Below are 57,671 nucleotides of genomic sequence, written 5' to 3'. Positions count from 1 at the left end.
GAGAACGGAGCGTTCAAGACTCAATATCTCGCGCTTGTCCCAATGAGCGAACTTGCAATTGAGGACACCTGGTTCACCACTGGTATGCGTGGATCCGGTAGCAACTGTATCGTGGGAAAGGACGTATTCGTCCCGGACTACCGGCTGTTGGACATCATGGCGGCAGTCCGTGGCGAGTATTCGACTCCGTTCAAGGAGGAAGAAGCGTATCGCGCCGCATTCGGACCGGTATCGTCTATCCTCCTCATCGGTCCTCAGCTGGGCATGGGCCGCGCAGCGTTGAAGATGTGATCGAGAAGGCACCTCAACGAGCAATCGCGTACACCTCGTTCACCAAGCAAACCGATTCGACCGTATTTCAGGTGCAAGTAGCGGAAGCTGCGCTGAAGATCGATAGTGCACATTTGCGCGCATTCCGTGCTGCGGATGAGATCGACGACTTGGCCCGCCGCAATGCATTGCCGGACTACATCACACGGGCGCGGGTTCGCGCTGATACCGGTGTCGTAGCGTCTGACATCACCGACGCTTTGAACACACTGATATTTGCTCACGGCGCAGGAAGCTTCGCCGAAGCGAGTCCGATGCAACGCTGGTGGCGTGATTCGAACACTGCGGCCCGTCATGCAATTGTCCTCCCTGCTATTGGTGCCGAGCTCTACGGGAAAGCCTTGCTAGGTGTGGAAAACACGGTTACGCCGCTGGTATAGCCACGAACCACTTGTTAACGCGGCTGTGCCCGCCTTACCCGATGTGATGCAACGTCGTGTAGGACGGGCAGGCGAACCTTGCCCGGATTGCGGGAGAGGTGGTGTTCCGACGCTGGAAGCGCGCTTGCGCGCGCCAATAAGCGATGGCGTACAGGTGCCTGTACGCCATCAAGCCATCGGTTAGAAGTAGTGCATGATGCCGAAGTAGCCACCTTGCTGGTTGTGGCCAGGCAGCGGTTGAGAGTCGGCCGTCTCAACCGGGAACGCGGCACTCTTGCCGTTGAACATCGCTCCGACGGTCAGGTAGAGGAATGTCCGTTTTGACAGGTTGTAGGTGGTGCCGATGGCACCGAGATTTCCCGTGCCACCGCCATGATTTACGTTACCGTGATACCAGGCGGCCTGGAAGGCGAGGGCAGGGGTAACCCGATACGAGGCCCCGATCCACTCCTGCTGACTGCGTGTGGCGGCGTTAGGATTAAACGTATCGGCGACTGTGTCCTGTCCGGATGAGACAAGTTGCTGATAGCCGGTGTAGAACTTGAGTCCGCCCAACGTGTATGTGGCACCGGCCATGTATTCTCGTGACGCGGCGTACAGGCTTGAAAACTTTCCGTTGGCATCGTGGATTTCTTCATAAACTCCGTACGCGGCGAAGCTGGGGAGTGTGTACTGTGCGCTCACACTGAACTGGCGTCCGCCGCGGAAGTTTCCAGCCTCGTTGCCAAATCCGTCCTGCACGCGGAAGGAGAAGCCGGCCCAATTGGGTGAGTTGTAAGTGACGACATTTGACCGGGGACCCCACGCCCGCCCGAATGCGAAGTTGCCAACACCTATCCCTACCTGCTCCCCCAGCGGGTCAATGTACCAACCGGTTTCGTCGGTCAGGCTCATGGCCTCGCCGAACCAGATACTTCCATATTTATCATCGGACAAACCCACATACGCGTCGCGGGTAAAGATCGTGTTAGGTGGAGTCTGACCCGTTCCAGAGGTGAAAAGGCTTTCGAGTTTAAAGACAGCGTGCAAGCCTCCTCCGAGGTCTTCATTGCCTGTCAGGCCAAACCAGCTGTATCCGTACTGGTTACTGCCGAACCTGTAATTGTTCTTCGACTGGCCGTTTGGCGTTGCAACGTTCGTGACAAAATCGAGACCCGATGAGACGCGTCCGTACAGGGTCACAGTGCTCTGCGCGTGGGTGTTGCAGGCACTGAAAGCCATCAACGATGCGCAAAAAATGATCTTTCTCATTTCGTTATCCTCACTATAAAAAAGTCTCCGGAGATTGCTTGTCGACCTCTGCCGGGTCGGTGCAATCGGCTCGCAAAGTCAGGTCCGCCGTTCGGACAACGTTGAACCAGTCGGACGATTGGCTCCGGGGATCAGCTTCCGGTCGTCTACCGCCAATCGGAAAAAGGTAACGTCATCCAAGTGCTGGCGATGCAGTTCAACGAAGCGACCAACCGGCTCCTCGCTCCCAGGTACCCAGCCCAAAACGCCCGCCTTTCGAGCCAATACAACGCGTGCCCGGAAGATAATGGCGCAGACCTCAGCTACTACTTTCCACTACGCGCTTTTGCGAAACGTTCTTATAGCTGCTGGCAGATGGCGAACGGTAGTGGCGAGCAGAATCGCGCACGCCTGCACCAGCAACTGAACTGCGGGCCCCGCACCAAGTGCCAGCACAAGTTGGCTGAGCTGCGCCATGAACAGCGCCGCGACCGCGCTAGCGATAACGCTGCCTTTTCCGCCGGTGAATGGCGTGCCGCCGACAACTACAGCCGCGATGGCGGGAAGCAGATAGTCGTTGCCCGACGTCTGCGACGCGCTACCGATGAACCCGGCGAGGAGCATTCCGGCGGCAGAGAAGCACACTGCAGAGGCAACGTAAGCACCAATCTTGTACTGCAGGACTCTCACCCCAGCGGCTTCTGCCGCGCGCGGATTTACGCCCACAGCGACAAACCTGCGTCCGATCGTGGTTTTCCGGGTGATGAACCACGCCGTTACCACGAACGCGAAGGCGAACAGTACGTTGGCAGGCAAACCAATGAACTGGGCGTGCGAGATCGTCTGCATGATGGTCGGGACGTTGACGGGAACATTGCCGGTCAACGAGCGGACACCACCGATGAGAAGCGCGTTGACTGCCAACGTTGCAACCAATGGTGTAATCGCAAACTGCGAGACCAATATTCCATTGACGATTCCAACAATCGCACCCACGCACACGGTGAGGATCACAGCAAGGATGATGGAATCGAGGCCGAATCCGGTGCGGGCCATCACCACGCCGGCAAGCGAGACCATTCCAATTGCCGACATGTCGAGCCCGCGCTGCTGGATAACCAGGGTCTGTCCTGTTGCGACAATTGCGAGGATGCCTGCGAACGGAAGCATGGCCAGAATCGAACCACGAGTCATGGTGCCTGGCGCGACCGTTGAGCTGACGGAGAAGAGAAGTATCAATCCGACCCAGATCCACCCGAACTCACTGAATGCTGGAACCCGAATGGACCGTGAATTCGGGGAGGATGACTCCGAGAGATTCGATACCACGTCTGCCTGATTGCTCATGATCTTTCTCATTTTGCCACCGCCATTTCGCGGCTCTTGGAATATAGGGCGACCGAAGCCAGAATCATTCCGCCCAACAGATAGGATTGCCAAGAATCTCCAATGTCCAGAAATGACGTGACCACATTGACCTGGATGATGAGAAGGGCACCAAGCAGGGAGCCGACAAACGACCCGCGTCCGCCAAACAGGCTCGCCCCGCCGATGACGACGGCTGCGATGCTGGCCAGCGTGTAGTTGATGCCTGCACTCGGGTCGCCGGACCCTACCTGCGCCATCATCGGCACGGCGGCGACGCCAGCAAGGAGCGAGCAGCCCACATACGCGGTCAGCAGCGTTAGATGTGAGCGTACCCCCGCCATACGAGCAGCTTCGATCCGTGAGCCCACGCCACGAAACACGAGACCAAGCCTGGTCTTGAAGAGGGCAAACTCAAGTGTGACGGCGAGAATGACAGCAACGATCGCGATAATCGGTATGAATCCAGCCTGCATACCAATTGTCTCGACCACCGAATCAGCGATCAGCCCGCCCGGAACCGGGCGTAAAAGAAGGGAAACCGCCTGCAAAGCCATGTAAGTCGCCAGCGTTGCAACCATTGGATGCAGCCGGAAGGGGCCGACCAGTACCCAGTTCACCAGCCCGACTGCTATAGCGACGAGAAACACAATGACCCATCCCGAGAGCTGATGCCCTAAAGTGGATCCGTCGTTCAGGAAGAAGGACTGTATAACGACCATCAAGCCCATCAGAGGACCGACAGACAGGTCGATACCTCCAACCAGCATAAGCGCCTGTTGCCCATATGCGACGATGGCCAGCGTCGCCACCAGTGCCAACATCCCACTCAGGTTTCGCGTAGACAGATAGGTTTCGTTGACATGGGCTGCATACATACCCAGAGCGCAGACTGCCAGTGCAAGCATGACGAGAGGGGCCCAGTCTCCAGAAGCCCACTTCCAGAATCCGGGAATGCTTGCCGAACCCCTCTCACGCTCGGTGGTCGCGGTAAGCACCGCAGACGTGATGTTGTTCTCGCTGACGGCCGCATCGCGCAGTTCCCTTACGATGTGCCCGCGAGAGAAAATCAACACTCGGTCGCACAGACCCGCCACTTCCATCGCGTCCGAGGAGACGACGATAACAGCGGTGCCTGTTGCGGCGGCTTCACGAAGCACTTTGTAAATTTCCATCCGGGCACCAACGTCTACGCCTTGCGTCGGTTCGTCGACGAGGAGCACCTCGGGTTTGCTTGCGAGGACGCTCGCCAGGACGAGCTTTTGCTGATTGCCTCCCGATAGGGAGCGGATTGGTGTCTCAACGGACGGCGTCTTGACTGCGAAACTTTCCACTGCCGATTTGGTGCGCTTGGCTTCACTTCGCTGGCTGATCCAGCCTTTGATGGAATCGAACGGAAGACTGCGGATCGAGAAGTTCTCGCGCACCGATAGGTCACCGAAGATGCCCTCCCTGTGCCGGTCTCCAGGGAGGCAGCGAATACCTGAAGCGGCGGCAGCCTGGGAATTCCGGAGTTTCGCCGACTTCCCGTTCACGTTGACGCTACCGCGGCTTCGGGCCAGACCGCCAAGGGCGCGCATGAACTCGCGCTGTCCATTGCCGTCTATGCCGGCGAGGCCCACGATTTCACCCTTGCGGACCTGAAGCGATACATCGGTGAAGCCTGCACCGCGTAGCGACGCTACATCGAGGACCATGCCGGTGCGACCATTTCCAGCTTTGGCGGGAAACTCCCGGTCGAGCGCCCCGCCAACGATAAGTTCGACAATCTGCTGCTCGCTGAGGCCAGCCGCGTCGTAGGTCCCTTGCCCTTGTCCATCGCGGAGCACGGTAAGACGATTGGCGATTTTTTGTACTTCGCGAATGCGGTGCGAGATATAGACGACTGAACAGCCCGACGCAGTGACTTTACGAATGCGTTCAAAGAGACGATCGACGTCCTCGGTCAGCAGATGTTCGGTCGGTTCATCCAGGACCAGAACCTTAGGTTTGGCGGCAAGTGCCTTTACGATCTCGACAATGAAGCGTTGTTCAGGGTTTAAGCTCAAGACGCGCTCGTTCGCGTCAATCGCGACGTCGTCACTCCACTGCCGAAGGAGTTGCTGTGCCCATTCGCTTGTTCGCATGAGAGACGGGCGTTGTTCCTCAGGTACACCGAGGTAAAGATTCTCTGCGACGCTCAGATCGGGCATGAGAGCCGGTTCCTGTCGCACGATCGCCAACCCCAGCCGCCGCGCCTCGTCAGTGTCGCCCTTGGTTTCCACGCCATTGATAACGACGCGCCCCTGTTCGGGGACGAGAGCGCCGGACGCCACAGCCATGAGCGTGGACTTACCAGCGCCGTTCTCGCCGACGAGACCGTGTACTTCTCCCGCGAGCACTGAAAACGTGACGTTATCGAGTGCGCGCACACCTGGGAAGATTTTGGTGACGCCGTCAATCTGAAGCAATGTGTTCTGGTCGTTCATGATTTATCCCGAGCTATTACTGCTCAAACACGGCCTTGAGTTTTTCTGGAGGGAGCGCTGAGGAAAGGTCGGCATCAGGCGGCGCGGCCGGGTCGCACTTGGGATCGAGGCCCTTGGCGCTGTCGGCGTATCCGGAAGGAAGGACTGCGGGCGACTCGTTGTCTTTCATGCCCTGATAGGCCGCTACCCCATGTCGCACTGCAAAGCGCACGTATGTCGTCGTGCCGTCAAGCGTGTAGTATTGAAAGGCGGTTCCAGACTTCTTGGCCGACAGGTAATGACAGTTCAGCTCGTTGTCGCTTGCGATCGTTACGATGGCCGGTACCGGAAGATGTGCCTGTTCGAACGCTTTCGCTGCTGCGAGTGCAGTCACTCCGTAGTCAGTAACAATGGCGTTAATCTGCGGGTACTGCGCAATGAGGCCCGCCGTGGCCTTTTGCGCGTCCACCGGGCTCCAGTTTGTAACAACGAACTGTTCGTTTAACAGCTTCAGGTCCGGGTACTTCTTGAGACCGCCCCTCAGGCCGTCCATGAAATTCTGCGACCCGGCGGCACCAGGCGAGCCGCCCAGGAACACTACGTTGCCTTTTTTGAGGGTTGTTCCGAGCCAATCAGCCCAAAGAACACCGATCTGCTTTGTGTCCCCAACGACGTTGACGACATAGTCGCGTCCAGCGACTCCCGATATCTGCGCCGAATACGGTACAACCGCCACGCCAGCTTTCATGGCCGCTCGCATGGCCGGGAGTTGCACGGCACCGAAATCCGGGAGCATGACAAGGACGTTGATCCCTTGCGCGACCATGCTGTTGATGTCCGAGTTCGCCTTCTGCGGGTCACCGTTGGCATTGCTGTAGATGACCCGCTTGACGTTCTTGCAGCGGCTTAGCTCATCTTTGACCTCGGCAAGGCCTGTCTTGCGCCAGGTATTGCCACCGTATCCGTCGGACACGCCAACAATCATCGGCTTGGTACCGCAGAGCGGGGTGATGTCGCCTTGGCGGTTCGTGAGGGAGTCTTCTGCCGCATGTGCCGCAGTGCAGATAAGACCTGCCGAAACAAGCAGGCCGATCGTGCGAAGAAAATCCTTGAGCACTTTCTTGCGCGGGCGGATTCCGCCAGCCGGCACGACAATGAGGTCTTTGGAGCCGTCTTGCTTGGTAAGCAACCCGTCTTTCACAACAAACTGGGTCTGCATTCTTGACGCTGCAGCTTGCCAGACTCGGAACTTATCGAACATGACGATCCTCGAATTGGGTGATGAATTTGGATTAAATGTTGGTTGAGACGGATAACGATTGCTGTATTAATTACGTATTCCTTAGTTATTTAAATGGTCCAATCAGGTCATTCGAACTCGTCGTATACGGGATGGGTAAGATCGCTTCGATCCGTATGTCCACAATTAAGTTGACATAAAATCATGCTATTACAGATAGATTTATATCGAATAATGTGTTTCGGGACGACCAAAGTCAAGAATCCTAGGGAATCTCCCTAGCGATGAGAAGGAGCGCCGTGTTGGGGACAGCCGTGAGGGAGGCGAAAAGCGCAGTTGAACCGTTCCTGCTTGAGTCTTGGCAGGAATGCGTCTGCAAGGTTTATCAAGCGCCTTGCTGAATCGGAGCAAACGGCGGCTAGCACGTCACAAGGAACGGTCTTCTCGGGCGACCACATTCTGCAAGAGACGCGGTCGAACCCGTGTTGGCCAATTGTTGACGCACCTGCAACGGAGAGTTGGAAAAACTAGTACTTACCCTAGTGATTTGTGTCCTTTAGACTTCATTCAACCGTGGCGGAGAAGCTCCTTTGTAGCGCCACTAACGACAATCGTTGAGGTACGTCATCATGAAGTCATTTACTAGGATGGTCCTTATTGCGGGCCTTATTGCAGCACCCGCTGCGTCGTTCGCACAGTCCAGTCAGCCGCTGAGTCGCGCGCAGGTGCATGCGGAACTGGCGCAAGTCGAGAAAGCCGGTTACGACCCGCGCGACTATGTTCACTACCCCGAAAACATCCAGGCCGCTGAAGCAAAGGTCGCGGCACAGAACGCCACAGCCCAAGCCGCCGTTTCGGGATACGGCGGTGCGGCTGACGGAGCGTCTCGTTCTGGCACAGCAAGCGGTCTGTAGTATTGGGCGTTAAGGCGCCATTTTCGAAAAGCGCATGATCTGCGGCTGAGTCTTTCCCGCCTGTATCGGTAGGAAGCCTCGGCCGTTTTGTTATATGTGCGTCCAGCACAGACGTTAGCCTGCTAATCGACGACCGAGTCTTCGCTGGACTTCTCTGAGAGGTTTTGCGCGATCTGATGCAAGACCTTCCAGAAGATGAGCATCTCGTCAGGGTCCACGCCATCGAAAGAGCCGGAGATCATGCGGATGATCTCCGGCATCATCTTATCCACCAGACGTTTGCCATCGTCAGTGAGGCTAACGTAGTACTTGCGCCGGTCCTTCGGATCGCGAGTCCTCTTCAATAGACCGCGCTTTTCCATGCTGTCCAAAGCGGGCACAGCGGTTGTCGAGGCGATGCCAACACGCTTGCTGAGTTCCAGTTGATTCAGTTCGCCGCGTTGAGCCAGCACCCGCAGGTAGTACCAATGCGCGATGGATACTTTTTCCCGGTCGAGGATCCTCTGCGCTTGTACGTCATAGAGCCGATTCAAGGTTCGGGTCATCCACGGAACTGTTCTGCCCCGATCGTCGAAGATCTCGGGCGCTTCCTTTCCCGCTGAGCCGCAACACGGCTCGATGGTATCCAGGGTCGTATCGATTGCGGTGGAGTAGGGCTTAGCCATTCGCTCATTCCTCGACAAGTAGATGCGACTCGGCGGTTAGCCGGGTCGCCGGGGCGACCAAACAAGGGGCGCAGTCAAAGCGTTTCTCCTAGGGAATTCCCTACTGCACTTGACTTTATTCATTCCAAGACACATCATTCGATATAAAGCGATGTTGCTTAGAATCATCGTAACACAAATGATCTGCTTGCGGGAACGGTAGACCTGTCGCGTGTTATGACTATGATCCTAGGCTGGGGGCAGCATCTGCGTCGTTTTGTATTTTAGTAGGAATACTAACCAATGGATGGTGCTGAAAATAGTGTGCAAGTGACAACGCCAAGCAATGGCCGCGACAGGCCACTGCCTGCCATGTCTGCCGCACGGTTCCAGCGTGACGGGCGCGGATCGGTGTTGCGCTCGCCCACGCGTCGAATAACAAATCGAATCGTCAGCGATGCACAACTGCTCCATGAGGTACCAACCCTGTCGGGATGCTTATTGCCTGTCTGTTGCCCGTTGGTTCGGAACAGTTCGAACCCTTACTTCACTACCTACGTCGAGGATTATCATGATCGAAAAACTGCCACTTTGGGAAGCCGCCAAGCGCGAAATGGAGGAGTATCAGTTCCTTGCTGGACCCGAACTGCAGCCCAAATGGGACGTTTCAGAAAAGATCGCGATCAACGCGGCTGTGTCTGGGCGCTTTGAAACGAGCACGTCATTTGAGGAATACGTGGACGCAGCGTCCAGCGTGATCGAGGCCGGTGCATGTGGCGTTCACATCGACTTTTCATGGATGACCGACGCACAGGGTCGACGGCTCGACCGGGACATTCCGCCGGTAGAAGCCTATTCTGCTGTTCTGGAGCCGCTCAAGGCGCGCTTTGGCAACGACTTTGTCCCGAACCTGAATGTGCTCCACGGAACGACCTTCGATATGTGCATGAGTCCAGCGCGTGCGGGATTGACTGAGGTAGCGCCGTGCGCTCCAGGTCACCCGGAAGCCTTCATGGTGCCGGCAATTGAGGCGCTTGAGGCCGCTGGTGTCAAGCCGGAACTCGCCATCCATAGCTCCGGAGAGATCGAACTTGCGAAGCGAAAGCTCATTGATACAGGCATTCTCAAGAAACCGTACAACTGGTTGCTTCTGTACGGGTTGCCGTTCAACGTTGGCCGCACCCTGGTTTCGGGCACCTGGGTCAGCAATGCTCAGGACATGACCCGTCACATGTTCCTGATGGTCGACCAGATTCGCCAGATCGACCCAACCTCCGTAATCAGTGTTTGTGCGGCGGGGCGCGCAAGTCTATACATGACGACGCTTGCCACGATGATGGGGTTACACATCCGGATCGGTACGGAAGACACGCCCTGGAAGTACCCGAACAGCGACGAGAAGCTCAAGGACAACCTTGAAATGTTCAATATGGCGCGTGACATCGCCGGCTTGCTCGGACGCACTCCGGCAACCGCGAATGAGTATCGGGCGCTGGTTGGAAAGCCGACCCGCTAACAACACCTAAGTGGGTGCCGCCACTTGCACACGCTGCTGTTCGTCTGGCTTTTGCAGAAGATGGCTCGCAGGGGAGGACTAGACTCGTTTGTAGGCAGGGTGAGCAGTGCCTCCAGTTCGGCGACAACGCATGCGTAGACGCTCCGGGGAGGCACGCCTGTTGTGTGTGTTTGACAATGAAGGAGATTGACAAATGAGTGATCAGACAAATGGCGGAGAGCCTCCTGTGCAACTGTGGACTCGAGATGGGTTCATGGGCGCAATTTCTGTCGTTACCCGATCGACATACGCGCCAGACTACCTTTCTGTGGAAGGTCCGCATGCGCCGCGACGGGCAGTCCTTGATCGACTGATCCCTGACGATCAGGACGATGCGCAAGCTCTTCCGACAACGGTGGCTACCTCCAGGCTGGGTGTTAAGTTGCTTGTGTCCGGTCGCCGCAAGCCAATGCCGTATGTGGTCCGAAATGTCGAAGCAGACGAAATTCATTTCATTCAGTCGGGAAATGTCAAATTCGAAACCGACGTTGGTTGTCTTACGGCCGAGGAAGGTGACTTTGTCTGTATCCCACGTGCGATAGCGTATCGATACGCACCGACCGGCGACGCCATGCGCAGCATCATCGTCGAGAGTCCGTCGGCCTTGAAACTTTCGCCTCCGGCGCCTACAGGAATGGTCAACGTTGCGCGGGACGTCGGGTATGCCAAGGTTGATCCCGAGACTCCCGTGGGCGGACCGACGAAACTGATATTGAAGACCTCCGACGGTGAGAATACGGTGTTCACAATGCCGCACGACCCGCTCTCCCTAGGTCTGCAACTGTCGGAGTCGGTTCCCGTGTGGAAGCTGAATCTGAACAATATTCAGGTTCTCACCTATTTGCCCGATGGAGGGCCGCCGAGTCAGTTCCTGTCGTCCAGCACGGGAGACGTGCTGATGTTCAACCTCAGTTCGCGCATCTCGAGTCGACCACCCATTCATATCAATGCGGACTTTGATGAGGTGATCTGTTATGTGCGAGGACCTGGTGTCTGGGGAGGGTGCTCGGAGCCTGGCACTTTGACCTGGGTGCCAAAGGGTGTCATTCACCACGGACCTTCTGAGAACGTTCCCGAGACCTATCAGGCGTGGTTGCTGGAAACGCGTGCGACGCTTCGCTGGACGCCCAAGGCGATTGCGGCCTCGCAGTTGATGGAAACAGGCGAATACGGACCGCATCCGAGCGTGAGCAAGTGACTCTGGCGCTTGTGTGCCTTGAAGGTGGCGCGCGGCGTGGATTCTCAAGAAACATCTAGCAACTCTGTTGCATGGGATCGGAGTAGGCGCTAAAGCGCTAACTCCGATCGACAAAGGAGACTAACTTGGAATCGCGACTTCAACAGTTTCTCGACGAGGCAGAGATCAAGCGAGTTCATATCCGTTACTGCCGGGGTATTGACCGGATGGACTGGGATCTCGTGCGCTCGTGTTATCACCCGGATGCGATTGATCGTCACGGGGCTTATAACGGCGGAGTGGAAGGGTTCATTGAATGGGCTGCGGAGTTGTTGCCTGCCTTTGAATGCACACAACACTTTACCGGCAACCAGTACGTGGAGGTCCATGGCGATGTGGCGTACGCGGAGCACTATGCGCAGGCATTCCACCGAACTAAGCCTGACGGCGACAAGCCCCCCATGGACTGGGTCGTGAACGTCCGGTACGTCGACCGGATGGACCGGCGAAATGGTGAGTGGCGTATCGCCGACCGGGTTGTGGTGCTTGATTCCCAGCGTTCGGACCCAGTCCCCGCCGACCTGGCGCCACTTGATAACTCCAACGTTGGGCGGCGCGATAAGGATGATCCGTCGTACAAGTACGGGTTCGTCTGAAGTCCTGACGGTCAGCTCGACTCTGCCTATCTGAATGAAAGTTACTTTATGGTTTTGAGGAAGCAATGGAAAAACGTTTTCGTGTGGGGATCGTCGGTCTGAGCGCCGAGCGCGGTTGGGCCACTACTGCTCATATTCCAGCACTGCGCGCCCTGTCGGATGTGTTTGAAATCGCCGGTGTGGCAAACACCAGTGTGGCGAGTGCGCAGGCCGCCGCCGCCGCTTTTGACATTCCGCGCGCTTTCGAGAACGTGGCGGAACTCGTCGCTTCTCCAGACATTGATGTCGTGGTTGTAACGGTAAAGGTCCCATACCATAGGGAAGTGGTCGCGGCGGCGCTTGCGGCTGGAAAAAATGTCTACTGTGAATGGCCGCTTGGAAATGGACTTGCCGAAGCCACCGAGCTCGCTCGGCTCGCGAATGAAACGAAGGCGCTAGCCGTTATTGGAACTCAAGCGATAGCGTCGCCGGAAGTGGAATTCATTCGCAAGCTCGTTGCCGAGGGGTACATCGGAGACGTGTTGTCATCGACATATGTCAGTGCCGGGGTCAGCTGGGGCGAACACATATCGCGCGGTGACGCTTATGCCATGGACTCCAAAAACGGCGCGACCCTGCTTTCGGTCATTGGTGGACATGCCATTGCGGCGGTGCAAAATGTACTGGGGCCTATCCGCGAGATTGATGCCGTATTGTCGCGGCGTCGGCAAACCGTGAGCATCGTCGAAACGGGAGAGAGCATCCCGATGAAGACGCCCGATCATGTGATGATTAGCGCAGTGCTTCAGTCCGGCGCGCCCCTGTCTTTGCAGCTTCGTGGTGGTTTGCCGCGCGGAACCAAGTTGCTATGGGAGATCAATGGAACCGAAGGGGATCTGCGCATCACCGCAGCGATCGAACAGGCTCCTGTGGCGAACATCTCGCCGCTGCGCGTGGAAGCGGGTCGTAAAGGCCAGGACGGCTACATCGAGCTTGAGATACCGAAAACGTACTACTTCGGTCTTGAGGATGCCGTAGCTGCCCGAAACGTGGCAGGAATATACCGGTTAATGGCTGGCGATCTACGCCTCGGAACCCACGCGGCTCCCACTTTTGATGACGCGCTCGTGCTTCACAAGGTTCTATCCGCGATCGAGCAGTCTGATCAGACAGGTCGACGGGTACGAGTCGGATGATCGGTGCACCGGCCGCTTCTTCGGCGACGGCTTCCAGGCGTCACCTGCGTCACGCGCCGCATCTTGCCATGCGGTGCAGGTGCCGTGCATCGGTTCCGAATGTCAACAAGCGTGATATGCGCGGCCAGTGCGCCCCTTCGTAATTGACACCAACCATCTTGCATGGGACCAGAGTAAGGCGCTAAAGCGCCAACTCTGGTCGACACACTCGAGACAAACGATGAAACGTGCTTCGCTCGTTGACGTCCAGGGGTTCATCAATGAGCACCCGTTCGGCCGCTTTCAACGACTCATTTTTTTCATGTGCTTCGTGATTGTCCTGCTGGATGGCTTCGACACCGCGGCAATTGGTTTCATTGCGCCATCGTTACTTACTGAGTGGCATCTCGCAAAAGCCGACCTCGGACCAGTCCTGAGTGCCGCGCTGTTCGGCCTCGCGTTCGGTGCGCTCGTGTCCGGCCCTTTGTCCGACCGTGTCGGACGACGGTCCCTGATGGTCGGGGCCGTGTTCCTCTTCGGTGTTGCCTGTGTCGCCTCCGCATTCTCGACGAACATGGGTCAATTGACTGTGTTGCGCTTTACGACAGGCATCGGCCTCGGCGCCGCAATGGCAAACGCGGTGACCATGATGGACGAGTTCTGCCCAACCCGACGCCGCGCAACCGTGACCAGTCTGATGTGCTGCGGATTTCCCCTCGGCGCGGCTTTGGGCGGATTGCTTGCGGCGTGGCTGGTTCCCCACGCTGGCTGGCGAAGCGTTCTGATGCTGGGCGGGGTCGCACCGATACTTCACAGTGTCCTGCTATTGCTCAAGATGCCAGAATCGGTACGCTTCATGGTTGCAAATGGCAAGCCCGTAGCGCGCATTCGCGCAATTCTCGCGCGCATCTCCGATGAAGCAATCAATGCTCGCGGCTTCACACTGACCGAGAGCACGCCGGGAACAGGCGACAACGGGCTCGGCCTTGTGCTGTCGCGTTCATACATCGTCGGTTCATTGATGCTATGGCTCGCGGCCTTCATGGGCCTCTTGATTATCTACGCGTTAATCAACTGGATGCCAATTCTGCTGAAGGATGCAGGCCTGAGCCTGAAGAGCGCAACGCTGATCTCGGCACTGTTCCCGCTTGGTGGTGTTGGCGCGGTATTGTGCGGCGCGCTGATGGATCGCTTCAATGCAAATCTCGTGATTGCCGCGTGCTACGCGCTCGCTGCGATCAGCCTCTTTTGTATTGGAGAGACGGCGGGGAACGTAGGCCTGCTCGTGCCAATCGTACTTGTGTCCGGCGTGCTGATGAACACCGCACAAGCTTCAATGAATGCTCTTGCGGCGGCCTTTTATCCGACTGAAGGGCGTGGCACCGGTGTCGCGTGGATGCTCGGCATGGGCCGCTTTGGCGGCATCGCAGGCTCGTTTCTCGTAGCCGAACTCGTACGCTGGCATTTTACGTTTGTGGGTGTCTTCGCGACGATCGCCGTTGCCGGAGTCCTTTCATGTATTGCTTTGCTAGTCAAGCAGCTTGCACCGCCACAGGTCTTCAGAACCGCGCCCGACGAAGTCGGATCGCTGAGTCATTGAGCGGCACAGCGGGGCACCGTGCGAGTGGTGCTCCAAGCTATCTATAACGTCGTACTCAATCACCATTTGAGGAGGAAACTCGACATGTTCACTGAAGCGCCCACTGCAGCATTCGACTATGTATCAGAAGTGTACGAGGCGGTTGATTCGAAGGACGAGCAGCGGTTAGCGCACTTCTTGACGGAAAACTGCACGTTTGTTTATGCCAATAGCAACCCTGTCGTCGGACGCGCAAATGTCGCCGAGTCTTCGAAGAAGTTCATGGCATTGATTGCCGGCATCAAGCACTAACTGCTTGATGTCTGGGCATTCGACGACGTAATCGTCTCGCGCCTCGAAGTGACCTACACGCGCAAGGACGGCTCGACACTGACTGTCCCGGCCGTGACGATTTGGCGGGTGCGCGATAGGCAAATCGACGACTACCGTATCTACATCGATGTTGCGCCGCTGTTCCAGCATTGATTGCAAAGGGAGCGTAAGCGCATGAACCGAGCTCCTGAAGTGAATACGATTATCGTCACGGGCGGTGGTTCGGGTATCGGGCGGGCGGTGGCCGTCGCCTGCGCTGCAGCAGGAGCGCGCGTAGTGGTCCCGTTGGACGTATCGGCTTACCAGAGGAAATTGCCGCCGCTGCCGTATAGCTCCTGTCGGATCAGTTCTCCATCGTTACGGGCGCTGAACTGGCGGTGGACAGCGGTTTTCTCGCAACATAACGAGTCTAAAGGCTTATTTGGATTCCTACCGAATTGCGGGCGTGGCGTGGCGTGGCGTCGCGTCGCATGGATGCGATGATTGAGCTGTGATGTCTGTATGCCGGGGCCGCGCCCGGCTGCTCTAGCGCTGCCGGTTCAGACCTTCGCATCCTGCAACGAGTGCATCGAGCAAGTGACGCACAGCCGGAACCATGCCTCGGCGCGTCGGGAAAATCGCATGTACAAGCCCCGGCGTGCTAGCCAGACCTGGCAGCAGGTGCTGCAGGCGGCCGGCCTGAATATCGGCCTCAACCAGCTCCTTGGGCAGCATTGCCACGCCGACGCCAGCTATCGCCGCAACCCGAAGGCTGGCCAGGTCGTCGGTCGCGAGGCGCGGTTGATGCGCCCACGATGTCACGCGCCCCTCAACGTCGACCAGGTTCCAAGCAAATCGCTCGCTGCTGCTGGCCATGGAGAGAGTGGGCCATGCCTTCACGGATTCGATCGAGCTGGGCGCCGGATGGCGCGCCGCCAATTCGGGACTGGCAACCAGAATGTGGATCGACAAGCCCAGCTGGCGGACGGCGAGATCTGTGTTCTCCAACGGCGGAAGCCTGACCCGGATGGCGAAGTCTAAGCCTTCCTCGACCACATCCACGCGGCGGTTGGTTGCATCCAGCAGGACCTGGACATCAGGGTTGTCCGCTACGTATCGCGCGATGATCGTGGAGATGCCGGACTCCAGCAAGGCCACGGGACACGCGATGCGGACCGTGCCCTGCGGCCTGGAGCGCGTGCGGTCCACGATATCTTTGGCGGCCTTTGCTTCCGCCACCAACGCAAGGCAATGCTGGTGGAACTGCCTCCCGGTTTCTGTCAACGACAGGCTCCGGCTAGTGCGATTGAGCAGGCGCACGCCAAGTTCTTCTTCCAGGGCGCGAATGCGCCGGCTAAGTTTCGACGTCTGCAGTCCGAGGCTGCGCGCGGCCGCCGTGTAGCTTCCATGCTCGACCACCTCTGAGAAGAGCCGAAGGTCATTGAGGTCAGTAATTGCGTTCATGGGCAGTCTTCAACTCCTTCAGATTGTTCTATCCGTGGCAACGATGCGTTCCAATTCAGCATCTATGCGTGAGTTCGTTGCAAATATAGCATTCGTCTCATCACTTGCACCGGCACCGAATTCGACGGGCGGCGCAGGTGACAAGCGTTGCATTCGCGATGGCGGGAAACGGAGGCGGACATGCTCACACACAGGCGTTGGGAATCATTGGACAGGGCAGAACTCGGCTGGCTGCGCGCGAAACACCATTTCGTGGTGAACGCCGACGGCAATCCCGCGCACGCCGCCGTGGGTCCCCTGATTGTCTGGAACGACGATGAGATCGCCGTTGGCAGTGGTTTCCCCATGCACGGGCATCGTGATATGGAGATCATCACCTATGTGCGCCAGGGCCTGCTCGGGCATCGTGACACCTTGGGATCCGAGGGAACGATCCCCGCGGGCGATGTGCAGGTCATGAGCGCCGGCAGGGGCATACGTCACGCCGAGTTCAACCGGGGCGAAGTACCGCTCAAGCTCTACCAGATCTGGCTGCTACCTCGTGAAGCTGGTGGTGAACCCGCGTGGGGCACCAAGCCGTTTCCCAAAGGCGACCGGTCCGGACGATTCGTAGTCCTTGCCAGCGGGTTCGCCAGCGATGAAGGTGCGCTTCCTGTTCGCGCCGATGCGCGTGTGCTTGGCGCGATGCTAAAGGCTGGTGAAAGCGTTCGACACGAGTTGGATCCAGCGCGCCGTGCCTATCTCGTCGTTGCCTCGGGACGCATCGAAGTGAACGGCGAGCCCGTTGGGCCGCTAGATGGCGTGGCGATCACGAATGTCGCCGCGGTGCAGATTTCCGCCCTCGAAGATTCCGAGCTGGTGATGGTGGACGCCGGCTAATTCCCTTTTTGTACTCCACCTACGCAAACTCATTTCAGGAGATCGTCATGGAACGTTTCAAATTTCTTCCGCTGTTGGGTCGCATCTTGATCGGTGCGCCGTTTGTCATGAGCGGGCTGGGCAAACTCGCTACGTACGGTGCGACGGTTGGCTATATTGCTGCCATGGGTCTGCCCGTGCCGCCGCTCGCGTTCGTTGTTGCCGTGCTGACCGAGCTGGGCGGTGGCCTGCTGCTGCTCTCGGGCTACAGGGCTCGCACCGTGTCTTTGGCGATGGCGGTGTTCTGTGTGGTCACTGCGATTTTCTTTCACCACAACTTCGCGGATCAAAACCAGATGATTCACTTTCTCAAGAACGTGATGATGGCCGGTGGCCTCCTGCAGATCACCTGGTTCGGTGCCGGCGCGTTCAGCCTGGACGCACGCTCCGGGCGGATAGTTTTGCGTGCTTCGTCTCTGAAGGCGAGCTAAGAAGACGGACTCGTCGAGGCGATCGCTTGCCTGATCCGGTGCGCGATCGTCTTGTCGTGATGTCTCTCTGTTTAACATAACAAATTTCGTCTGGCATGTATGGCTTCTGACGAAGTTCTGCAGAAAATGGAGCATTGTTCGATATGCAAACTACTGCCCATACATCCGCTCCACTGCGGGGCGAAAAAGCGATAGTCACGCGGACGGCGGGCCGGCAGCACGGTCCCGTCAAGCGGCTGGTCAGCCCGGCCGAGCTTGGAGAGACGCTGAAACCTTTTGTTTTTCTCGACTATTTCGATAGCTCGGTGGAAGCCGAAATGCGGTTTTCCATGCATCCCCATTCCGGTCTCGCCACGACAACCGTGCTGCTGGAAGGTGAAGTTGAATATGAAGACACGACAGGCGCATCAGGGATCATGCCAGCCGGCGGCGTCGAGTGGATGAATGCGGGTAGGGGCGTGTGGCACGATGGCCGTGCCAGAGGCGATGGGCCGGTGCGCGGCTATCAGTTGTGGGTCGCGTTGCCACCTGAGCTCGAATTGGGCGCGCCCCGTAGCCAGTATTTATCCGCGGGCGAAATAACTCGTATCGGTCCGGTCCGCGTCATCCTGGGTCGTTATGGAAGCGTAGAAAGCCCGGTACCCGCGCCCCCAGGCATCAACTATTTGCTCGTGCGGCTTTCCGCTGGAGAACAGTGGCAGTACACGCGGCCGGCCGGCCACAACGTCGCATGGCTAAGTATTCAACGTGGCGCACTACGCATCGCCGACGAAACCATCTTCAACGAGCTTGTCGTGTTTGGCGAGTCCGAAGACGTTTTGACATTCACAGCCGACGAAGATTCGGAGTTCGTCATCGGCTCTGCGGTCCCACATCCGCACAATCTCGTGCTTGGCTATTACTCGGTTCACACGTCATCAGAGGCGTTGCGTGCGGGGGAAGCCAGGATCAAGGAGATTGGGGCGCAGCTCCGTCGCCGCGGCCGCATCGGGTGATCCGCCAAAAGCGGTTTCGGCAGGACACGAATACTCTATCGGGAATACCTCATGCCAAACGTCCACATCGGTAACGCGGCCATTCCGGCCATCGGCTTTGGCACGTACGGAATGAGTGCCGCCGACGTCTATCGACTGATTCCCGCAGCCCTTGGCGCCGGCTTCCGTCATATCGACACCGCGCAAATCTACGGTAACGAGGGCGAAATCGGCGAGTGCGTCGCCGCGTCCGGCATTCCAAGAAGCGAAATCTTTCTGACAACCAAGGTCTGGGTTAGCAACTACTCGGAGAGATCTTTCGAAGCATCAGTCAACGAGAGCCTCCGAAAGCTCAAGACGGACTATATCGACCTGCTCTTGCTGCATTGGCCGGGATCGGACGTGCTGCTGGCCGAACAGATTGCGGGACTCAACGCAGTCGCACGCGCTGGCAAGGTTAAGCACATCGGCGTCAGCAATTTCAACCGCGCACTGATGACGGAATCTATCCGGCTCTCTGCGGTTCCTCTTGTGACGAATCAGTTCGAATACCATCCGTATCTGAACCAGTCCTTGCTCATTGAAAGCACGCTGCAGGCGGGGCTTGCCGTGACCGGATACTGCGGCATGGCGATTGGCCGTGTCTTCTCGGACCCAACGCTCAAAGAGATCGCGGCCCGCCATGACAAAACTATCGCGCAGATCGTCTTGCGGTGGCTTGTTCAACAGGACGGGATCGTTGCGCTTTCGAGGACCACCCGGATCGACCGGCTGGCGCAGAACATAGCGGTATTCGACTTCGAGTTGGATGGCGCGGATATGGCGGCAATACACTCGTTGGCGACGGCAGACAGCCGAATTGTCAGTCCGCCCGGACTCGCCCCGCTGTGGGACAGCACGAGCGCTTGACTACATGTGCTTTGGATTTGCACCCGTGAATGGCCAGGCCTCGAAGCTTTGGCGTAGACGGAATCGGAGAATGTGATGAAAGCGATTGGTTATGCAGCCAAGGGGGGCGTCGAGGTCTTGACCGAGCTTGAACTCCCGATGCCGGAACCCGGTCCGCGCGATCTGCGGGTCGCGGTGAGGGCTGTGTCGGTGAATCCCGTCGATGTGAAACGGCGTCGCTGGGAAGATCCTCCGGAGAGTTCGCATCCGAGCGTGTTGGGCTACGACGCCGCGGGCGTTGTCGAAGCGATTGGAAGCGAGGTTACCTTCTTCAAGCCGGGTGACGAAGTCTTCTATGCGGGCGCGATGGACCGGCCCGGGACGAACTCGGAGTTCCACCTCGTCGACGAGCGGATCGTCGGGCCCAAGCCCACCACATTGTCGTTCGCCGAGGCGGCGGCTTTGCCGCTCACTTCGATAACTGCGTGGGAGATGCTTTTCGATCGCATGAAAGTACCGTACGGCTTGTTCAAACCCTGCGGTACGTTGCTTGTCCTGAACGGAGCGGGTGGCGTCGGCTCCATGCTGATCCAGTTGGCGAATCGTCTCACGGGTCTCACCGTCATCGCAACGGCATCCCGGCCCGAAAGTGTCGAGTGGGTACGCAAGCTCGGCGCAAAGTACGTTGCCGACCATAGCAAGCCCATTGACGAAGCACTTCACGCGATTGGCTTCAGTGGTGTGGACTATATCGGGGCGATTACTACGACGCCCGGTAGCGCACCCAGCCTCGCCCGCGCGATGAACCCCCAGGGTCATATCACGCTGATCGATAACTTCGACGAGAGCATCGCACCGTTCAAGCCGAAGAGCATCACCGTTTCGTGGGAGATGATGTTCACCCGGTCGCTGTTCCAGACAGCGGACATGGACGCGCAGCACCGCCTGCTGAAGTCGGTATCGGATCTGGTCGACGCCGGTTTGCTGCGGACGACACTTACGCACGTGGGCGGCCCCTTGACGGCGGCGAATCTTCGCCGGGCCCACGAGCGGGTTGAAACGGGCAGGGCGATTGGAAAAACCGTGCTGGAAGGCTTCCAGCAATAAAGTCCACCACCGCTTGCCGTGGTCAGCGTGGCGTCGCGCGCGCTTCCCGCCGCCGGGTTGTCGAAGGGGGATAGTCCCTCCGCGCGTATATCAGCGACGTCATGCAATCCCAGGAACGAAAACACCCCTTTAAGGTACATTGCGAAGCCCCTGCGGCTTCCGGTTGATGCAAGTCAAAGATGCTGTTCGCGTGGGGCATAGGATCAAGTCAAGCAGGACGTGTCGACGCTGGAGACTCCGGCGATTCACGATCAACTCCGCTAAGCCCGTTTCGGGCGCGAGTTTTTGATCGCGGAGTTTCGCTGCGGATTGCCCGCAGCTTACGGATATCTTCAGGAGACAGACAATGAACTACGCAATAGCGCAAAGGAAACTAGCGAATCCGGCGCCGCTGGGTCTCGCCGGGTTCGCGCTGACGACATGGTTGTTGAGCATGATCAACGCAGGCTGGTTTTCAAGTGATTCAACAGGACTGGTACTCGCGTGCGCACTCTGCTTTGGCGGCACAGCGCAAGCCATAGCGGGCGTGATGGAACTACCGCGAGGCAACACGTTCGGCGCGACGGCGTTTTTGGCCTACGGAGCGTTCTGGTGGTCATTTGCCCTGTTCGTCCTGTTTCTCCATGGCAAGGTACCGGCCGCGTTCGTTGGCTGGTATCTGTTCTTATGGGGCGTGTTCACCTTCTATATGTGGCTCGCTACGTTTCGTTCGCCGCGCGCACTCCAGCTCATTTTCCTCACGCTCTGGATCACGTTCGTCCTGCTTGCCGGCGGCGAGTGGACGGGTTCGACCGCGCTGCGTGCTGCTGGTGGTTACGGCGGCCTTCTGACTGCGGTGTTCGCGTTTTACCTGTCTGCGGCCGACCTGATCAACGAAGTCTACGACCGGATCGTATTGCCCATCGGCGAGGCCAAAGCCTTCAGGAACCACGCGGCTGTCTTATGACGGTTCGTGCTGAACGCGGGTAAGGAAACACGGCGGACCTCGCCGTCCGTTGTATCGCTTAATCAATAATCCAAGGGAAACTTATCATGGCAACATCTTTTAATCCGATCGCCGATTTCAGCAAGATGTTGGAGGGCTTCAACTTTCCCGGCGTCGATAAGACTTCGCTGATCGAAGCACGACGCAAAGACCTCGAGGCGCTCGGGGAGGCTAATCGGCTAGCGTTCGAAGGAATGCAGGCAGTGGTGCAAAAGCAGGCAGAAATGTTGAGTGCGAGTGTGCGGGAGATTCAGACCACCGCACAGCAAATGACCGGTGGCAGCCCAACGGACGTGATGGCGAAGCAGGGGGAATTCGTCCAGCACTCGCTAAAGAAGGCCGTCGACAACATGCGGGAGCTCGCCGAGATGGCACAAAAATCACAGGCCGATGCGTTGGCGGCGATCACCAAGCGTGCGGAGCAAAGCATCGACGAGGCTAAGACGTTATTGCAACGCACGTGAGTGCTGCTCAAGCGCTTGTCAACACGACGCCAAATCGTTGGAAGCGAATCGTATTGATGGTCGCCGTCGCGAGTCTCGCTGCTTGCACGACCAGCAGATCATCAATCGACGGGCAGCATTACGAAATCGCGTTAGACGAAGCTCGCGGCGACGCGTCGATAGGCTGCGTGGGCCGCGTAGCTTGCGACGCGGCATGGCAAAGGACGCGGGAATTCGTAACGCAGCATTCTGTGACGAACATTCGTCGCGCAAACGAAATAACCATTGAGACAGGAGAGCCGCATGAATTCGGCGTTCTTTATTTATGGGCGTCGCGCACCGCCACGGGCGATGGCATCGGCAGTTCGACGATTCGTGTAAAAGGCTTGTGTCGCGGGATGTACACGAGCGACGGAGCCCCCGCATGGATGTATGTCACATGCGCCAAACTAATCACGCAAGCAGAAAAGGAGTTTCGCCACTTTGTTGCCAGTACTGATCCAGGAGAGGGCGCCGTGTCCAAGTAGCAAACAGAGCCTTTGGTGATTGCAAGCCTCACGGTCGCCCGAAACATGGAGCAAGTCCAGTCGGCTTCGATCGCGCGGTGCTCGCTGAATCACTTGATCAAATCGTCCAGGCGCCGATCGTCGATGCCTGCGGGTTCGAGAATCCGGGGCTTGACACTTGATTGGCGCCTTAGACAGAAGTGGAATGCCCATTCATCGATTCCAGCGAGGACCCAAAATTTGCTGCGACCCTTGCTTGCCCTAAGGGTTGAAGCCGGTTTACTCGCCGGCCGGCTTACTTGAATTCGGTGAAACCCCAGCGTTCCGGATTCTCAGATTCCGGATCCGCCTGAACGACGGATTGTCATGCAGCAAGCGGGCTGTGATATGCGCGACTGCGGCTTCACCGAGAAGATAGTCCGGCACGCCGGAGACCGCGTGGTGAGTAATTTGTTGGTTGTAAATATCCGGCGCTTCCGCCGAGCTATAGAAAAAATCGACTTCATACGTTGCCAAATTGAACTCCAATGGTGTGATCAATTGTTAAACAACCATTGACGGAATCAATTCTATCAAGAGCGGGTAACAAGCGGGCGAAGCGGGTGCGAGCGTTCGCGAAGCGAATGTCGAATGTCGGCCAGAAGGTTTCGCGGCGTCATTTCCTACCCAAAGTGCCCCCGAGACACGCGCACGGGCGCTTTTCGTCACTTCCGTGATTTGACGCAAAAATAAGGTCTTTAAAAAGAATTGCCTTCGGTCGCCAAATTTGTGTTCCCCTAAAGGAGGCACCAACTGCGCCGGTATCAGTCGCGGGTGCCGGTCCTGCAGCGCCGCTGTATGACGGCCATAGGAGAATCCAGTAGAAATGAATCACCGCATCGTAAAAGAGTTGCTAGCGGGACACGGAGAAGGGAAGTTCGTTTTAAGCCATCGCATACACGGCAGGGACTTCGAAGTCATGGTTTCATTGCTGCAATCGTCGGGAAATACGTTCGTGCGGGACTATTGCGCCCGGGCGCCCATCCTCGCCGGCGCCGACGGACTTGGCGATGCCGCCGCGAAGGCCTTCAAAGCCGCACACGCGGCAATAGAAGGCGATCTGCTAGCCAAACCTGCCGGCGTATCGTTGTTTCAGTTTGTCACCGATCCAACCCGGCGGAGGGTGTTTTTCCGCCCATTCGACTAAAGAGCGGTCGTGTTTCGTCGGGTTCGTCGTTCATACGAGGCGAATCCCCGTTTCCTGCCACCCCCCGTGATCGATGTTCTCCGGGCGCCGGGGAACGCCGGCCGCAGGGCGTCGTAATTTTCGCCAGGTTCAAACGCTCGCGTCGACTTTGACGTGCGATGCGGGAGGGACGCGTTGGCGCTTGCCTTTCGTTTCCCCGCATCCATTCCCCACGCCAGCCACGCAGCTTCGCGCACCATGCCGACAGTTCGCCAGTCTGCAATTTTGGACAATGATGGCCCTTTCCCGTTCTTATGTACCGCTCAAACTTAGCTCGCTCCTGACGGCGTTCGCCCAATGGAAGATGCCGTCCCGGCGCTTGCCTCAGGAGGCCGCCCTGCGTGCCGAGCTGTTCAGCGCGGACCAGATGGAACTACACGGGGTGCGGCTCGCCGGGCAGCATCGGTTAAGTACAGGTTCAGGGTTGGACCATCTGCTGCCGCGGCTCACGAACAACGAAGCTACGCTGCTGAGTGCATACGAACGTCTCACGAAAGCAACGCTCAACAGCTACCGGGTAACGCCCGCCGCCGAGTGGCTACTCGATAATTATTACCTGATTGCTGAGCAGATTCGCATCGCGCGGCACCATCTGCCGAAGGGTTATAGCCGCGAATTGCCGCGTCTCGGAGATGGGCCGTCGAACGAGTTGCCGCGCGTATATGGCATTGCGCTGGAGACGATTTCGCACGGCGACGGCCGTATAAATACTGAAAGCCTCACTCGCTTCATCACGGCATACCAGACCGTTACGCCGCTCACGCTGGGCGAACTTTGGGCGATTCCCATCATGTTGCGGCTCGCATTGATCGAGAATCTGCGGCGTGTGGCAAGCCGCGTGACGACCGACCTCGACGATCGCAACCTCGCGGGGCATTGGGCCGACCGGATGACCGAGACGGCTGGGCACGACCCGAAAAGCGTGGTGTTGACCGTTGCCGACATGGCGCGCTCAAACCCGCCGATGGCAAGTTCCTTCGTGGCCGAGCTGGCTCGACGCCTGCAGGGACAGAGTGCAACCCTGGCACTGCCGCTGACGTGGATCGAGCAACTGTTGTCGGAGTCGGGCCTGAGCATCGACCGGATGGTGCAGCTGGAGGCGCAGCAGCAGGCCGCGGATCAGGTTTCGATCAGCAACAGCATCAGCAGCCTGCGCTTGCTCTCGGCCACCGACTGGCGCGATTTCGTCGAAAGCACGAGCATCGTCGAACAGGTTCTGGGCGAAGATCCCGCTGATATCTATCGAGCGATGGATTTCGCGACGCGGGACCGGTACCGGCACAGCGTTGAACGGCTCGCGCGTGCAAGTAAGCGGCCGGAGGAGGCGGTGGCGCGTGCGGCGATCGATCTGGCCAAGAATGCCGTTGAATCGGGCACGGGCCGCAGTGTCGAACATCACGTTGGTTTTTATCTGTTGCGCGATGGCGTTGGAGAACTCGAACGGCACGTCGAGGCGAGGGTGAATGCACTCGAGGCATGGAGCCGCCTCTTGCGTCATGCACCGTTGCCCATTTATCTTGCCCTGGCGGCGCTGATCACCGTCCTGTTTGCATGGCCTTTTCTCGACGCGGCTCACGACCACGGGTGGCAGGGCGGTTCGTGGGCCTTGCTCGCCGTACCGGTGCTGCTGATGACCAGCCGCGTTGCTATCGATTTCGTCAACTGGTTCGTCACTCTGACTGTCGTGCCCGACTGGCTGCCGCGCCTGGACTTCACCAGGGGTATCCCGGCGCAGATGCGCACGCTTGTCGTGATCCCGTCACTGATCGGCAGTGCGCAAGACGTGGAGGATCTGACGGAGGGGCTTGAAGTACGGTTCCTCGCGAATCGCGATCCCCATCTGCATTTCAGCTTGCTGACCGACTTCATGGATTCAGCCTCCGAGAGTCGCGACGAAGATGCAGGGCTAATGCTGCTCGCGCGGCTGAGCATCGAAGCGTTGAACGAAAAATATCCCGATACCCAGGGCGACCGTTTCTTCCTGTTTCATCGCCCGCGACGCTGGAACACCATCGAAAAAGTCTGGATGGGGCATGAGCGAAAGCGCGGCAAGATCGCCGAACTCGATGCGCTGCTGCGCGGCACGGGAAGCGATCGTTTCTCGTTGATCGTGGGGGACATCGCGGCGTTGCCGCGCGTGCGGTATGTGATTACGCTCGATACCGACACCCAGCTCCCACGCGATGCAGCCAGCCAGTTTATCGGCGCGATCGCGCATCCACTGAATGCGGCCGTCTACGACGCGGACAAGCAGCGCGTGAGTTCCGGCCATGCGATTCTTCAGCCGCGCGTCGGCATCAGTCTTCCGAGCACGGCGAGATCGGCGTATGCGCGGCTGTTCGGCGGCGATGCCGGTATCGATCCCTACACAAGAGCCGCTTCGGACGTCTATCAGGATCTGTTCCACGAAGGGTCGTTCATCGGCAAGGGAATCTACGAACTCGATGCGTTCGAGCAGGCAGTGGAGGGGCGTTTTCCTGACAACCGCATCCTGAGCCATGACCTGATAGAAGGCTGCTACGCACGAGCGGGCCTCCTGAGCGACGTGCATCTGTACGAGGAGTATCCGGCCCGCTACAGCGCCGACGTCAACCGGCGGCACCGATGGATCCGTGGTGACTGGCAACTGCTGCCGTGGATCTTTCCCTGGGCGCCGACTCAACATGGCGGTCTGGCGCGCAATCCGCTTTCATTGCTGTCGCGCTGGAAGTTGTTCGACAACCTGCGCCGCAGCGCCTCGCCTGCCGCAGTGCTGGCCATGTTGTTGATGGGGTGGATCAGCGGATGGCAGCCTCTCGCCTGGACCATCGGCGTTGTCGCGTTGACGTTGAGCATGCCGCTGGTCGCGAGCCTGATCGAACTCCTTCAGAAGCCGCACGACATGCCGCTGCGCCGGCACGTGGCGTTGACCGCGCAATCGGCCGGCCGTCGCCTGGCGCGCGCGTTTCTGGCGCTTGCATGGCTGCCTCACGAAGCGCTGTACAGCATGGACGCCATCGTGCGCACACTTTGGCGCATCGGGTTCAGCAAGCACAAGCTGCTGCAATGGAACGCTTCTCGCGAAGTCGAGCGGGTCGCACCCAACGACCCGAAGGCGCTGTACCGGCTCATGTGGATCGGCCCGCTTCTCGGTGCAGCGCTAAGCCTGTCATTCCTCACGACGCCCGGGACATTTGCGGCGGCCGCGCCGTTCGCGCTGTTGTGGCTCCTGTCTCCGCTGCTCGCCTGGTGGATCAGTCGGCCTCCCGTTCAGACCGGGAGCGCTTTGGCTGCCAGCGAGACGCGTTTTCTGCGCGGACTCGCCCGCAAGACCTGGGCCTTTTTCGACGAATATGTCGGAGCAGAAGACCATTGGCTGCCGCCCGATAATATTCAGGAGGTGCCCATTACAGGCGCCATGGTCGTTGCGCACCGCACTTCTCCGACCAACATGGGCATGAGCCTGCTCGCGCATCTGGCCGCTTTCGATTTTGGCTATCTGAGCGCCGGGAGAATGCTCGCACGCATCGGCGAGACGCTCGCGACCATGGATAGCCTCGAGCGTTATCGCAATCACTTCTTCAACTGGTACGACACGAGCACATTGCAGACGCTTGCGCCGCGTTATGTATCGACAGTCGATAGCGGCAACCTCGCGGGCCATTTGATGACCTTGAGCCGCGGCTTGCTGGAGCTGGTGGACGAACCCGTGTTCAGTCCGCGCACGTTCGCCGGTCTCGCCGATACCCTCGACGCTTATCGCGCGGCGGCACACGCAGCAGAGTTCGACCTCGATGCATTTGCGCCGCTCGAGGCTCAACTGAGCGCAGCTTCGGCAGCGCCGCCGCGCACCGTGGCCGAAGCAGTCGCGGCCATGCACCGGGTGTCGGCCTTGGCCGCGACGCTCGCGCACGAGATCAAAGGTCCGGCGGATAGCGATCTTTTCTTCTGGTCGCGAGCACTGTTGGCGCAATCCCGTGACATAGCCGACGAGCTTGGCCGCTTCGACCTGCCGCCAGCCATCGATACAGATCCGGGTTTGCCGACCTTCCGGCAACTTGCACAGCTTGACGTGAATCTGTGGCCCGACTTGGCCAAGGCACGCGCCATCGAAGTACGCAGTGTCGCAATCGATCGCATCGCGCAAGTCAACCGGCTGGCGGAACTCTCCGCCGACCTGGCGACGATGGATTTCAAGTTCCTCTACGACGGCAGCCGTGAGTTGTTGAGCATTGGATACAACGTGGACGAACGCCGTCTCGATACCGGCTTCTACGATCTGCTCGCGTCCGAGGCGCGGCTGACGAACTTCGTGGCGATCGCGCAGGGCCAGTTGCCGCAGGAAAGCTGGTTCACATTGGGACGTTTGCTGACGAGTACCGGCGGTGTTCCGGTCTTGCTCTCGTGGACCGGCTCGATGTTCGAATACCTGATGCCGATGCTGGTCATGCCCAGCTACGAAGGTACCTTGCTCGACCAGACCTGCCGCGCGGCAGTCGCCCGGCAGATCGAGTACGGCCATCAGCTTGGCGTGCCGTGGGGCGTGTCCGAGTCGGGCTACAACGTGCTCGACGCCCAGTTGAACTACCAGTACCGCGCCTTCGGCGTTCCAGGTCTCGGCCTGAAGCGTGGACTCGGCGACGATGTTGTCATTGCGCCGTACGCCACGGCGCTAGCCTTGATGGTGGCGCCCGAAGCGGCTTGCCGTAACTTGCAGCGTCTTGTGGCAACGGGCGTGGCCGGACGCTATGGTTTCTACGAAGCCGTCGATCACACGCAGGCACGTGTGCCGCGCGGTCAGACCTCGGTCGTTATCCACTCGTACATGGCGCACCACCAGGGCATGAGCCTGTTGTCGATGGCGAGCTGCCTGCTTGGGCAACCCATGCAGCGCCGCTTCGAATCCGACCCGCAGTTCAAGGCCACCACCTTGTTGTTGCAAGAGCGCATCCCGAAGACCGCAACCGAATATTTGCCGACGCCGGGCCTGCCCGCTGTCGACGCAGCCGCACTTATCGCGGAGACCAAGCTGCGTATTTTCACCGACCCCGACCGGCCGAGACCTTCAGTGCAACTGCTGTCGAACGGCCGGTATCACGTGATGGTCAGCAGCGCGGGCGGCGGCTACAGCCGCTGCGGTGATTTATCGGTTACGCGATGGCGCGAAGACATCACGTTCGACAACTGGGGCATGTTTTGTTACCTGCGCGATGTGGCGAGTGGCGAGTTCTGGTCGAGCGCGCATCAGCCGACGCTCAAGCGCCCCGATCTTTACGAAGCCATTTTCTCCGACGCGCGCGCCGAGTTCCGCGTGCGCGAACGCGACTTCGACTCGCATACCGAGATCGTGGTGTCGCCGGAAGACGATATCGAGTTGCGGCGCCTTCATATCACCAATCGCGCACGGGTGCGGCGGACGATCGAGCTGACCAGCTATGGCGAGGTCGTGCTGGCGCCCGCAGCTGCTGACGCCGCGCATCGCGCCTTCAGTAATCTGTTCGTTCAGACCGAACTGCTGGAGCCGTTGCAAGCCATTTTATGCACGCGGCGGCCTCGTTCGAGCAAGGAAGCCGCGCCGTGGATGTGTCATCTGCTGGCGGCGCACGGCGTGGATATTGATGCGATTTCCTACGAGACCGACCGGGCGCGGTTTATCGGCCGGGGGCGCAGCGTCGTTCATCCCGCAGCGATGAACGACGGGTCCGACACCCAGGGCCGACTCTCGAATAGCGCTGGATCCGTGCTTGATCCGATCGTTTCAATTCGCTGCCGGATTACGCTCAACCCGGGGCAGTCGGCGACGATCGACTTCGTCACAGGGTTAAGCGACAGCCGTGACGGCTGCTTGCACCTGATCAACAAATATCGCGATCGGCAACTCGCCGACCGTGTCTTCGACCTCGCCTGGACTCATAGTCAGGTGTCGCTGCGGCAAATGAACGCCACGGTTTCCGATGCGCGGCTCTACGAGCAGATGGCGGCATCGATCATCTACGCCAACGCGTCGTTGCGCGCCGAGGCTGGCGTATTGGCCGCGAACCGGCGCAACCAGTCCGGCTTATGGGGCCAGTCGATCTCGGGCGACCTGCCTATCGTGCTGCTGCAGATCACCGACATGGCCAACATCGAACTGGTTCGGCAGATGGTCCAGGCGCATGCATACTGGCGGCAAAAAGGGCTGGCCGTCGATCTGGTGATCTGGAACGAGGACCACGCGGGTTACCGGCAGAACTTGCAGGACCTGATCATGGGCCTGATCGCCTCCGGCACGGAAGCGAATCTGATAGACCGGCCCGGCGGAATTTTCGTTCGGCCGGCGCAGCAATTGTCACGCGAGGACCGTGACCTGATGCAGGCGGTGGCGCGCATTATCGTAGCGGACACGCGTGGAAGCCTGGCCGAGCAAGTCGAGCGGCGGCGCCCGGATACGAACGCAGTGCCGTTCGAGTCGACGAGCGTCTACGTCGCTGACCGGTTGCCTGAGGTGCACGCACTGGCGCCGGCGGCCGCGTTGATTCTGCAGAACCCGTACGGCGGCTTTTCGGCGGACGGCACCGAGTACGTCATCAAACTGCAACCTGGCGACACCACCCCGGCGCCATGGGCCAATGTGCTTGCGAACCCGGGCTTCGGCACGGTCGTCTCGGAGAGCGGGGGTGCCTATACGTGGAGCGAGAACGCGCACGAGTTCAGACTAACGCCATGGGCTAACGATCCAGTCGGCGATACGAGCGGCGAAGCCTTATACCTGCGCGACGAAGATAGCGGACATTACTGGTCACCTAGTCCATTGCCCCGGCGCGGCAGCGGAACGTACACCACTCGCCATGGCTTCGGCTACAGCGTGTTCGAGCATGAAGAAGATGGCATCCGCTCCGAGCTGTGGGTGTACGTCGCACTGCACGCACCCATCAAATTCTCGGTGCTTAAGATCCGGAACGTTTCGGGACGCGCGCGACGCCTTTCCGCGACCGGCTATGTCGAGTGGACGCTTGGCGATTTACGCGAGAAGTCCGCCATGCATATAGTCACTGAGGCCGATCCGCTTACCGGGGCGCTCTTTGCCCGCAACGACTATTCGATGGAGTTCGGTGGCCGCGTCGCGTTCTTCGCGCTCGACGAGGCTGTCGCTGGTTTCACCTGTGATCGCCGCGAATTTGTCGGTCGCAATGGCAGCCTTCGTGCGCCCGCTGCAATGCGCCAGGCGCGGCTGTCCGGACGCGCGGGCGCCGGGCTCGACCCGTGCGCGGCGCTTAAGGCAGACTTTGATCTGGCCGATGGCGACAGTCACGAAATCGTTTTCCGGATGGGTGCGGCGCCCGACGCCCAGTCCGCTGGTGGCATCGTGAAAGAGTTTCGTGGCGCGGGTGCGGCGGCCAACGCGCTCTATACAGTACGCAAGCACTGGCAGGCAACGCTAGGCCGGGTGCGGGTCAGGACGCCCGAACCGGCTGTTGACGTGCTGGTGAACGGCTGGCTGATGTATCAGGTGATAGCGTGCCGGTTCTGGGCGCGCAGTGGCTACTACCAGTCCGGTGGTGCATTTGGCTTTCGCGACCAGTTGCAGGACTCCATGGCGATGATCCATGCCACGCCTCAACTTGCCCGCGAGCATCTCTTGCTGTGCGCGGCCCATCAGTTTCCAGAGGGCGACGTGCAGCACTGGTGGCACCCGCCGCTCGGCCGCGGCGTGCGTACCGATTGCTCCGACGACTACCTGTGGCTCGCCGTGGCAACCAGCCGCTACGTGAGCATCACCGGCGACACCAGCGTACTTAATGAGCGCATCGGTTATATCGAAGGGCGGCCGGTCAATCCGGGCGAGGACTCTTACTACGGCCTGCCGGGACCTTCGGCGCTGGTCGAAACACTCTACGAACATTGCGTGCGGGCCATCGAACATGGCCTGACACAGGGTGCGCATGGGCTGCCGCTGATCGGTTGCGGCGACTGGAATGACGGCATGAACCGCGTGGGGGCACAGGGTCGTGGTGAAAGCGTGTGGCTCGGCTTCTTCATGTACGACGTACTGCTCAAATTCGCCGAAACGGCTCGCTCTTACGATGACACCGCCTTCGCGAGCCGTTGCCGGAGCCACGCGGTCGTGCTGCAAAACAATCTCGAGGCGCATGGCTGGGATGGCGAATGGTATCGACGTGCGTATTTCGACGATGGCACGCCGCTCGGATCCGCCAGCAATGAAGAATGCCGGATTGATTCGATCTCGCAAAGCTGGTCGGTGCTGTCCGGAGCGGGTTCCGATGAACGGCAGCGCGAGGCGATGGCTTCGCTCGATCGCCATCTCGTCAAGCGTGACGCCGGGCTGATCCAGCTCCTCGATCCCCCTTTCGACCGTTCAGCGCTCGATCCTGGCTATATCAAGGGTTACGTGCCGGGCGTGCGCGAAAACGGAGGTCAATACACGCATGCGGCGATATGGGCGACGATGGCGTTCGCCGTGCTGGGCGACCGCGAGCGCGCCTGGGAACTGCTGCGGATGATCAACCCTGTCCTTCACGGCAGCGGCGGGCCCGCGATCGAACAATACAAGGTTGAACCTTATGTCATGACCGCCGACGTCTACGGCGTAGGCTCGCACGCGGGAAGGGGCGGGTGGAGCTGGTACACGGGTTCGGCGGCCTGGATGTACCGGCTGCTCCTTGAGTCGTTGCTTGGGTTGCGGGTCAGAGGCGATCGCTTGAGCGTCGCACCGCTCCTGCCGGCCAATTGGGACTCGTTTGAGTTGAGCTACTGCTTCGGCAATACACTCTTTCTCGTGACAGCCAACCAGTCCACGGGCGACGGCTTGCAGCGTGTCTTTCTCGATGGCGTATCGCAACCCAACGGCGAGGTGCAACTAATCGACGATGGGCGCGAGCACAGCGTCGAGATCGAGATGCCGCGGGTTGTGAGTGCCGTGTCGCTGACTGTCGCCTGATGCTCTTGTCCGATAATTCGTGTAAAGGAGGTCCTGGCCGCTCAAATGGTTCAAGGCCGTCGCCCTTGAGATCAAAAGTAAATTTCGCGATGAGTCTGTTTTGCGTATCTAATACGTTGAACTTCAGGCCTGACGCAACGGGTTCAACCGCGCCTCGCGCGGATGGCTTTTTCGCCAGAACGACGCACCATGTTTGGCAACCCATAGAGAAAAGTGATGGATCTTCGAACCGTTAAAGAAATTGCAAGATTGAAGGCACAGGTCGGGCCGCTGCAAAGGCAATTTGCCGAGCGGTTGAATGCAGCCGTCGCTCAGGCTAAAAGCACAGCGATCGCCGAATTTAAAGACCACTTTACGAAAGGCGGGTTCACTGTGGTGGGCGAGGCAAGACGATATGCAGCGACCTATGAGGGTATGCAATTTTTTCTGGAGGTTGGAGAGAAACCGGGGACGCTCTCGTTCTGCGAGTTCTCCCTGGTGCCCCCTGCGTTGCTTAACGAATCAAAGGTGACCGTGCGTATGATCTGCAAAGGCCCGCCGTCGCTTGAGCGGCCCTTCGTGGCGGAGCAGGCGAGCTTACTTCGCGATGCGGAGAGGGCCCTTGCGGACGCCCGGGCAGCACTTTCAGTGTCGGCGCCCGCGTTCTGCTTTATTGTCGTCGAAGAGGAAAATGCTGAACTGCCTGCTGTCGACGCAACGCAAGAAAACAGCCCCGTCTTCAATACGTTCGGAGATTTTCTGGTGAGCGTTTATCCGCAATAAATAACGGCAATTGCGGCCGGATGCAGGTCTCGTCCGTTCGCCAGCTCTTCGCAACGATTGTCCTGTTTAGCAACAGGTCGCGCCGGTCCCTGTACCCCGTTGCAACACTTCATGCCCGCAACGACGCGGACCATCGACTCGCGCCCGATCCCGCGGCACACCGCCAACCCTTAGGAATACCGCGTTTCCCGGTCAATGGCATGCGACTTGCCTTGAACATCTCGTAGCCCGATTTTCACCTACAAGACGAAGGTGTCGCCGCCTTACTCGCGCTGATACTCACCAGGAGACAGGTATGAAAAGGTATTCTAGTTTGGCGCTGACATGCGGACCGCTTGCAATGAGCATTGGTGTCATCGTGGGTCTCCCGGCAGGGACTGCCGTCGCAGCCGATCCTTATCCGCCCGTGACATATGAACGGCTCACAAAGGCGCAGAACGATCCGGGCTGGCTTACTTACTATCGCTCGTATGACGGACAGTCGCACTCGCCACTCAAGCAGATCGACACATCGAACGCTGTGAATCTGAGGCAGGTCTGGAGTTACAAGTTTCCGGCCGAGCTTCAACAGGGTTTCGAGGCCACGCCCATCGTGAACGGCCGATATCTGTTCGTTACCACGCCAAAGGACAATGTGTATGCGTTCGACGCGGCAACCGGCAAGCAACGCTGGAAGTACGAACCGAAGCTAGGTGCGGAATCGTTCAAGACGGCTTGCTGCGACGTAATCAACAGGGGCGTCGCACTTTATGGCAAGAAGGTTTATATCGCGATGCTTAGCGGCGACATTGCAGCACTTGACGCAGAAACCGGCGCGGTCGCATGGAAAAAGCAGATGTTCGAACCGGGTATCGGTTATGCGTTTTCGCTCGCTCCGCTCGCGCTCGACGGCGCGATCGTCGTCGGCAGTGCCGGGGGCGAATATGGAGCACGCGGCTTTATCGCAGCGCTCAATCCCGACGACGGTGCCGTGTTGTGGAAGCGCTTTACGGTGCCTGCTGCAAGCGAAAAAAACGGCGATACCTGGCCGAAGGGCATGCAGGAGCATGGCGGAGCGCCTGCGTGGCTGACGGGTACTTACGACGCCGTGTCGAAGACACTTTACTGGGGCGTCGGCAATCCGGGACCATGGCTTGCAGAGCTGCGCCCGGGCGACAATCTGTATTCGGACTCGCTGCTGGCGATGGACCCGAAAACCGGCGATCTCAAGTGGCATTACCAGTACACGCGTCACGATTCCTGGGACTATGACGGCGTGAACACGCCCGTTCTGGCCAAGATCACTTACGAGAATAAAGACTACGACGCGATCGTCCACGCAGATCGCAACGGCTATTTCCACGCGATCGATCGAACCACCGGCAAGCTTATTTACGCGAAACCCTTTGTGACGGCGACGTCGGTGAAGGGATATACGCCGGAAGGCGCACCGATTCAGGACGATGCCAAGTATCCGAAGGTCGGCTCGACTATCGACACTTGCCCGAGCTTCCTCGGCGGCAAGAACTGGTGGTCGATGTCCTACGATCCCGACAAGCATCTTGCCTTTGTGCCGTCGCTGCACGCCTGCATGTCGCTCTCTGGCAAATCCGTGAACTTCATGGAAGGGCTGCCCTACCTGGGTGAAGGTTTTGAGATCAAGCCGGAACCGGGCAGCAAGGGCTATGGCGAGCTACAGGTCATCGACGTGAACACGGGCAAGAAGGTCTGGAGCCATTGGACAAAACTTCCGTGGAACGGAGGCGTTACTACGACCGCCGGCGGTCTGGCGTTCAGCGGTTCACTCGACGGTCATCTGTACGCCTTCGACGAAACCACAGGAAAGGTCCTATGGCAAAGCCCGAAGCTCGCGAGCGGCATCATCGCTCAACCTTCAGTCTATGAAATCGACGGACAGGAATATGTCGCTGTGCTGACCGGTTACGGCGGTGCAAATCCGATCTGGGGTGGACCGATGGCGAAAGCCGCGGAGAAGGTCGCGCGCGGCGGAACGCTCTACGTGTTTGCGCTCAAGCGCGGTTGATCGCGTAACCCTGCCGAGATCCCGGCCGGCTCTTGAGGCCGAGGATCACGGCACGCCATAGCTCTCATCGGAAGCTCTTTCATGAAAATCTATTTGCAAGCTCTTGCAAACGCGGCCGTCCTGGCTGCGGCAGCCTTGACGCCGGCAGTCTCCAACGCCGACGTGCGCGTATGTACGTTTCCCGGCAGTCCCTCGACGGCACTCGACCAGACCGTTGCGCGTGAGGTTTTCAATGTGGCCGGCCTGACCGTATCGCTCGGTAACCGGGGTATCGGCGATGGCGACGACGATGGTATTTCGCTTAAAGAACTCGACAAGGCGTTCAAGAAGCAATGCGACGTGATAGCTGGCTTCCCGCGCTCCACAGTGGCCGATGGATCGGGCAGCAAATTGTTATTTTCCAGCGGCTATCTGAAATCGGGCTACGTCAGCTTGAGCTTGCGCAATGGAGGCGGGCAGGCCGCCGCGCCGGATGTGGTGGCGGCAACCTATGCGAGCCCCGCACAGCTCATCGCAGTACAGCAGCGAGATGTCGAACTCGACATTGAGAAGTCTCCGGAATTGACGGTGGATGCAGTAGCGAGAGGGCGCGCCCGGCGGGCCATTGTCTGGTATCCCGCCGTGGTGGCGTACCAAGGCAAGCATCTGGCACAGCGCTTCGATATCGTCTCGACGACATCGCCCTATGCCGACTGGGCGCTCGTGTTCGCGTTCGATTCGAAAAACACGGTGCTAAAGAAGCGCGTCGATGCAGCGCTTGCCAAGATGACCACCGATGGCCGCCTTGCCGCCTTGACGCAAGCATGGAGTCTGCCGGATGGCATGAAAGCGACGCAAGCGAAGATCGTCCCGCCTGCGTTCCTCGACGGCCCTGAGCGCCTCGCCAACTCTAGTCAGGCAGGCAGATTTATCAAGGTCGATGTGAGCGTGCCCGGTGACGCTCCGGCGTTCAGCAAGGCGCAGGTTGCTCACGGCAAGACCTTGTATTCGAGCGCGTGTGCCAAGTGCCACGGACCTGTCCTCGAGGGAGTCACTGCGCCGGCATTGCGTGGACCCGCATTCGCGCCTGCGGCAAATTCTCACCTGACGATCGGGGGGGTGTTTGGGTACATGGCGACCAACATGCCTGCGGACCGGCCAGGCAAGATGCGAGATCAGGACTATGCCGACCTCATGGCGTTCCTGCTCTATTCCAATGGCTACGGCGCGAGTCCAAATAAGCTCACTGCCGATGCCGCACGCGCTTCGACCACGCCGCTGAACGCAGGCAAGTCGCATTGATCGCACCGGGCACTGTATTGCGCTTCTCGTGCCCGGTGCGCGGCCAGAGACTACCGGGTAGCGATATACATCGTAATTTCGAAGCCGAAGCGCAGGTCGGTGTAGGCGGGGGTGGTCCAGTTCATGTGCGTCTCCTGTGGGTGTGTAATAAGCAAACGAACCGTTCGATGGAAACGGTCAGCGCGAATTACGCAAGCTTATTACGCAAGCTTCGTGCCGGTAGAACGTTGGCCCGTTCGCGTCAGCGCGTTTCGCAGACGCTTCATGTCTCGCGTGATCCGTGCCGATGCTGTTGCAAATTGGTACAGCGATGTTCCGCAACGGAGCAGCGCAGAACAACCGGTGCGCCGGCGTCGCGCATCAATATCCGGATTCACCGACAGTGTCGATAACGGCTCGCGGGACCACTACCTTGCGGTAGATCGTGTTGCGCGAGATGCCGAGCGCGCGAGCCGCAGCCGAAACGTTACCGCGATGACGCTCGAGCGCCCGTGTAATCGCGATCGCAGTAACCTCTTGAAGGATAGGTTCGGTGGCCGGCGCTGCCTTGACCGGTGTCCTCTGCGTGTTGCTGCAGCAACGCAGGTCGTCGAAGAAATCGTCAGGCAGATGCTCGGTCGTGATTTGCCCGTCAGGTCCCACCATGGCAGCGGCCGTGCGTAGCAGATTTCCGAGCTGGCGGAAGTTGCCCGGCCATCGGCACTGCGCGAACAGGCGCATCACGTCCGGGGCGATCGAAAGGTTCAAGCCGTGGGCGTTGCAACCCGCCTCCTGCCTAAGCATCTGCTGCGCAACGGCGGGCAGATCGGAGCGCTCGCGCAGCGGCGGCAACTTCACGACGAGGCCGTTCAGGCGGTAATAGAGATCCTCGCGAAACCGGTGTTCCGCGATCATCTCCCGCAGATCGCGGTGCGTCGCGCAGACGATCGCGACGTCTACCGGAATCGACTTGGTCGACCCGAGCGGATTGACCAGGCGCTCCTGCAACACACGCAGCAGACGAGCTTGCAGCGCATAGGGCATGTCACCGATTTCATCCAGGAACAAGGTGCCGCCATTGGCTTGGAGAAGCTTGCCAGAGGCCCCCTTGCGCCGTGCGCCGGTGAATGCTCCTTCCTCGTAGCCGAAGAGTTCGGATTCGATCAGCGTTTCTGGTATTGATGCGCAGTTGACCGCCACGAACGGGCCGGACGCGCGCGGTGAATCCTGATGGATGGCCTGCGCGAGCAGCTCCTTTCCCGTTCCGGTTTCGCCGTTGATCAGAATGGGAATGTCGCGGTTGATAACCCTACGGATCTTCGCAATCACCGCGGCGACCTGGGGATCGCCGGTGTCGAGGCTATTCAGGCCTGATAGTCCGCTACACCTCGCGAACGAGCCCGAAGCGGCGCGCATTGTCGCGCCCCGCGCGGCGCGTGTCTCCCGGTCGGCAAAACCGCTTGCCGCCGCTTGACGGCGGTATTCCACGTTGGCGCTAACGACGACGCCGTCGTGGAGGCAAAGCGGTATGGGCTGGCCCTGATTGTTGCTCATGCGGTCGATCAATTGCGAACAGGGCAATCCGAAGAGCGAGGAGAGGGTGTGTGCGCGCAGCGCCGTCAGGGGAAGCCCTAACTGAAACTGGGCGCTGCGGTTAGCGGAGAGAAAGCGGCCATCGCTCGTAAATGCAACCATTCCTTCCATCAGTGTGCCGAGGAATTCTGGGCGGCCGTGAAAGCGGATTCGCAACGTTTCGCTGAAAATGCTGGCAAACAGATGGTTTTCAATCATTTGAACCGACATCTTCGCCAAGGCCATCGTGTGCTGATGGTAGCTGCGATGATCGCCGGTCACGTCGAGTACACCGATCAATTCACCATAGGGATCGAGGATTGGGACGCTGGAGCAGGTCAGAAAGCGATTCGCCGCCAGGTAATGCTGGTCGCCATGGACCACAGTGGGACAGCGCTCGGTTATCGCGGTACCGATTGCATTGGTACCCTGGCAATTCTCCGCCCAGTTCGCTCCTGGCCGCAGGGCGACCTTTTCCGCACGCTTCAGGAAGTCATCATCACCGGTCGAATGAAGCACCAGCCCGTCTGCATTGGTGAGGACGATCATGCTTTGGGTATTGAGAATCTGTTCGCGCAGCGTCGCCATCACCGGCATGGCGTGCGCGTACAGCACCCGGCTTTGCTCCAGTTTCAGATTCAGTTCGGACGGGGGCAAGACGTCATAGTCGGGCCGGCTGGATGTAGTTAGCCCGAAGGCCTCCGAGCGCTCGTGCGAATCGCAGATCAACGGAGTGAGCCAGACGGCGCCTCCTACCGCGGCAACGTCGTGGCCGATGTCATTGCGCATTGTCTCCTCCTTGTTGGAATCCGATCCGATGCCGGAACCCTTGAACTGCAACAGTTAAGCAAAATGCACACCACCGAATGCCTGAAGTCCTGTCGCGGGAATAAGTTTTGAGCTCAAACTGACTGTAATAATCCAACCGCTTAACGCCCGGAGAAATCAACTTTGTCCACCCGTATCGACAAACTGGCCCAGTTGCCTGAGAACGTGCTGAGCCTCTCGGTGTCGCGGCGCGCATGGAATGGCGTGAGCGTCGACATAGCCGAATTCCATTGCGCGGGCCGAGTGGTTCATCACCTGTGCTACGAGACTGAAACCCGCCTCAGCGTTCTGCTGGAAGAGGTAGGAAGCCACTGTGAGCCACGCCTGCGCGAGAATCAGCCTTGCCCAATCGGCTATATACCCAGGCACATGCATTTCGCACCGGCAGGCATGGACATGTGGGGCTACAGCGCCGACGCACGCTTCGTGAAGGACGCCACTCTGAGCTTTGATCCCGCGGTAGTGAGCGGGCGGCTGGCCACCGGATTCGACGCCGATGTGGTCGCCACGCCGCGGCTGCGCTTTGCCGACGACCGCATCTGGACCCTGGTCGGGTTGCTCTCCGAGGTCGTGAACGACCCCGATCCGGCGACACAACTCTATGGCGATGGGCTGACCGCTGCGATCATTGCCCGGCTCTTCGCCGATCAACCGCAGGCCGGCGCAGATGACAAGGGCCTGGCTCCCTGGCAGCTTCGACGTATCGTCGAGTATCTGGACACGCACTTGCCTAAGCGCATCGAACTCGCGCAATTGGCAGCGCTGGTGGATCTGTCACAGTCGCACTTCAGCCGGGCATTCAAGGCATCGACGGGAATGGCGCCTTATCGCTGGCAGCTCGACGCCCGCATCAGGCGCGCGCAGGCGCTATTGCTCGACACCGAAGCCTCGTTGGACCAGGTGGCCGAGACCACCGGCTTCGCCGATGCGGTGCACTTCGGGCGCACGTTTCGCAAGCTCACCGGAGCGACCCCAGCGGCGTGGCGGCAGGACCGGAAAAGCTGATGACGATCCCGTAGCAGATTCGGACTGGAAATCGCAGAATCGAACAGTGTCTTCCACAAAGCTGCCTGAGATCATTCTCCCGACCGGACAGGGGAGCGAAACCTCGTTGAGCGTGTGATGACGTTCCCCTCCCGGAACTCTAATCCGGGAAGGCGGAATGACTGATCAACCGAAGTCCACTGCGCCCGTCGACTATGACGGCCTGATGCAGGCGAACCTCGCTCGAGTGTTTGGCGAGCGCGACGCCGGACGGCGCATCGAAGCGATCCGCGAACTTTATGCCGAAGATGCCGTGCTGCAAGAGCCGGATGTCTCTGCCAGCGGCCATGCCGCAATCTCCGAAGCGGTAGCCGCGCTGCTTGCCAACCTGCCGCCGAACTTCGCCTTCCGCGCGGCGGGTCCTGCTGTCGGTCATCACGGTATCGGACGTCTGCAATGGCGCTGTGGTCCACTCGATGGGCCAGTCGTCGTCACTGGCACAGATGTCGCCCTTTTCGAGGGCGGTCTCATCCACTCCCTATATGTCTTTCTGGATCCCACCGGCGCCTGAGGCGCCTGGCCTGTTTACTAAAGGATTTCCCCATGCCCAAGACCGGCCTCGATGCACTGCTTCGCCCGCAAGACAGCATCCTGGTGCTGATCGACCATCAGCCCTACCAGTTTGCCAACCTCCACAGCCATGAGCCGTCGATGATCGTGAACAACGTCATCGGCCTCGCCAAGACGGCGAAAGCCTTTAACGTGCCGACGATCCTGACCACGGTGATCCAGGAGCGCGGCGGCTATTTGATCAAAGGGCTCCAGGACGTTTTCCCGGAGCAGAAACCGATCGATCGCACGTTCATCAACACCTGGGAGGATCCGAACGTTGTCGACATCGTGAAGAAGAGCGGGCGCAAGCAGCTCGTGCTGGCCGCGCTGTACACCGAGATCTGCCTCGCCATGCCGGCGATCCAGGCCCTCGCCGAGGGGTACGACGTTTTCATCGTCACGGATGCCTCCGGTGGCGTCACGGCGGAGGCCCATGACATGGCCGTGCGCCGCATGGTCGCGGCCGGGGCGGTGCCAATCACCTGGCTTGCCGTGCTGGGCGAATGGCAGCGTGATTGGGCGCGCGAGGAGACAGCCGCCGGGGTCGCGGGCGTTGTTCTCGAACATGGCGGAGCCAGTGGTGTCGCCCTGGCGTGGGAACTGCAGCTTCTCGCGGGGCGCGCTGGATCGGGCGTGTGATCATGTCCAATGCACCCGTGCCAATCCGTATCGGGTATTGTCTGTCGCTGACCGGTCCACTCGCGGGTAACAGTCAGTCGGCTCGGCTTGCCCACGACATTTGGCGGGAAGACGTCAATAGCCGGGGTGGCCTGCTCGGCCGCCCAGTCGAATTCGTCTGCTACGACGATCGTGCGGATGCTTCACTCGTTCCAGGCATCTACAAGTGGCTGATGGACGAAGACAAGGTCGATCTCGTCATCGGCGGTTACGGCACCAACAGCCTATTGCCGGCGATGCCGCTGATCATGCAGCGACAGCGCTTTTTCGTCGGCTTGATGGGCCTGGGCGTCAACAACACGCTCGCCTATCCGAACTACTTCGCGATGATTCCAACTGGGCCGGATCCGAACGCGGCCCTCACCGAGGGATTTTTCGAGCTCGCCGCAGCGCAGACGCCTCGGCCATCGAGCGTGGCGCTGGTCTCGGCGGATGCGGAGTTCTCACGCAATCCGATTCTCGGCGCGAAAGCCAATGCCGCGAAGTACGGTTTCCGGATCGTCTACGAGGCCACCTATCCGCTGACGACCGAAGACTTCGCCCCGGTCATCGACGCTGTCGCCGAAAGCGGTTGCGACTTGCTGTTTCTCTGCTCCTACCTCGAGGATTCGATCGGACTCGTGCATGCCATCCATGCGCACGCGTTCCGCCCGAAGATGGTCGGTGCCGGCATGATCGGCCCGCAGAATACTGCGGTGAAAACCACGCTCGGTCCGCTGCTCAACGGCTTCGTGAACTACGAGTATTGGGTGCCGGTCCCCAAGATGATGTTCCCCGGAGTTCAGGAATTTCTGGATACCTACCGGGCACGAGCCAGCGATGCCGGCGTCGATCTCCTGGGGCACTACATGGCGCCGCTCGCCTACGCCCAGATGCAGGTGGTTGCTCAGGCTGTCGAAGCCACGGGCGGTTTCGACGATGTGAGTCTGTCGGCGTACACGCGAAGCACGACCTTTCACACCGTCATGGGCGCTGTCAGGTTTGGCGCAAACGGCGAATGGGCGGAGCCACGGGTTCTGCAGGTCCAATTTCAGGGAATACAGGGTCATGAGGCCGGTCAATTCCAGAATGGATCCAGGCAAATTGTTGTATCTCCACCAGACCTCACTTCTGTGGGGTTTAGTTTTCCCTACACGACGGACTGAGCTTTTCTCAAAAGCCGGACGGATTGTGGGGAAACTGGGCAAAGCGGTCCACCGCGCGATATGGACGTTTGCTCGATTTTCACGACGCTGGACATAAACCTTACGGGCGCCGCAACGGTGGGGAAATGGGCCCCGTACGTTGCGACACCCATCGCGCGGCCTTACTCTCCAAGCTTTGAATCGACGCAGCCGGTGCTGGTGCACTCGCGTTCGCGTTCCTGCAGGAATGCCATGCGTTTCTGGGTCATGTCGACCGCGCAGTCCAGATTGACGAAGTAGCCAGTCGGCTTCTCTTCGCTGCATTGATCGTCGCGCTGCTTGATCCAGGCGAGTTGGCCATTCTTCAGCGAGCTCTGTTGCGTTGGATTGAGATGCTTACGCAGGCCCGTGTATTGCTGATTCAGATCGCGATCCGCCTGCGAGAACAGGTTGCCCGCACAGTAGACCTGATCGAACGCGTTACGGGGTTTGGCACAGCCCGCGGCGTGTGCGCCGAGGGGGAAAACGACTGCCATCAGGACAATTGCAATTTTCTTCATCTTCGCGCTCACTTCTCTTGGTTGAAATTCTTGGCCGAGCAGAGACATTCCTGCGCGTCACGGCTGACAAGCCACGACCCCTTCCGAAATTGCATTTGCGATCTTCGCAATCGTTGCGGGGTTCTGCAGGCGTGGTTCCTCGTCGGGATTGGCAATAACACCCGCTTCAACGAGCACAGCGGGCATCGGAGCCGTCTTGAGCACGATCAGATCGTCGAAACGGTGAATACCGAGTCGCCGGTCAATGAGCGGCCGGTTTTCGCCTTTGATCGGTGTCGCGTGATAAAGAGAGGGCGTTTCGCCAGCCGCTAGCAGCTTCTCGCCAATTGCCTTCGCACACGCAAGGCTTTGTTGATAATGCGGATTCAGCATGGACACGAAAATCGAGTAGCCCTTGAACTCACGACGTCGTCCCGCGTCGATCCACGCCTGCTGTATCGAGTCATGATGGATTGAAACGAACAGCTTCGCGTCCGGTTCGGCATTAGGTCTGTCGGCTAGTGCGATTTCGCGATTGTCGGCACCTGTGCGCGTAACGCGATCACCGTCGGCCTGAAGGTCGCGCGCGACTGCCGCGCTCAGATCCAGGTTGTAAAGATGCTCGACCCTGCCGCTTGCCCCCGTTGCGCCTGGACGAGCAGGTGTGTGACCCGCATCGACGATGACCCAGTCTGCGTGGCAAGGCGAGGCGCACAACACGAAAGCAAACGGGATAATTCTCGAGGTCAGCACTCTGAGCATTGTATTTTTGCCGACGGTGTTGGTGAATAGAACGTCATCAAGCAGCGCGGAGATGCATATCCAAAATACATCGCGCCTGAATACCGCGGACATTTTGGCATGCAGTGTAGCGAAATCCCGCCATTGGGGCAAAGGCGAAACCCGAATTGCCGTCCGAGGAAGCCACGCAATTGATGGCATTACTGACGTTACAAAACCGGCGGATTCGATGCCTGTACAAGCCACCAATCTTCAGCGCGAGGAATTACCCGCCACACCAAGGTTGTTGAGATGTTTGGATTGGCGGATCTTGATTGCCGACGGCCCGGTAAAGATACCGCCATTCGCCAACTCTTACCAAGCGGCCGCTTGCGGCGGCGAAACGATTTCTCCAGCACCGGCAACAGCTTGATGGCCGAGCGGTGCACAGTCGAATCCCCAAAGGGGACTTCCTTCGGAGTGTGATCGACCGACACGCCGCGCTCAGCCATCATGTCTTCAAGGTGCCGCAGGCTCAGCGGCTAGGCCACGTAACACTTACGCTTTCGCTCGACTGCGGACCGTTACTGCGACAGAGCCTCGCGTACGAATCTCACAACCTTGCCCTATCTCGTTGTCGCCAAATCGGGGCGCTTTATCCGATGAAAATTCCGGACAAAGTAAATTAAACCGTCGCCATCGTTGCGTACCTGAACTTGCGAGGCTTCGATAAACATAACGGAGTGCGAACCAACTTCTTTTAGATCAACAATCTTTCCTTCGATACTGGCGAGAGCATCGTGCAAAACCGGCACACCTTTATTGCCGAGGTTCCACCTGGCTGTCTCGAACCGGTCGCTCATCGGCATTTGTGTCATGCCTGCAAAATCTCGCGCAAGCTGTTCGTGCTCCCCTGGAAGGACGTTGATACAAAGTTCGCGATTGCTTTCGAAGATCCGGTGCATGGCACTCGACCGATTGATGCAGACCAGCAGCGTCGGAGGATCGTCGGTGACGGAGCACACAGCGCTTGCAGTGATACCACAACGTCCCATCGGGCCGTCTGTCGTTATCACATTCACTGCCGCCGACAGATGCGCCATCGCCTGACGAAAGCCGCGTGGGTCGGGACGGGAAGGGGGAGTGAGATTGGTAGTCATCGATGGAACTTTAGGTTAGATAAAAATGCAGGCTAATATCGTAAGAAATGGGTACACGTTAGTGCTTTTGAGGTATTTTGATTGTCGGTAGCGCAACTTGCATAATGTGATGCAGACTCAGGATCACGCTTGAAATCAATCGGCAAGAGAGAACCAAATGACATCAACTGACACGCGTGCGCCTCTTGTGTATATCGTCGATGACGACACGGGGATGCGAACCTCCCTTTCGTGGTTGCTTGAGTCCGTCGGTGTGAAGTCCATGGGATTCCCGACGGCAGCCGACTTTTTTGCGGCGTTCGACGTGGACACTCCGGCTTGCCTTGTCCTGGACGTACGCATGCCTCAACTAAGTGGTTTTGACGTGCAAGCCGAACTGAACAAGAAGGGCGCAACCTTGCCAATAATCTTCGTGTCAGGCCATGGTGATATTCCAATGTCTGTTCGAGCGCTCCAGAATGGGGCGATAGACTTCGTCGAGAAACCATACAACTCACAGCAGATGCTCGACCGGGTGCAACGTGCGTTAAAGCTCGCAATACAACGTAGCTTGGCAAGCCAAAAGCGTCGCGACTTACGCAAGCGAATCGATTCACTGACGCCGCGGGAAAGGGAAGTTTTACGTGGCGTGGTCGACGGAAAGGGCAGCAAAAGGATTGCAACTGAACTCTCGATCAGCGTTAAGACGGTCGATGTTCACCGGGCCAGCATCAAGGAAAAGCTTGGCGCAACATCGATCGCGGCGCTCGTGCGCGATGTGGTCGCCGTGTGGGGTGAACATTCCGACGGGGCCACGCCCGATAGCGACTTCATCGCATGAACAGACCGCCGTTGACGTCCCAGCAAGCCCCGGTTGCAAAGTAGGCGTTATCGGCCGACAACAGTACTGCGGCGTCAGCTATATATTGTGCAGACCCCAACTTGCCAACCGGGATGCCAGCGATCACCGCTGTGAGTTTGTCTTTTGGAACGCTTTCGTGGACGATAGGAAGATCCATCGGACCTGGCGAGATAGCATTGACGGTCACCCCTTTTGCGGCGAGATCGCGAGCGAACACCTTGGTCAGCGTGATCACGCCTCCCTTGGCGGCTGCATAGTGAGCGCCGGTGGCTGATCCGCCGTTTTGCCCGGCGAGCGACGCAATGTTGACAATGCGTCCTACGCCCAGGTCTGCAAAGTATTGGCCGAAAACCTGGCATCCGAACAGAACGCTGCGTAGGTTCACGTTGATCACCTGGTCGAATTGCTCGCCGGTGATGTCCATTAACGCAACGACTTTCGACGCACCGGCGTTATTGACGAGTACATCGACACGTCCCCAGGTGGAAGCGATCGTGTCGCGTGCCGACTCGAAATCCGCCTTTAAAGTGACGTCCAGGCGTACCGCGAGGGCGGTCCCGCCGTCAGGGCTTAGGCTGTTGGCGAGTGATTGAGCGGCGTCGAACATAATGTCGCCGATCGCGACACAATAGCCGGCTTCGTGGAATCGAGTGGCAATGACTGTGCCGAGTCCTCGCGCTGCTCCGGTGATCAAAACGACTCTGCTTGGCATACAAGATTCCTCGACTGTTTAAGAAGACTGCTCGCGCTCTGTTTGGCGCGGTCAGACTCACACACGCAGACGTATCACAGCGTTCCCGGTCAGGCGGTTTCGGCGGCCGGGACCACGAGTGCACGTCCAACACGAGCTTCAATTTTTCCGTAACGCCAAAGGTTGTAATTGCCAACGGGCGTCGTGCGATACAAGTTGCAAACGTCTACTGCCTTCTCAAAATCCGCTACGTCAGCCATGATATAAAAGGTCCATGGCGAGTTGTCTGCGCTGCCGACGGTAAGCCGGTCATCATCCATAACGCCTAGGACTTTCACGCCTGGCATGTGTTCTACGGCGCTGAGCATCGCTCCATAGGCTTGCCAGACTTTGCCGATTTCCTCACGCGGAAGATCGAAGAAGTTTTGCGTAACACCGCAGCAAAACAGCACGCGTAGCGGTAAGGTTGAATTGGCGGTCATGCTCGGGTGCTCCTGTTTGGATAGGTGAAGTTAGAGATAACCAGGAATCGGGGGGACGCCCACAAATACCGCGCCAGCACCGTCATAGTTGCCCTCGGCTAGGAACGCGTGCTGCGTCACGACCATTGAATCGCGCAAAAGGCGTTGCAGCGGATGCGATTTATAAATGGCAGCCGTACCGCCCAATCTATAAGCCCTGTGCACGACGTCGGCGCCTTCCCGGGCTATTTGCGTGGCGGCAAGGCGCAGCAGGCTTACTTGCTCGGAAGTCACTTGATTACCGGTCAGGATCGATTGCCACACATCGTCCGTGGTCTCATAGAAGAACGCACGAGCTGAACGCAACTGAGCCTCGGCTTTTGACAATTCAATTCGAAAGTACGCTCGATCCGCAAGCTGCGGGGCGCCGGTCGTGGTTTTTCGGCCGCCGGACATGTGGTTGACGGCGTTAAGCGCGGCGCGAGCCAGGCCAAGGTTGACTACTGCCAGGACCTGAGCGGCATAGGCGATACTCGGATAACGATAAAGCGGTTCATCGACTTGCGATTCGCCGCCTCGCACGAAGGTCCATTCATCGGGTGAAAATTGATTTGTGACACGCAGATCGTGACTGCCCGTACCCTGCATACCGACCACGTCCCAGTTCTCCACAATCTCGACTTGCTGTGGCCGAAATACGGCGGTCCGCGGTTTGCCGCCCGCACTTCCTGCACCAATGCCAATGCCAACGCCAACGCCAAGCCAATCCGCGCCTTTGCACCCGCTAGCGAATTTCCAGGTCCCATTCACCATGAAGCCACCGTCGACGGGCTGCGCCGGTTGCAAGGGGAAAAGGCCACCGGCGAAGACCTGGTCTGGACCCTCCGCGTAAATCTGAGCTTGGGTTGCGAGCGGCAGGGCAGCCAGGTAAATCGTCGCGGAGCCGAAGCTTGCCACCCAGGCGGCGGAGCCGTCAGCAACAGCGATACGCTCGATCATGTGCAGAAATTCGCCAGGGGGACGTGCGTCGCCACCAAACCGCTGCGGGGTCGCGGCCCGATAGACGCCCGCACGCTTAAGCTTCGCAATGACATCGCGTGGAACGTGTGAAACACGTTCGAACTCTTCGCGCCGGCTGGCGATCTCGGCAATGACCTCGTTGAGGGGGAGCGGATTTAATGTGGCCATCTTGGAGACCGAATCGGTGGGCTGGGCGTTGATTGACACGGCGATGTTTCCTTTTCCAAAGCAATCAGGTTTAAATGCATTGCAGCCTTCATTGCAGCCTTGTCGGCGAGTTCGAAGCAGCTTCCTGCAGGCTTGAACCGAGTCTAGAAAGCTAAAAATCGCGGATCAATTGGGAGGTGGCACATACTTCTTCAGGCTTTCCCCAACTGCTCTAAAGAAAACTTTAGGTGTCTTCCCCGACGCACGTAGTATCGTAAAGGCATTGCTTAGAGATCTACATGAGGTCCCTGCTATGAATCCGCCAGTCGAGAGCGATTTCAGACGTCTGATCGAGGCGATGTCACTCTGCGTCTTACTTCACGATGCGCAAACGAAAGCCATTGTTTGGGCTAACCGGGCGGCATGCACCGCGCTTGGATTTTCCTTGGAGGACCTCTTGCCGCTCAAGGCGCAGGACATGACGCGGCCGGGAGGGAAATATCCGCGCGAGGTTGGAGTGAGCGCAATGGACCGGTCGATGACTCAAGGTCCGCAGGTGTATGAGTGGTGCTACCGGTCGCGGGACGGGATAGACATGCTGTCAGAAGCCATCGCAACCTACGTGCCACTTTCGGAGCGGGACGTTGTAATGGTCCAGTTTCGTGATATCAGCGCCGAGGACACCTTGAAACAGCAACTGCGTCAGTACGAAACGCGGCTGCGGGAGTTCATGCAAGATCTCAGCGAAGGTGTCGCGGTGCTTGCGCCTGACGGCACTGTACGATTCATCAGCGATTCGGGACGGCGTGTGCTCGGTGGACAAGAGGGCGAGGCGATTCACACCATGCTCGACTATTGCAATGAGGAGGAGCGCGGGCGTTTTCTACATCAGCTTGAAGTTGCGCCACGACTTTGCCCCTCGGAGCCGCAGCGCTACAAGATCACACAGAAGGATGGGACGCCGCGGTGGTTGCGGATCACAGCCAGGGGTATTGAGATCGAGGACGACCTTAACGGAAGGCTGATTCATTTCAGGGACGTTACCGAGGAAGTAGAGGTCGAAGAAGTGCGTCGCGTTGAAGCGCGAAAACTTGAATATGCGGGCCGCTACAACGCGATGGGCGAGATGGCTACCGCGATTGCACACGAGCTGAGTCAGCCGCTTGCGGCGGTTCGCAATTTCCTCGAAGGGGCTATTAGACGGTTGCAACAGCCCGGCTCCGTAGATGACGTTATTTGGGGGCTTCGCAGCGCGGATCGAGAAGCCGAACATGCCGCACTAATCATCAGGAGCGTGCGCGGATACATCGTCAAGCGCGAGCCGATCGAAGCACGCGTCGACCTGCGGGGCGTGCTGGCGGACGTGATTTACTTCGTGGAGTTACGGGCTCGGGAAGCGAACATTCGTGTGGAGGTGGACCAGGCGAACGAGCCGCTTTACGTGATCTGTGAAACGGTATTGATCGGACAGGTGATCTTGAATCTGGCGTTCAACGCCGTCGATGCGCTTCGTGACTCTCAGGGGCTGCGTGTCATCCGGCTCGTTACCGAGCGTGAGTCGGAAAGCGCAGTTGTACGGGTGTTAGACACCGGCCCTGGTGTGCCAAAAGGATCACACGATCGCCTTTTCGACGGATTCTCGTCTTCGAAAGTCGGGGGTAACGGCATAGGTTTAACGCTTTGCAAGAATATTGTTACGCGTCACGGCGGAACGATCGCTGCCACCGCTGTCGTTCCTCAAGGCCTCGAATGCCGGTTTTCGCTGCCGCTTTCCTAGTCATATGCCGCCGTCTCCATGCTGATCTTCGAACGGGGAGCGCAGCAACAGATGACCGCGTTGCTTGCACGTTCAGCCTTGCCGCGCGCGCCGTTATCCTCAACAATACGATCGGCTTGATAATCTGGAAAATTGATTAAAAAGTTCGAATCGTGCAAGTGAGGTTGCTTTAATTAACTTGCTGAGGTGCCGGAATATTCGTCGGATTTGACGTGTCATGCTTAGGCGAGTCGTCTTCTAGTGCACGGGCCTTATGTTGATCTTCGTGACTAACACTCCTGCGAAAGTGCGAACATCCAAGCCAAAGAAGAAATATCGCAAGCAGCGTCGCGACCAGATTTACGATGGACATTGAGACTCCAACCTCCTTGGGAGAGACGAGAATTTTGTCCGTGATCAGCGCAACGATAGTCGTTCCGACACCAAGTCCAATCAGATTGGAGACGAGCAGAAACACAGCGGAAATCTGAGCGCGCATCTGATTTGGAGCAAGCATTTGCATCGCCGCAGTCGACGTCGGCAGAGGAAACGATGCAAAGAACATAGCGACGACAAGCAAGGCCAGTGACGCGTTGAGGTTCTCGACCAGAGTAAATGCGACGGCAGGTAAGAGGAGCCCAATTGCCCCGATCAGGCCGGCTAACATCGGGCCATCCGTTCGGCCGCGTTTTAACAGCGTGTCGCTTAGCCAACCGCCTGCGAACACTCCGGTGGTGTTGGCCACGAGCAAGATTGTTCCGAGCGTGTAGCCTGCCTGCATTGGCGTGAAGCCGAAGTGGCGTATATAGAATGCGGGCGTCCAGCTCATGAGGCAGTAAAGCGTCATTGCATAGAAAGAGAACCCCAAGTAGTGGCAAGAAAAGGTCTTTCGGTGTGAGCCTATGAAGCGGAGCGCGCGAACCATCGACACTCGTTCTTGCTGGCCTGTCGCATCGCGCGTGAGTCCCTTGCGCTGCGGATTGCGCACGGTAAGTATGAAAACCAGTGCGATCAGAATGCCGGGCAGGCCGACGATGAGAAACGTGACTTGCCAGGACCGTATCGTGCCGATTACTGGAACGGTTACCGTAGCCATCTGCTTAAGCAGGCCGATGACATAGCCGCCGATCAAGAAAGCCATGCCGCCGCCTATAAACGAGCCGAGCGAATAGACCCCGACTGCCCGTCCAAGTCTCTCGCGCGGAAAGAGGTCGCTTAGCATGGAATACGTCGCAGGCGATAATGCGGCTTCGCCGACACCCACTCCCATTCTTGCAACGAACATCTGCAGGAAGTTCTGGCTCGCGCCACATGCAGCTGTAGCGAGGCTCCACAACGCAATGCCGATCGCGATGATCCTGGGGCGTGCAAAGCGGTCAGCAAGATACGCGATGGGCATGCCCATTACGGCGTAGAAAAGCGAAAAGGCAAAGCCTTGCAAGAGACTGAACTGCGTATCGCTGATCTGCAAGTCTCTCTTGATCGGTTCGATCATCAACGCAAGAACCTGGCGGTCGACGAAGGAAAACACGTACGCGAGCATGCATATCAGGACCACGTACCATTCGTAAACGTAGCTGGGTTTAGAAAGGGCGTTACGTGATGCTATGGCCATGAGACTCTCCAGGGTTCAGATATCGGTGTAACGAGCGATCGCATGGCATCGGGACGCACGTCGTTACGACCGTTTGGAAATCAGCGTTGAGACGATCCCGCGAACGGCAAGTACGCGGCGTAAGTAGCCAGATTTGCAAACAGATGGGGGAGCAGCGTATAACATGCGTCGCCTGGTTTCCGTATGGCGGCAACCAACGACGCACTCACTTTCTCCCAGCCCTCAGTCTTTGCCATTCCAACCCGGCATCACCGCGAGCGCTGCTTAAAAAAATAGAAGGGCTGTACCTCGGTGCATACCGAAGCGCTCCGGTTGCTTCATCGATTGAGAAAGCTTGACTAGGGCTTGCTCAATCGTGTCCTTGCAACGCACCTCGGAGAAAGTGCCGCATCGGTTAGAACTTGTGACGTATCCCGATACGAACCGTGCTTTGTCGATCAGTAGTGGAGGGCGTCAGATTGTTGATAGCGGCTACTGCGGTCGCACCCGTTGAATCCGTTCCACTCGCTTTTTGATAAACAGCGATTGCGTAGAGGTCCGTTCGTTTGGAGAGGAAGTAGTCGACACCCAGTGCTCCCTGATAATACTTCGCACCTCCGCTCGTGCCCGTCCGCGTAGTTACGTCGCTGCCTTTCGTGTAGTCGAAGGCGGCACCGAGAAGCAGGGCGGGTGTCAGCTGATATTTGAAATTGATTTCCGCGTTGTTGAAGGTGGCGTTGCCGGTGTACGCCTTCGGATTAGGCCCCGATGTGGCGGTGTCTCCTAAATTCAGGAACTGCGTATTCGAATAGGTCGCGCCCACCGTGGCTCGACCGAAGGTATAGGCGCCTCCTGCAGCTATGACCTGATAAGTGTGAGCTGACGCATAGCCGCTATACACAGGGGATGAAATAAAGTTCGTGCTAGCTGTCGCCGCTGTGCTCGCTCCGTTATCTGCGAAAAATCCGACATTTGGGTTTCTCGCGTTCAGGTACGCAGCGGCTAACATGACTGGCCCGTTGGAGTAACCGGCGCCCACCGACCAAAGTTGATTGCGCGAGTAGTCGCCGGCAATACCGCCCAAGCTGTACACGCCGCCAAACGTGAAGCCGCTGTAGTTGGCGCTTGCGTATTTGAGCGCATTGTTGACCCGATACGCGTTGTTGATGTTGTCCAGGTCTCCCGGATGGGCCGCGATATAGCCGCCCCATTGATCGCCGGCTTCAAATTGACCAACGTAGTCGACTACGGAATCGTACTGGCGCCCGAGCGTCACCGTGCCGAATTTGCTCGAAAGACCGACGTAAGCCTGACGGCCAAATTCCAGCCCTTGCGAACTTCCGCGATTTTTTTGTCCCAGGGAGCCACTGTTGAGGTCAAATCCGTTCTCGAGGACGAAGACCGCTTTGAGACCGCCGCCCAGGTCTTCTCCGCCTCTCAAGCCCCAACGGCTAGCCTGAATAACACCGCTCGAGACGTTATATAAATGGGTGCCGCCAGCGTTTGACGTCCAGTTAAAACCGTCATCAACGATGCCGTATAGCGTGACGCTGCTTTGCGCGTGCGCTAGTCCCGAGAAGGCAGAGATAGTTGTCAGCGCCAGAAGTGACTTCTTCATGATTTAGATCTCCAAGATCCAGGTTGCTATGTAATCCGGATAATGATTTCCGGTTTTTGATAAGTATTACTATGTAATTAAAAGAATTCACGGCAATTTTAAAAGGCAGCTGGTGTAGCTAAAGTAACGCGATGTTTCAGCGCACGAGACGTCCCTGTGAGGTCTCACGTGTGAAAATCAGCGAAATCACCGTCACGAGGCCAAGCAGCACAAGAAACACGGAAACTGGCCAAAAAGCGTGGTATTTCGCAAGCAGCGCGGTCGCTATCAGGGGTGATAAGCCACCGGCAAACACCGAAGCGACTTCGTGCCCAAGAGCGACTCCCGTGTAACGAACTTCTGTACTAAAGAGCTCTCCCACGAGGGCCGGGAGCATGCCAATCATCGCTCCGTGGCAAACGGCTGTACCGAGAAGGAAGGCGAGATAAACGACGGGTGTCTGCTTTGTATCGAGCATCCAGAAGAACGGAAATGCCATTGCAATAAGTGCCAGCGCGCCAAACATGTAAACGGGCTTGCGTCCAATCTGGTCGGAGAGTTTCCCCCACCCCAGCATGGCGAACATTTCGACGATCATCGCCAGCATCACGGCAGATAACATGACCGATCCGGAAATACCGATAAATTTTCCGTACACGAGCGAAAAGGCAAGAAATATGTAAGCACCTCCATTTTCTGCAAAGCGCAAACCCATAGCCAAAAGGATCTCTTTCGGGTGTCGACGAATCACTTCAACGATCGGAAGTTCAGCGGTCTTGCCGGACTTCTTTGCTTCGGCAAAATCATGACTTTCGGGGATACTTTTCCGGATATAGACGCCGATTGCGAAGATCGCGATGCTTGCAAGAAAGGGCAGTCTCCATCCCCAAGCCATAAAATCGTCTCGTGGAAGTGTTTGCACCGCAAGGAATGCCGCAGACGAGAGCACAAAGCCAGCCCCGACGCCAAGTTGGCTCCATGCTGCATAGAAGCCGCGCTTCTCTGGAGGCGCGCTTTCGCTGATCATCAGGACACCGCCGCCCCATTCGCCACCCGACGCGATGCCTTGCAACAAGCGCAGAACCACAAGCGCGACCGGTGACCAGACTCCGGCCTGCGCGTAGGTTGGAAGAAGGCCGATAGCGAACGTAGCGGCGCCCATGATCGACAAAGTCCAGATGAGCGAGGCTTTCCTTCCTAAGCGGTCGCCAATATGCCCGAAGACAATTCCGCCTAATGGTCGAGCGACAAAACCCATTGCAAATGCTGCGAAGGCTCCCAGAGTCCCAAGCAGAGGGTCCGAGCCAACGGGAAAAAACAGCTGGCCGAAAACAATCGCCGCTGCTGTGCCATAAGCGAAGAAGTCGTACCACTCCATCGCGTTTCCGGCGACAGAGGCCACCACGATCTTGCGAATAGCTCTCTCGTCCATCGACGAAATCGCCGTTGGAGTCAGAGCCGTATGTGTGGACGACATTGTTAGCCTCACTAAGCTATATTTTTCAGGAGCAAATGTATGGTTGCAGTAAAACTAAGTCAAATTGATCAAATGTGGCTTGTCAAATCAGTGCCGTGAATATTTGAGGCCAGCGAAAAATGGGCGTTTTCTATAAGGACTTAAGGCTGCGGGACCACCTGCGAGCCGTATTTAGCGGCTCTTGCTCTACGTCCTCATTTATGAAAAGTCGCTCGGAAGGGCCGACATACGCTTGCCCCGCGCGGTGACGCGTCACCGGCCAAGTGCCTTCGCAGTCAAGCCGGCGATGCCGAAGTCTGTGTTCGGAATGTCCTTGATCATCACGCGTATCGGGGCGAGCGGGGCATCGAGAACACGCGCGCACGAATTGCTAAGCGCCGCAATCAACGCTGACTTCTGTTGCTCCGTGCGGCCGGCGATCAATATGGCAAGGATCACAGGAAGCGAAGGCGGTGCGCCGCTGGCGGTCGTTTTGCCGCCAATGCCAAAGTTGCAGCCGGGCATCTCGTTGAGAAGCAAGCGCACGGACTCGGCCGGTGCGCCGATCGAGTCGACGGTTGCATCAGTCAATGCGGAAATTAACTCGGCCTTCGTATTAATCGTGTGGCCTTCGGGAATAAAGACTTCGAGCGTTGGCATGATAGGTTCAGAGCAAGAAGCCGATGGCGTTGAGCGTATCAGTCGAATCGATGAGCCTCACTACCTTCTGCTCTATGCGAGGCTTGCCTTCGGCAAAGCTGATGCGATGTTCGACATCGGCGGCGAAGAGTGTCGCGGCGCCACGTTTGTACGCAACCACAATCTGAGCAGAACGCAGTTCCACGATGGTGGCTGAGGCGCTAGCGATCGTGAATCGAGAGACCGTCCGCACAGTTCGCGCAGCATCGGCGGCCGATGGCGAGTATCCCGATGTCAATCGCTCTACCCGCAATTCCCGCATGTGCTGATCGTCGTATGCGTAGTTGAGCGTCGCGGAGAAATCGGTGGTCTCAGGATCGATCGGAACCACGTAGATGCCGGACGGGGACCACAAGTCAAGCCATCCGCGATAATCCTTGCGATCCAGAAGCTCGGCCTCGAGCCCAATGAATTGCACCGTTTTTGCGAATGCGGCTTGCGAAAGAAGGGCGTTATTGGCGTCCATGTCAGTTTTGTTCCATCATTTGGCGCCACTTTTCGTAGGCAGCGCGCATTCCGGTTTCGTCAGTTGCGTGCGCAGTTTTTTCGCCGTTCTCTGACGTCACTTCACGATTCAATCCGCGGTTCACGAGAATGGGAACGTCGGGTCCCGCATGTGAGCCACGCTGAACCCGTTCCCACGCTTCTGCGTCGTCCGGGCTACCGAAACCGAAGGGCCCTTGAAAGTGTTCGTGGACTCGAAGGCGGGCTTGATTCGCCTCTTCAGGGCCGCCGTCCATACCGAGCGCGACGTGTCGAATTTCCGTTTCCTCCGCCGAGATCGGGCGCAATACGCGGAAGAACGCCATCGACAACGCCAGGTTTGGAAAGAGATTTAGATTGAAGCCGACACCCATGAGAGAGCGCACGATGCGCCTCACTTGGTCCAGCGGATACTCCTTCGCGAGAGAGTCTGCCAGCGCTTGGTAGCGAGCAGGAATGGGTTCGCCATTGTCTTCGTCGAGGTCGACGATCTCAGGGACCAGCACCGCCAGACTATGCCCGTTTCCCAATGAGCGGCAGAACGCCTTCTCGCTTGTCATGAAGCTGGTAATGGCTGTCGCGGTTTCATCGTCGATACTTTTCATCCACGACTTGTGAACGACAGGGAAGTGGTAGAGATCGGTCGTATTTTCGAGTTGGATCTTCCAGTTCCCCTTGAACTTGAACTTGTGTTCGCCATTGGCCTTGAGAGGAAAACCGGCGCCTTGCTTCATGAATAGATCAATCCATGGCTTCGCGCCGCCAAGGAAATCTTCCAGCGGTTCGATCGCCTGGTTAAAGCTTGCGAAAATCAGTCCTTGATATACGCCGACACGCAGGCTCTTCAGCGGTAGTTCGCTTTTTTCGACAATGCCTTCGTAACCATCTCCGTAGGGCAGCGCGCGAAGGGCGCCATCAAGGGCGTAGGACCAGCTGTGATATGGACACGTAAAGCCGCGCGCGTTACCTTTGTGTTGCTCGCAGACGGTCGCGCCACGGTGACGGCACCGGTTCTCAAGCACGTTGATCGTACCGGTCTTGTCACGCACCACGATCACCGGTTGCCGACCGATGAGGGTCGTGCGGAAGTCACCTAGATCGGGCAGCTCGCTTTCGTGCGCAACCCAAATCCAGGTCTTGTAGAAGATGCGTTCGAGCTCAGCTTCGAAGATCGCTGGATCGTAGTAAAGCGACGGGGAAACACGATCGAATTCGGCGCGCTTATATAACGCGCTCGCGTCAATCGTCTTGTAGGCCGAGCATTGGCCTTCAACGGCATCGTGGGCTCGTGTCATCGATCACCTGCAAATAGAGAAGGGGCGTTGTTGTGCAGGGGATTGTCGCGGGGCCGTGTCAATAGGTCAAATTGATTTAAAATCAGATATAAAATCAGTCACACAAATAATAGAACCTCAATCGACCACGTCGATCACGTCGACCAATGCCGACAAGGGGTACGTCTCCAAGCCTGCCGTGTGTCGTGCAACTGATCGGTTCCCCCGTTCGGGGGATGGTCCCGGACGCCGATCGCATTGACCATTGACATCAACCCGGAATGCCACCGTGCTCGAACGCTGATGATGAATCGAGCGTGCCAGGCGGGTATGAGCTATCAGACTTAAGGAGACGTAGATGCAGGATGAGTTTATGGATTCAGCTCCATCGGCTTATGCTTATCCGTTGCTGATCAAGCATCTGCTGCACACGCCACTCGCCCACGCGCCGGACCAGGAGATCGTCTACCGGGGTCAGAAGCGGCTGACCTACACGACGCTGCGCGAACGCATTGGACGGCTGGCCAACGGTTTGAGCCAGCTTGGAAC

At 58.3% G+C, this 57,671-nt stretch carries 52 protein-coding genes and 1 pseudogene (1 of these 53 only partly in view); 31 read left to right on the top strand and 22 right to left on the bottom strand.

Translation table 11 applies throughout. The annotated features are described in order from the left end of the window. The first annotated feature begins 42 nt into the window (after positions 1-42). Entirely contained in the window at positions 43-291 is a 249-nt protein-coding gene (locus M0D69_RS05245; RefSeq protein ID WP_301781012.1) for a hypothetical protein, read from the top strand. After that, the gene (locus M0D69_RS05240; protein WP_301781011.1) at positions 288-710 is read left to right on the top strand and encodes a hypothetical protein; all 423 of its coding nucleotides are present in this window, start codon (positions 288-290) and stop codon (positions 708-710) included. Before M0D69_RS05245 ends, M0D69_RS05240 begins: the two co-directional genes overlap by 4 nt. Before the next feature lie 180 nt (positions 711-890). Here M0D69_RS05240 and M0D69_RS05235 read toward each other — a convergent pair whose 3' ends face one another. From M0D69_RS05235 to M0D69_RS05220, 4 genes are all read right to left on the bottom strand, one after another. Then, complete coding sequence (locus M0D69_RS05235; RefSeq protein ID WP_301781010.1) at positions 891-1,961, bottom strand: porin; 1,071 nt, start codon at positions 1,959-1,961, stop codon at positions 891-893. A 315-nt stretch (positions 1,962-2,276) separates the two neighbouring features. Continuing rightward, positions 2,277-3,287 (bottom strand): ABC transporter permease, encoded by a 1,011-nt coding sequence (locus M0D69_RS05230; RefSeq protein WP_301781009.1) that lies wholly within the window; start codon positions 3,285-3,287, stop codon positions 2,277-2,279. An 8-nt stretch (positions 3,288-3,295) separates the two neighbouring features. After that, on the bottom strand, positions 3,296-5,773 hold the full coding sequence (locus tag M0D69_RS05225; RefSeq protein ID WP_301781008.1) for an ATP-binding cassette domain-containing protein: 2,478 nt from the start codon (positions 5,771-5,773) through the stop codon (positions 3,296-3,298). 16 nt (positions 5,774-5,789) lie between these two features. After that, positions 5,790-7,013, bottom strand: a complete 1,224-nt coding sequence (locus M0D69_RS05220) for a substrate-binding domain-containing protein (RefSeq protein ID WP_301781007.1) — start codon at positions 7,011-7,013, stop codon at positions 5,790-5,792. A 608-nt stretch (positions 7,014-7,621) separates the two neighbouring features. Here M0D69_RS05220 and M0D69_RS05215 point away from each other — a divergent pair. Beyond that, complete coding sequence (locus M0D69_RS05215; protein ID WP_301781006.1) at positions 7,622-7,906, top strand: DUF4148 domain-containing protein; 285 nt, start codon at positions 7,622-7,624, stop codon at positions 7,904-7,906. Between the two features lie 122 nt (positions 7,907-8,028). Here the strand turns inward: M0D69_RS05215 and M0D69_RS05210 are convergent, their stop codons facing one another. Beyond that, positions 8,029-8,571, bottom strand: coding sequence for a MarR family winged helix-turn-helix transcriptional regulator (locus M0D69_RS05210; protein WP_301781005.1), 543 nt, complete (start codon positions 8,569-8,571; stop codon positions 8,029-8,031). Positions 8,572-9,121: 550 nt separating this feature from the next. Between M0D69_RS05210 and M0D69_RS05205 the strand changes: the two genes are divergently transcribed. The 8 genes from M0D69_RS05205 (at position 9,122) to M0D69_RS43705 (ending at position 15,487) form a co-directional block, all read left to right on the top strand. Further along, positions 9,122-10,066 (top strand): 3-keto-5-aminohexanoate cleavage protein, encoded by a 945-nt coding sequence (locus M0D69_RS05205; RefSeq protein ID WP_301781004.1) that lies wholly within the window; start codon positions 9,122-9,124, stop codon positions 10,064-10,066. 193 nt (positions 10,067-10,259) lie between these two features. Then, complete coding sequence (locus M0D69_RS05200) at positions 10,260-11,303, top strand: homogentisate 1,2-dioxygenase (RefSeq protein WP_301781003.1); 1,044 nt, start codon at positions 10,260-10,262, stop codon at positions 11,301-11,303. A 125-nt stretch (positions 11,304-11,428) separates the two neighbouring features. Further along, the gene (locus M0D69_RS05195) at positions 11,429-11,938 is read left to right on the top strand and encodes a nuclear transport factor 2 family protein (RefSeq protein WP_301781002.1); all 510 of its coding nucleotides are present in this window, start codon (positions 11,429-11,431) and stop codon (positions 11,936-11,938) included. 65 nt (positions 11,939-12,003) lie between these two features. Beyond that, the gene (locus M0D69_RS05190) at positions 12,004-13,113 is read left to right on the top strand and encodes a Gfo/Idh/MocA family protein (RefSeq protein WP_301781001.1); all 1,110 of its coding nucleotides are present in this window, start codon (positions 12,004-12,006) and stop codon (positions 13,111-13,113) included. A 220-nt stretch (positions 13,114-13,333) separates the two neighbouring features. Further along, entirely contained in the window at positions 13,334-14,692 is a 1,359-nt protein-coding gene (locus M0D69_RS05185) for an MFS transporter (RefSeq protein ID WP_301781000.1), read from the top strand. Between the two features lie 84 nt (positions 14,693-14,776). Continuing rightward, positions 14,777-14,983: a hypothetical protein gene (locus M0D69_RS05180; protein ID WP_301780999.1), complete on the top strand. Its 207-nt coding sequence runs from the start codon at positions 14,777-14,779 to the stop codon at positions 14,981-14,983. A 48-nt stretch (positions 14,984-15,031) separates the two neighbouring features. Next, complete coding sequence (locus M0D69_RS05175; protein WP_301780998.1) at positions 15,032-15,157, top strand: hypothetical protein; 126 nt, start codon at positions 15,032-15,034, stop codon at positions 15,155-15,157. Positions 15,158-15,178: 21 nt separating this feature from the next. Continuing rightward, a complete protein-coding gene (locus tag M0D69_RS43705) occupies positions 15,179-15,487 on the top strand; it encodes an SDR family NAD(P)-dependent oxidoreductase (protein ID WP_367619689.1) in 309 nt (102 codons plus the stop codon). Between the two features lie 42 nt (positions 15,488-15,529). On the opposite strand, the gene M0D69_RS05170 is transcribed toward M0D69_RS43705, so the two are convergent. Then, entirely contained in the window at positions 15,530-16,447 is a 918-nt protein-coding gene (locus M0D69_RS05170; RefSeq protein ID WP_301780997.1) for a LysR substrate-binding domain-containing protein, read from the bottom strand. A gap of 180 nt (positions 16,448-16,627) precedes the next feature. Between M0D69_RS05170 and M0D69_RS05165 the strand changes: the two genes are divergently transcribed. The 7 genes from M0D69_RS05165 to M0D69_RS05135 all read left to right on the top strand — a co-directional run bounded on the left by M0D69_RS05165 (position 16,628) and on the right by M0D69_RS05135 (position 22,214). Next, positions 16,628-17,326 (top strand): pirin family protein, encoded by a 699-nt coding sequence (locus M0D69_RS05165; protein ID WP_301780996.1) that lies wholly within the window; start codon positions 16,628-16,630, stop codon positions 17,324-17,326. A gap of 47 nt (positions 17,327-17,373) precedes the next feature. Continuing rightward, the gene (locus tag M0D69_RS05160) at positions 17,374-17,796 is read left to right on the top strand and encodes a DoxX family protein (protein ID WP_301780995.1); all 423 of its coding nucleotides are present in this window, start codon (positions 17,374-17,376) and stop codon (positions 17,794-17,796) included. A gap of 143 nt (positions 17,797-17,939) precedes the next feature. Further along, complete coding sequence (locus tag M0D69_RS05155; RefSeq protein ID WP_301780994.1) at positions 17,940-18,791, top strand: pirin family protein; 852 nt, start codon at positions 17,940-17,942, stop codon at positions 18,789-18,791. Between the two features lie 51 nt (positions 18,792-18,842). Next, positions 18,843-19,679, top strand: coding sequence for an aldo/keto reductase (locus tag M0D69_RS05150; protein WP_301780993.1), 837 nt, complete (start codon positions 18,843-18,845; stop codon positions 19,677-19,679). Positions 19,680-19,754: 75 nt separating this feature from the next. Next, on the top strand, positions 19,755-20,765 hold the full coding sequence (locus tag M0D69_RS05145; RefSeq protein ID WP_301780992.1) for a zinc-binding alcohol dehydrogenase family protein: 1,011 nt from the start codon (positions 19,755-19,757) through the stop codon (positions 20,763-20,765). A gap of 346 nt (positions 20,766-21,111) precedes the next feature. Continuing rightward, positions 21,112-21,711 carry an acetate uptake transporter gene (locus M0D69_RS05140; RefSeq protein ID WP_301780991.1) on the top strand — a complete coding sequence of 200 codons (600 nt, stop codon included), beginning with the start codon at positions 21,112-21,114 and terminating at the stop codon, positions 21,709-21,711. An 86-nt stretch (positions 21,712-21,797) separates the two neighbouring features. Further along, complete coding sequence (locus tag M0D69_RS05135) at positions 21,798-22,214, top strand: phasin family protein (protein ID WP_301780990.1); 417 nt, start codon at positions 21,798-21,800, stop codon at positions 22,212-22,214. A gap of 764 nt (positions 22,215-22,978) precedes the next feature. Here M0D69_RS05135 and M0D69_RS05130 read toward each other — a convergent pair. Further along, entirely contained in the window at positions 22,979-23,215 is a 237-nt protein-coding gene (locus tag M0D69_RS05130) for a hypothetical protein (protein WP_301780989.1), read from the bottom strand. Positions 23,216-23,564: 349 nt separating this feature from the next. Here M0D69_RS05130 and M0D69_RS05125 point away from each other — a divergent pair, with 349 nt between their 5' ends. The 5 genes from M0D69_RS05125 (at position 23,565) to M0D69_RS05105 (ending at position 36,907) form a co-directional block, all read left to right on the top strand. After that, positions 23,565-23,885, top strand: a complete 321-nt coding sequence (locus tag M0D69_RS05125; RefSeq protein WP_301780988.1) for a hypothetical protein — start codon at positions 23,565-23,567, stop codon at positions 23,883-23,885. 271 nt (positions 23,886-24,156) lie between these two features. Beyond that, positions 24,157-32,841 carry a glucoamylase family protein gene (locus M0D69_RS05120; RefSeq protein WP_301780987.1) on the top strand — a complete coding sequence of 2,895 codons (8,685 nt, stop codon included), beginning with the start codon at positions 24,157-24,159 and terminating at the stop codon, positions 32,839-32,841. 216 nt (positions 32,842-33,057) lie between these two features. Beyond that, positions 33,058-33,603 (top strand): hypothetical protein, encoded by a 546-nt coding sequence (locus tag M0D69_RS05115; RefSeq protein ID WP_301780986.1) that lies wholly within the window; start codon positions 33,058-33,060, stop codon positions 33,601-33,603. 340 nt (positions 33,604-33,943) lie between these two features. Then, entirely contained in the window at positions 33,944-35,626 is a 1,683-nt protein-coding gene (locus M0D69_RS05110) for a methanol/ethanol family PQQ-dependent dehydrogenase (protein WP_301781034.1), read from the top strand. 81 nt (positions 35,627-35,707) lie between these two features. Further along, positions 35,708-36,907 carry a c-type cytochrome gene (locus tag M0D69_RS05105; RefSeq protein ID WP_301780985.1) on the top strand — a complete coding sequence of 400 codons (1,200 nt, stop codon included), beginning with the start codon at positions 35,708-35,710 and terminating at the stop codon, positions 36,905-36,907. A 50-nt stretch (positions 36,908-36,957) separates the two neighbouring features. Here the strand turns inward: M0D69_RS05105 and pqqA are convergent, their stop codons facing one another. Next, on the bottom strand, positions 36,958-37,032 hold the full coding sequence (gene pqqA, locus M0D69_RS05100) for a pyrroloquinoline quinone precursor peptide PqqA (RefSeq protein WP_063779127.1): 75 nt from the start codon (positions 37,030-37,032) through the stop codon (positions 36,958-36,960). 235 nt (positions 37,033-37,267) lie between these two features. Then, on the bottom strand, positions 37,268-39,247 hold the full coding sequence (locus M0D69_RS05095) for a sigma-54-dependent Fis family transcriptional regulator (RefSeq protein ID WP_301780984.1): 1,980 nt from the start codon (positions 39,245-39,247) through the stop codon (positions 37,268-37,270). Between the two features lie 162 nt (positions 39,248-39,409). Here M0D69_RS05095 and M0D69_RS05090 point away from each other — a divergent pair, with 162 nt between their 5' ends. The 4 genes from M0D69_RS05090 to M0D69_RS05075 all read left to right on the top strand — a co-directional run bounded on the left by M0D69_RS05090 (position 39,410) and on the right by M0D69_RS05075 (position 42,705). Further along, on the top strand, positions 39,410-40,291 hold the full coding sequence (locus tag M0D69_RS05090) for a helix-turn-helix domain-containing protein (RefSeq protein WP_301780983.1): 882 nt from the start codon (positions 39,410-39,412) through the stop codon (positions 40,289-40,291). Positions 40,292-40,448: 157 nt separating this feature from the next. Next, entirely contained in the window at positions 40,449-40,841 is a 393-nt protein-coding gene (locus M0D69_RS05085; protein ID WP_301780982.1) for a nuclear transport factor 2 family protein, read from the top strand. 32 nt (positions 40,842-40,873) lie between these two features. After that, a complete protein-coding gene (locus tag M0D69_RS05080) occupies positions 40,874-41,521 on the top strand; it encodes a hydrolase (protein ID WP_301780981.1) in 648 nt (215 codons plus the stop codon). A gap of 2 nt (positions 41,522-41,523) precedes the next feature. Further along, on the top strand, positions 41,524-42,705 hold the full coding sequence (locus M0D69_RS05075; protein ID WP_301780980.1) for an amino acid ABC transporter substrate-binding protein: 1,182 nt from the start codon (positions 41,524-41,526) through the stop codon (positions 42,703-42,705). Positions 42,706-42,866: 161 nt separating this feature from the next. On the opposite strand, the gene M0D69_RS05070 is transcribed toward M0D69_RS05075, so the two are convergent. Both M0D69_RS05070 and M0D69_RS05065 read right to left on the bottom strand, forming a co-directional pair. Further along, entirely contained in the window at positions 42,867-43,244 is a 378-nt protein-coding gene (locus M0D69_RS05070; RefSeq protein WP_301780979.1) for a lysozyme inhibitor LprI family protein, read from the bottom strand. Positions 43,245-43,301: 57 nt separating this feature from the next. Then, positions 43,302-43,985: an N-acetylmuramoyl-L-alanine amidase gene (locus M0D69_RS05065; protein WP_301780978.1), complete on the bottom strand. Its 684-nt coding sequence runs from the start codon at positions 43,983-43,985 to the stop codon at positions 43,302-43,304. A gap of 52 nt (positions 43,986-44,037) precedes the next feature. Here M0D69_RS05065 and M0D69_RS05060 point away from each other — a divergent pair, with 52 nt between their 5' ends. Continuing rightward, on the top strand, positions 44,038-44,376 hold the full coding sequence (locus M0D69_RS05060; protein ID WP_301781036.1) for a hypothetical protein: 339 nt from the start codon (positions 44,038-44,040) through the stop codon (positions 44,374-44,376). On the opposite strand, the pseudogene M0D69_RS05055 reads toward M0D69_RS05060, so the two are convergent. Next, positions 44,306-44,494, bottom strand: a pseudogene (locus M0D69_RS05055) (hypothetical protein); the annotation flags it as partial. The gene M0D69_RS05060 and the pseudogene M0D69_RS05055 sit on opposite strands and share 71 nt — an antisense overlap. A 75-nt stretch (positions 44,495-44,569) precedes the next feature. Beyond that, positions 44,570-45,103, bottom strand: a complete 534-nt coding sequence (hpaC, locus tag M0D69_RS05050) for a 4-hydroxyphenylacetate 3-monooxygenase, reductase component (protein ID WP_301780977.1) — start codon at positions 45,101-45,103, stop codon at positions 44,570-44,572. Positions 45,104-45,260: 157 nt separating this feature from the next. Between hpaC and M0D69_RS05045 the strand changes: the two genes are divergently transcribed. After that, positions 45,261-45,923 (top strand): response regulator transcription factor, encoded by a 663-nt coding sequence (locus M0D69_RS05045; RefSeq protein ID WP_301780976.1) that lies wholly within the window; start codon positions 45,261-45,263, stop codon positions 45,921-45,923. Here the strand turns inward: M0D69_RS05045 and M0D69_RS05040 are convergent. The 3 genes from M0D69_RS05040 to M0D69_RS05030 all read right to left on the bottom strand — a co-directional run bounded on the left by M0D69_RS05040 (position 45,913) and on the right by M0D69_RS05030 (position 48,284). Next, the gene (locus M0D69_RS05040; protein WP_301780975.1) at positions 45,913-46,656 is read right to left on the bottom strand and encodes an SDR family NAD(P)-dependent oxidoreductase; all 744 of its coding nucleotides are present in this window, start codon (positions 46,654-46,656) and stop codon (positions 45,913-45,915) included. The genes M0D69_RS05045 and M0D69_RS05040 overlap by 11 nt on opposite strands. Positions 46,657-46,745: 89 nt before the next feature. After that, positions 46,746-47,117: a hypothetical protein gene (locus M0D69_RS05035; protein WP_301780974.1), complete on the bottom strand. Its 372-nt coding sequence runs from the start codon at positions 47,115-47,117 to the stop codon at positions 46,746-46,748. A 30-nt stretch (positions 47,118-47,147) separates the two neighbouring features. Next, positions 47,148-48,284 carry an acyl-CoA dehydrogenase family protein gene (locus tag M0D69_RS05030; protein ID WP_301781033.1) on the bottom strand — a complete coding sequence of 379 codons (1,137 nt, stop codon included), beginning with the start codon at positions 48,282-48,284 and terminating at the stop codon, positions 47,148-47,150. A 292-nt stretch (positions 48,285-48,576) separates the two neighbouring features. Here M0D69_RS05030 and M0D69_RS05025 point away from each other — a divergent pair, with 292 nt between their 5' ends. Next, positions 48,577-50,040: an ATP-binding protein gene (locus M0D69_RS05025; RefSeq protein WP_301780973.1), complete on the top strand. Its 1,464-nt coding sequence runs from the start codon at positions 48,577-48,579 to the stop codon at positions 50,038-50,040. A 169-nt stretch (positions 50,041-50,209) separates the two neighbouring features. On the opposite strand, the gene M0D69_RS05020 is transcribed toward M0D69_RS05025, so the two are convergent. The 6 genes from M0D69_RS05020 to M0D69_RS04995 form a co-directional block, all read right to left on the bottom strand. Beyond that, a complete protein-coding gene (locus M0D69_RS05020; RefSeq protein ID WP_301780972.1) occupies positions 50,210-51,634 on the bottom strand; it encodes an MFS transporter in 1,425 nt (474 codons plus the stop codon). 394 nt (positions 51,635-52,028) lie between these two features. After that, positions 52,029-53,231, bottom strand: coding sequence for a porin (locus tag M0D69_RS05015; protein WP_301780971.1), 1,203 nt, complete (start codon positions 53,229-53,231; stop codon positions 52,029-52,031). Between the two features lie 136 nt (positions 53,232-53,367). Next, positions 53,368-54,642 (bottom strand): MFS transporter, encoded by a 1,275-nt coding sequence (locus tag M0D69_RS05010; RefSeq protein ID WP_301780970.1) that lies wholly within the window; start codon positions 54,640-54,642, stop codon positions 53,368-53,370. 297 nt (positions 54,643-54,939) lie between these two features. Next, on the bottom strand, positions 54,940-55,326 hold the full coding sequence (locus M0D69_RS05005) for a tautomerase family protein (protein WP_301780969.1): 387 nt from the start codon (positions 55,324-55,326) through the stop codon (positions 54,940-54,942). Positions 55,327-55,333: 7 nt separating this feature from the next. Next, positions 55,334-55,831 carry an aromatic-ring-hydroxylating dioxygenase subunit beta gene (locus M0D69_RS05000; RefSeq protein ID WP_301780968.1) on the bottom strand — a complete coding sequence of 166 codons (498 nt, stop codon included), beginning with the start codon at positions 55,829-55,831 and terminating at the stop codon, positions 55,334-55,336. 1 nt (position 55,832) lies between these two features. Continuing rightward, entirely contained in the window at positions 55,833-57,143 is a 1,311-nt protein-coding gene (locus M0D69_RS04995; protein WP_301780967.1) for an aromatic ring-hydroxylating dioxygenase subunit alpha, read from the bottom strand. A gap of 337 nt (positions 57,144-57,480) precedes the next feature. On the opposite strand from M0D69_RS04995, the gene M0D69_RS04990 reads away from it, so the two are divergent. After that, a protein-coding gene (locus tag M0D69_RS04990; protein WP_301780966.1) for a fatty acid--CoA ligase crosses the window boundary here: on the top strand, positions 57,481-57,671 show its beginning. Its footprint extends 1,459 nt past the window's final position; the window shows 191 of its 1,650 coding nt (coding positions 1-191); it begins with the start codon at positions 57,481-57,483; its stop codon lies beyond the right edge, outside the window.

It is taken from the genome of Caballeronia sp. SEWSISQ10-4 2 (genome assembly GCF_030464885.1).
Classification (GTDB): Bacteria; Pseudomonadota; Gammaproteobacteria; order Burkholderiales; family Burkholderiaceae; genus Caballeronia.
This window is presented reverse-complemented; position numbering and strand designations above follow the sequence as displayed.

Bases quoted from the DNA above. Each gene is read 5' to 3' on its own strand.
- M0D69_RS05235 (WP_301781010.1), bottom strand. From the start codon at position 1,961: ATGAGAAAGATCATTTTTTGCGCATCGTTGATGGCTTTCAGTGCCTGC.
- M0D69_RS05230 (WP_301781009.1), bottom strand. From the start codon at position 3,287: ATGAGCAATCAGGCAGACGTGGTATCGAATCTCTCGGAGTCATCCTCC.
- M0D69_RS05140 (WP_301780991.1), top strand. From the start codon at position 21,112: ATGAACTACGCAATAGCGCAAAGGAAACTAGCGAATCCGGCGCCGCTG.
- M0D69_RS05160 (WP_301780995.1), top strand. From the start codon at position 17,374: ATGGAACGTTTCAAATTTCTTCCGCTGTTGGGTCGCATCTTGATCGGT.
- M0D69_RS05135 (WP_301780990.1), top strand. From the start codon at position 21,798: ATGGCAACATCTTTTAATCCGATCGCCGATTTCAGCAAGATGTTGGAG.
- M0D69_RS05020 (WP_301780972.1), bottom strand. From the start codon at position 51,634: ATGGCCATAGCATCACGTAACGCCCTTTCTAAACCCAGCTACGTTTAC.
- M0D69_RS05095 (WP_301780984.1), bottom strand. From the start codon at position 39,247: ATGCGCAATGACATCGGCCACGACGTTGCCGCGGTAGGAGGCGCCGTC.
- M0D69_RS05015 (WP_301780971.1), bottom strand. From the start codon at position 53,231: ATGAAGAAGTCACTTCTGGCGCTGACAACTATCTCTGCCTTCTCGGGA.
- M0D69_RS05245 (WP_301781012.1), top strand. From the start codon at position 43: ATGAGCGAACTTGCAATTGAGGACACCTGGTTCACCACTGGTATGCGT.
- M0D69_RS05205 (WP_301781004.1), top strand. From the start codon at position 9,122: ATGATCGAAAAACTGCCACTTTGGGAAGCCGCCAAGCGCGAAATGGAG.
- hpaC (WP_301780977.1), bottom strand. From the start codon at position 45,103: ATGACTACCAATCTCACTCCCCCTTCCCGTCCCGACCCACGCGGCTTT.
- M0D69_RS05215 (WP_301781006.1), top strand. From the start codon at position 7,622: ATGAAGTCATTTACTAGGATGGTCCTTATTGCGGGCCTTATTGCAGCA.
- M0D69_RS04995 (WP_301780967.1), bottom strand. From the start codon at position 57,143: ATGACACGAGCCCACGATGCCGTTGAAGGCCAATGCTCGGCCTACAAG.
- M0D69_RS05220 (WP_301781007.1), bottom strand. From the start codon at position 7,013: ATGTTCGATAAGTTCCGAGTCTGGCAAGCTGCAGCGTCAAGAATGCAG.
- M0D69_RS05010 (WP_301780970.1), bottom strand. From the start codon at position 54,642: ATGGACGAGAGAGCTATTCGCAAGATCGTGGTGGCCTCTGTCGCCGGA.
- M0D69_RS05105 (WP_301780985.1), top strand. From the start codon at position 35,708: ATGAAAATCTATTTGCAAGCTCTTGCAAACGCGGCCGTCCTGGCTGCG.
- M0D69_RS05115 (WP_301780986.1), top strand. From the start codon at position 33,058: ATGGATCTTCGAACCGTTAAAGAAATTGCAAGATTGAAGGCACAGGTC.
- M0D69_RS05085 (WP_301780982.1), top strand. From the start codon at position 40,449: ATGACTGATCAACCGAAGTCCACTGCGCCCGTCGACTATGACGGCCTG.
- M0D69_RS05000 (WP_301780968.1), bottom strand. From the start codon at position 55,831: ATGGACGCCAATAACGCCCTTCTTTCGCAAGCCGCATTCGCAAAAACG.
- M0D69_RS05070 (WP_301780979.1), bottom strand. From the start codon at position 43,244: ATGAAGAAAATTGCAATTGTCCTGATGGCAGTCGTTTTCCCCCTCGGC.
- M0D69_RS05005 (WP_301780969.1), bottom strand. From the start codon at position 55,326: ATGCCAACGCTCGAAGTCTTTATTCCCGAAGGCCACACGATTAATACG.
- M0D69_RS05190 (WP_301781001.1), top strand. From the start codon at position 12,004: ATGGAAAAACGTTTTCGTGTGGGGATCGTCGGTCTGAGCGCCGAGCGC.
- M0D69_RS05065 (WP_301780978.1), bottom strand. From the start codon at position 43,985: ATGCTCAGAGTGCTGACCTCGAGAATTATCCCGTTTGCTTTCGTGTTG.
- M0D69_RS05225 (WP_301781008.1), bottom strand. From the start codon at position 5,773: ATGAACGACCAGAACACATTGCTTCAGATTGACGGCGTCACCAAAATC.
- M0D69_RS05040 (WP_301780975.1), bottom strand. From the start codon at position 46,656: ATGCCAAGCAGAGTCGTTTTGATCACCGGAGCAGCGCGAGGACTCGGC.
- M0D69_RS05035 (WP_301780974.1), bottom strand. From the start codon at position 47,117: ATGACCGCCAATTCAACCTTACCGCTACGCGTGCTGTTTTGCTGCGGT.
- M0D69_RS05185 (WP_301781000.1), top strand. From the start codon at position 13,334: ATGAAACGTGCTTCGCTCGTTGACGTCCAGGGGTTCATCAATGAGCAC.
- M0D69_RS05180 (WP_301780999.1), top strand. From the start codon at position 14,777: ATGTTCACTGAAGCGCCCACTGCAGCATTCGACTATGTATCAGAAGTG.
- M0D69_RS05120 (WP_301780987.1), top strand. From the start codon at position 24,157: ATGATGGCCCTTTCCCGTTCTTATGTACCGCTCAAACTTAGCTCGCTC.
- M0D69_RS05165 (WP_301780996.1), top strand. From the start codon at position 16,628: ATGCTCACACACAGGCGTTGGGAATCATTGGACAGGGCAGAACTCGGC.
- M0D69_RS05170 (WP_301780997.1), bottom strand. From the start codon at position 16,447: ATGAACGCAATTACTGACCTCAATGACCTTCGGCTCTTCTCAGAGGTG.
- M0D69_RS05145 (WP_301780992.1), top strand. From the start codon at position 19,755: ATGAAAGCGATTGGTTATGCAGCCAAGGGGGGCGTCGAGGTCTTGACC.
- M0D69_RS05060 (WP_301781036.1), top strand. From the start codon at position 44,038: ATGCATATCCAAAATACATCGCGCCTGAATACCGCGGACATTTTGGCA.
- M0D69_RS05155 (WP_301780994.1), top strand. From the start codon at position 17,940: ATGCAAACTACTGCCCATACATCCGCTCCACTGCGGGGCGAAAAAGCG.
- M0D69_RS05045 (WP_301780976.1), top strand. From the start codon at position 45,261: ATGACATCAACTGACACGCGTGCGCCTCTTGTGTATATCGTCGATGAC.
- M0D69_RS05200 (WP_301781003.1), top strand. From the start codon at position 10,260: ATGAGTGATCAGACAAATGGCGGAGAGCCTCCTGTGCAACTGTGGACT.
- M0D69_RS05125 (WP_301780988.1), top strand. From the start codon at position 23,565: ATGAATCACCGCATCGTAAAAGAGTTGCTAGCGGGACACGGAGAAGGG.
- M0D69_RS05110 (WP_301781034.1), top strand. From the start codon at position 33,944: ATGAGCATTGGTGTCATCGTGGGTCTCCCGGCAGGGACTGCCGTCGCA.
- M0D69_RS05080 (WP_301780981.1), top strand. From the start codon at position 40,874: ATGCCCAAGACCGGCCTCGATGCACTGCTTCGCCCGCAAGACAGCATC.
- M0D69_RS05150 (WP_301780993.1), top strand. From the start codon at position 18,843: ATGCCAAACGTCCACATCGGTAACGCGGCCATTCCGGCCATCGGCTTT.
- M0D69_RS05030 (WP_301781033.1), bottom strand. From the start codon at position 48,284: ATGGCCACATTAAATCCGCTCCCCCTCAACGAGGTCATTGCCGAGATC.
- M0D69_RS05075 (WP_301780980.1), top strand. From the start codon at position 41,524: ATGTCCAATGCACCCGTGCCAATCCGTATCGGGTATTGTCTGTCGCTG.
- M0D69_RS05025 (WP_301780973.1), top strand. From the start codon at position 48,577: ATGAATCCGCCAGTCGAGAGCGATTTCAGACGTCTGATCGAGGCGATG.
- M0D69_RS43705 (WP_367619689.1), top strand. From the start codon at position 15,179: ATGAACCGAGCTCCTGAAGTGAATACGATTATCGTCACGGGCGGTGGT.
- M0D69_RS05210 (WP_301781005.1), bottom strand. From the start codon at position 8,571: ATGGCTAAGCCCTACTCCACCGCAATCGATACGACCCTGGATACCATC.